52 protein-coding genes and 1 pseudogene (1 of these 53 running past the window's edge) are annotated in these 57,671 nt (G+C 39.3%); 31 read left to right on the top strand and 22 right to left on the bottom strand.

The annotated features are described in order from the left end of the window. Positions 1–221 precede the first annotated feature (221 nt). The 21 genes and pseudogenes from NFR51_RS07055 to NFR51_RS07155 all read left to right on the top strand — a co-directional run bounded on the left by NFR51_RS07055 (position 222) and on the right by NFR51_RS07155 (position 20,731). Positions 222–1,622, top strand: a complete 1,401-nt coding sequence (locus tag NFR51_RS07055) for a BglG family transcription antiterminator (protein ID WP_251713016.1) — start codon at positions 222–224, stop codon at positions 1,620–1,622. A gap of 104 nt (positions 1,623–1,726) precedes the next feature. Continuing rightward, positions 1,727–2,818, top strand: a complete 1,092-nt coding sequence (gene ulaG / locus NFR51_RS07060) for an L-ascorbate 6-phosphate lactonase (protein WP_251713017.1) — start codon at positions 1,727–1,729, stop codon at positions 2,816–2,818. Between the two features lie 16 nt (positions 2,819–2,834). Then, entirely contained in the window at positions 2,835–4,340 is a 1,506-nt protein-coding gene (gene ulaA, locus NFR51_RS07065) for a PTS ascorbate transporter subunit IIC (RefSeq protein WP_251713018.1), read from the top strand. Further along, positions 4,334–4,612, top strand: a complete 279-nt coding sequence (locus NFR51_RS07070) for a PTS sugar transporter subunit IIB (RefSeq protein ID WP_251713019.1) — start codon at positions 4,334–4,336, stop codon at positions 4,610–4,612. The genes ulaA and NFR51_RS07070 overlap by 7 nt, the downstream gene beginning before the upstream one ends. 37 nt (positions 4,613–4,649) lie before the next feature. Then, positions 4,650–5,141 carry a PTS sugar transporter subunit IIA gene (locus NFR51_RS07075; protein ID WP_251713020.1) on the top strand — a complete coding sequence of 164 codons (492 nt, stop codon included), beginning with the start codon at positions 4,650–4,652 and terminating at the stop codon, positions 5,139–5,141. Positions 5,142–5,202: 61 nt separating this feature from the next. Then, positions 5,203–5,868 (top strand): 3-keto-L-gulonate-6-phosphate decarboxylase UlaD, encoded by a 666-nt coding sequence (locus NFR51_RS07080; protein ID WP_251713021.1) that lies wholly within the window; start codon positions 5,203–5,205, stop codon positions 5,866–5,868. A gap of 2 nt (positions 5,869–5,870) precedes the next feature. After that, on the top strand, positions 5,871–6,734 hold the full coding sequence (locus tag NFR51_RS07085) for an L-ribulose-5-phosphate 3-epimerase (protein WP_251713022.1): 864 nt from the start codon (positions 5,871–5,873) through the stop codon (positions 6,732–6,734). A gap of 1 nt (position 6,735) precedes the next feature. After that, positions 6,736–7,458 carry an L-ribulose-5-phosphate 4-epimerase gene (locus NFR51_RS07090; protein ID WP_251713023.1) on the top strand — a complete coding sequence of 241 codons (723 nt, stop codon included), beginning with the start codon at positions 6,736–6,738 and terminating at the stop codon, positions 7,456–7,458. Continuing rightward, positions 7,455–8,167 (top strand): annotated as a pseudogene (locus tag NFR51_RS07095) (transaldolase). The gene NFR51_RS07090 and the pseudogene NFR51_RS07095 overlap by 4 nt, the downstream one beginning before the upstream one ends. A gap of 127 nt (positions 8,168–8,294) precedes the next feature. Further along, positions 8,295–10,322, top strand: coding sequence for a copper-translocating P-type ATPase (locus NFR51_RS07100; RefSeq protein ID WP_439108859.1), 2,028 nt, complete (start codon positions 8,295–8,297; stop codon positions 10,320–10,322). Positions 10,323–10,484: 162 nt separating this feature from the next. Further along, positions 10,485–11,324 (top strand): undecaprenyl-diphosphate phosphatase, encoded by an 840-nt coding sequence (locus NFR51_RS07105; RefSeq protein ID WP_251713024.1) that lies wholly within the window; start codon positions 10,485–10,487, stop codon positions 11,322–11,324. Between the two features lie 202 nt (positions 11,325–11,526). After that, positions 11,527–12,099 carry a TetR/AcrR family transcriptional regulator gene (locus tag NFR51_RS07110; RefSeq protein ID WP_251713025.1) on the top strand — a complete coding sequence of 191 codons (573 nt, stop codon included), beginning with the start codon at positions 11,527–11,529 and terminating at the stop codon, positions 12,097–12,099. A gap of 19 nt (positions 12,100–12,118) precedes the next feature. Further along, on the top strand, positions 12,119–12,478 hold the full coding sequence (locus NFR51_RS07115) for an iron-sulfur cluster biosynthesis family protein (RefSeq protein WP_251713026.1): 360 nt from the start codon (positions 12,119–12,121) through the stop codon (positions 12,476–12,478). A gap of 1 nt (position 12,479) precedes the next feature. Then, a complete protein-coding gene (locus NFR51_RS07120) occupies positions 12,480–13,838 on the top strand; it encodes an FAD-dependent oxidoreductase (protein WP_251713027.1) in 1,359 nt (452 codons plus the stop codon). 207 nt (positions 13,839–14,045) lie between these two features. Beyond that, positions 14,046–15,191, top strand: coding sequence for a cystathionine gamma-synthase (locus NFR51_RS07125; RefSeq protein ID WP_251713072.1), 1,146 nt, complete (start codon positions 14,046–14,048; stop codon positions 15,189–15,191). 107 nt (positions 15,192–15,298) lie between these two features. Further along, positions 15,299–15,847, top strand: a complete 549-nt coding sequence (locus tag NFR51_RS07130) for a DUF6036 family nucleotidyltransferase (protein WP_251713028.1) — start codon at positions 15,299–15,301, stop codon at positions 15,845–15,847. Then, positions 15,848–16,129 (top strand): hypothetical protein, encoded by a 282-nt coding sequence (locus NFR51_RS07135; RefSeq protein ID WP_251713029.1) that lies wholly within the window; start codon positions 15,848–15,850, stop codon positions 16,127–16,129. Between the two features lie 61 nt (positions 16,130–16,190). Beyond that, positions 16,191–17,564, top strand: coding sequence for a M24 family metallopeptidase (locus NFR51_RS07140; RefSeq protein ID WP_251713030.1), 1,374 nt, complete (start codon positions 16,191–16,193; stop codon positions 17,562–17,564). Positions 17,565–17,797: 233 nt separating this feature from the next. Next, positions 17,798–18,361, top strand: coding sequence for an alkyl hydroperoxide reductase subunit C (gene ahpC / locus NFR51_RS07145; RefSeq protein ID WP_251713031.1), 564 nt, complete (start codon positions 17,798–17,800; stop codon positions 18,359–18,361). Positions 18,362–18,420: 59 nt separating this feature from the next. Continuing rightward, positions 18,421–19,950: an alkyl hydroperoxide reductase subunit F gene (gene ahpF / locus NFR51_RS07150; RefSeq protein WP_251713032.1), complete on the top strand. Its 1,530-nt coding sequence runs from the start codon at positions 18,421–18,423 to the stop codon at positions 19,948–19,950. Positions 19,951–20,113: 163 nt separating this feature from the next. Beyond that, positions 20,114–20,731: an FMN-dependent NADH-azoreductase gene (locus NFR51_RS07155; RefSeq protein ID WP_251713033.1), complete on the top strand. Its 618-nt coding sequence runs from the start codon at positions 20,114–20,116 to the stop codon at positions 20,729–20,731. A gap of 262 nt (positions 20,732–20,993) precedes the next feature. Here the strand turns inward: NFR51_RS07155 and NFR51_RS07160 are convergent, their stop codons facing one another. Next, the gene (locus tag NFR51_RS07160; protein ID WP_251713034.1) at positions 20,994–21,830 is read right to left on the bottom strand and encodes a DUF368 domain-containing protein; all 837 of its coding nucleotides are present in this window, start codon (positions 21,828–21,830) and stop codon (positions 20,994–20,996) included. Positions 21,831–22,050: 220 nt separating this feature from the next. Here NFR51_RS07160 and NFR51_RS07165 point away from each other — a divergent pair, with 220 nt between their 5' ends. The 8 genes from NFR51_RS07165 (at position 22,051) to NFR51_RS07200 (ending at position 31,841) form a co-directional block, all read left to right on the top strand. After that, positions 22,051–22,671 carry a GntR family transcriptional regulator gene (locus tag NFR51_RS07165; protein WP_251713035.1) on the top strand — a complete coding sequence of 207 codons (621 nt, stop codon included), beginning with the start codon at positions 22,051–22,053 and terminating at the stop codon, positions 22,669–22,671. A 222-nt stretch (positions 22,672–22,893) separates the two neighbouring features. Next, the gene (locus NFR51_RS07170) at positions 22,894–24,096 is read left to right on the top strand and encodes a quaternary amine ABC transporter ATP-binding protein (protein WP_251713036.1); all 1,203 of its coding nucleotides are present in this window, start codon (positions 22,894–22,896) and stop codon (positions 24,094–24,096) included. Further along, complete coding sequence (locus NFR51_RS07175) at positions 24,089–25,813, top strand: ABC transporter permease/substrate binding protein (protein ID WP_251713037.1); 1,725 nt, start codon at positions 24,089–24,091, stop codon at positions 25,811–25,813. The genes NFR51_RS07170 and NFR51_RS07175 overlap by 8 nt, the downstream gene beginning before the upstream one ends. A 122-nt stretch (positions 25,814–25,935) precedes the next feature. After that, positions 25,936–26,634 carry an acetolactate decarboxylase gene (gene budA, locus NFR51_RS07180; RefSeq protein WP_251713038.1) on the top strand — a complete coding sequence of 233 codons (699 nt, stop codon included), beginning with the start codon at positions 25,936–25,938 and terminating at the stop codon, positions 26,632–26,634. An 82-nt stretch (positions 26,635–26,716) separates the two neighbouring features. Then, positions 26,717–27,565: a DNA-processing protein DprA gene (dprA, locus tag NFR51_RS07185; protein ID WP_251713039.1), complete on the top strand. Its 849-nt coding sequence runs from the start codon at positions 26,717–26,719 to the stop codon at positions 27,563–27,565. Positions 27,566–27,774: 209 nt separating this feature from the next. After that, positions 27,775–29,925 carry a type I DNA topoisomerase gene (gene topA, locus NFR51_RS07190; protein ID WP_251713040.1) on the top strand — a complete coding sequence of 717 codons (2,151 nt, stop codon included), beginning with the start codon at positions 27,775–27,777 and terminating at the stop codon, positions 29,923–29,925. A gap of 54 nt (positions 29,926–29,979) precedes the next feature. After that, on the top strand, positions 29,980–31,326 hold the full coding sequence (trmFO, locus tag NFR51_RS07195) for a methylenetetrahydrofolate--tRNA-(uracil(54)-C(5))-methyltransferase (FADH(2)-oxidizing) TrmFO (RefSeq protein WP_251713041.1): 1,347 nt from the start codon (positions 29,980–29,982) through the stop codon (positions 31,324–31,326). Between the two features lie 104 nt (positions 31,327–31,430). Beyond that, complete coding sequence (locus NFR51_RS07200; protein WP_251713042.1) at positions 31,431–31,841, top strand: DUF805 domain-containing protein; 411 nt, start codon at positions 31,431–31,433, stop codon at positions 31,839–31,841. A 207-nt stretch (positions 31,842–32,048) separates the two neighbouring features. Here the strand turns inward: NFR51_RS07200 and xerS are convergent, their stop codons facing one another. The 16 genes from xerS to NFR51_RS07280 all read right to left on the bottom strand — a co-directional run bounded on the left by xerS (position 32,049) and on the right by NFR51_RS07280 (position 50,140). Beyond that, the gene (gene xerS / locus NFR51_RS07205) at positions 32,049–33,128 is read right to left on the bottom strand and encodes a tyrosine recombinase XerS (RefSeq protein ID WP_251713043.1); all 1,080 of its coding nucleotides are present in this window, start codon (positions 33,126–33,128) and stop codon (positions 32,049–32,051) included. 330 nt (positions 33,129–33,458) lie between these two features. Beyond that, positions 33,459–34,433, bottom strand: a complete 975-nt coding sequence (locus NFR51_RS07210; protein ID WP_251713044.1) for a substrate-binding domain-containing protein — start codon at positions 34,431–34,433, stop codon at positions 33,459–33,461. Positions 34,434–34,477: 44 nt separating this feature from the next. Further along, entirely contained in the window at positions 34,478–35,359 is an 882-nt protein-coding gene (locus NFR51_RS07215) for an ABC transporter permease subunit (protein WP_439108860.1), read from the bottom strand. Between the two features lie 94 nt (positions 35,360–35,453). Next, positions 35,454–36,929 carry a sugar ABC transporter ATP-binding protein gene (locus tag NFR51_RS07220; RefSeq protein ID WP_251713046.1) on the bottom strand — a complete coding sequence of 492 codons (1,476 nt, stop codon included), beginning with the start codon at positions 36,927–36,929 and terminating at the stop codon, positions 35,454–35,456. Continuing rightward, complete coding sequence (rbsD, locus tag NFR51_RS07225; protein WP_251713047.1) at positions 36,926–37,324, bottom strand: D-ribose pyranase; 399 nt, start codon at positions 37,322–37,324, stop codon at positions 36,926–36,928. The genes NFR51_RS07220 and rbsD overlap by 4 nt, the downstream gene beginning before the upstream one ends. After that, positions 37,299–38,204, bottom strand: a complete 906-nt coding sequence (gene rbsK / locus NFR51_RS07230; protein WP_251713048.1) for a ribokinase — start codon at positions 38,202–38,204, stop codon at positions 37,299–37,301. Before rbsK ends, rbsD begins: the two co-directional genes overlap by 26 nt. Beyond that, on the bottom strand, positions 38,197–39,180 hold the full coding sequence (locus NFR51_RS07235; protein WP_251713049.1) for a LacI family DNA-binding transcriptional regulator: 984 nt from the start codon (positions 39,178–39,180) through the stop codon (positions 38,197–38,199). The genes rbsK and NFR51_RS07235 overlap by 8 nt, the downstream gene beginning before the upstream one ends. A 333-nt stretch (positions 39,181–39,513) precedes the next feature. Next, positions 39,514–40,533 (bottom strand): Gfo/Idh/MocA family protein, encoded by a 1,020-nt coding sequence (locus NFR51_RS07240; RefSeq protein WP_251713050.1) that lies wholly within the window; start codon positions 40,531–40,533, stop codon positions 39,514–39,516. 72 nt (positions 40,534–40,605) lie between these two features. Then, the gene (gene iolG / locus NFR51_RS07245; RefSeq protein ID WP_251713051.1) at positions 40,606–41,598 is read right to left on the bottom strand and encodes an inositol 2-dehydrogenase; all 993 of its coding nucleotides are present in this window, start codon (positions 41,596–41,598) and stop codon (positions 40,606–40,608) included. 46 nt (positions 41,599–41,644) lie between these two features. Next, the gene (iolD, locus tag NFR51_RS07250; protein WP_251713052.1) at positions 41,645–43,561 is read right to left on the bottom strand and encodes a 3D-(3,5/4)-trihydroxycyclohexane-1,2-dione acylhydrolase (decyclizing); all 1,917 of its coding nucleotides are present in this window, start codon (positions 43,559–43,561) and stop codon (positions 41,645–41,647) included. After that, entirely contained in the window at positions 43,554–43,895 is a 342-nt protein-coding gene (locus tag NFR51_RS07255; protein WP_251713053.1) for a PTS sugar transporter subunit IIB, read from the bottom strand. Before NFR51_RS07255 ends, iolD begins: the two co-directional genes overlap by 8 nt. A 138-nt stretch (positions 43,896–44,033) precedes the next feature. Continuing rightward, positions 44,034–45,641 carry a solute:sodium symporter family transporter gene (locus NFR51_RS07260; RefSeq protein ID WP_251713054.1) on the bottom strand — a complete coding sequence of 536 codons (1,608 nt, stop codon included), beginning with the start codon at positions 45,639–45,641 and terminating at the stop codon, positions 44,034–44,036. A 141-nt stretch (positions 45,642–45,782) separates the two neighbouring features. Further along, positions 45,783–46,664 carry a myo-inosose-2 dehydratase gene (iolE, locus tag NFR51_RS07265; protein WP_251713055.1) on the bottom strand — a complete coding sequence of 294 codons (882 nt, stop codon included), beginning with the start codon at positions 46,662–46,664 and terminating at the stop codon, positions 45,783–45,785. Positions 46,665–46,894: 230 nt separating this feature from the next. Then, complete coding sequence (gene iolC, locus NFR51_RS07270) at positions 46,895–47,854, bottom strand: 5-dehydro-2-deoxygluconokinase (RefSeq protein ID WP_251713056.1); 960 nt, start codon at positions 47,852–47,854, stop codon at positions 46,895–46,897. Positions 47,855–47,865: 11 nt separating this feature from the next. Further along, the gene (iolB, locus tag NFR51_RS07275) at positions 47,866–48,687 is read right to left on the bottom strand and encodes a 5-deoxy-glucuronate isomerase (RefSeq protein ID WP_251713057.1); all 822 of its coding nucleotides are present in this window, start codon (positions 48,685–48,687) and stop codon (positions 47,866–47,868) included. Continuing rightward, positions 48,680–50,140, bottom strand: coding sequence for a CoA-acylating methylmalonate-semialdehyde dehydrogenase (locus NFR51_RS07280; protein ID WP_251713058.1), 1,461 nt, complete (start codon positions 50,138–50,140; stop codon positions 48,680–48,682). The genes iolB and NFR51_RS07280 overlap by 8 nt, the downstream gene beginning before the upstream one ends. 238 nt (positions 50,141–50,378) lie before the next feature. Here NFR51_RS07280 and NFR51_RS07285 point away from each other — a divergent pair, with 238 nt between their 5' ends. After that, entirely contained in the window at positions 50,379–51,149 is a 771-nt protein-coding gene (locus NFR51_RS07285) for a DeoR/GlpR family DNA-binding transcription regulator (RefSeq protein ID WP_251713059.1), read from the top strand. 115 nt (positions 51,150–51,264) lie between these two features. Further along, positions 51,265–51,576: a hypothetical protein gene (locus NFR51_RS07290; RefSeq protein WP_251713060.1), complete on the top strand. Its 312-nt coding sequence runs from the start codon at positions 51,265–51,267 to the stop codon at positions 51,574–51,576. Between the two features lie 155 nt (positions 51,577–51,731). Here the strand turns inward: NFR51_RS07290 and NFR51_RS07295 are convergent, their stop codons facing one another. From NFR51_RS07295 to NFR51_RS07315, 5 genes are all read right to left on the bottom strand, one after another. Beyond that, positions 51,732–53,231, bottom strand: a complete 1,500-nt coding sequence (locus tag NFR51_RS07295) for a flavocytochrome c (RefSeq protein ID WP_251713061.1) — start codon at positions 53,229–53,231, stop codon at positions 51,732–51,734. 192 nt (positions 53,232–53,423) lie between these two features. Continuing rightward, a complete protein-coding gene (locus NFR51_RS07300; protein ID WP_251713062.1) occupies positions 53,424–54,680 on the bottom strand; it encodes a glutamate-5-semialdehyde dehydrogenase in 1,257 nt (418 codons plus the stop codon). A gap of 15 nt (positions 54,681–54,695) precedes the next feature. Next, positions 54,696–55,514, bottom strand: a complete 819-nt coding sequence (proB, locus tag NFR51_RS07305; RefSeq protein ID WP_251713063.1) for a glutamate 5-kinase — start codon at positions 55,512–55,514, stop codon at positions 54,696–54,698. Positions 55,515–55,667: 153 nt separating this feature from the next. Continuing rightward, a complete protein-coding gene (rsgA, locus tag NFR51_RS07310; protein WP_251713064.1) occupies positions 55,668–56,753 on the bottom strand; it encodes a ribosome small subunit-dependent GTPase A in 1,086 nt (361 codons plus the stop codon). A gap of 297 nt (positions 56,754–57,050) precedes the next feature. Next, positions 57,051–57,671: the end of an ABC transporter substrate-binding protein gene (locus NFR51_RS07315; protein ID WP_251713065.1), read on the bottom strand. It continues 654 nt past the right edge of the window; 621 of the gene's 1,275 nt are visible here — the last part of the coding sequence; its start codon lies off the right edge, out of view; the stop codon is at positions 57,051–57,053.

Below are 57,671 nucleotides of genomic sequence, written 5' to 3' on the forward strand. Positions count from 1 at the left end.
AAAGTCCTTTCTTTTTTGTGTCTTCTTAGACAGATTATAACACACTAATTTGTGTCTACTTTTATAGTATAGCTCCATTTCAAGTTTCCCGCCGGAAGATATATTATCATCTTGATAAAATCAATGATGCGCTGCCGGAAAATATTGACAAAATCATTACCATCCCCCGACAAGGAATACTTTTAAGTTTTACACAAAAAAAAGCTTGCCAGTCTTTAATCATGAGAATAAATACTTATACCTATATGATGACTGCGCGTGAGAGAAGATACCTGATTATTCTCTATATTTGCATAAACAGTGAACGAGTGACGCTCGAAAAGTTAATAGATTTGACAGAAACCTCTCGTAACACTGTTCTGAATGACTTAAACAGCATTCGCGATGATCTGCAAAACAGTCAATATAAAGTCAGTTTACAGACCACAAAGCAAAAAGGTTACTTCTTGAGAGGTGCAACACTAGGGCGAGTGCAATACATGCATAAAATCTACAGCCATATCTTCTCCAATGGAAGCTTAGGCTTTCTGGAAATAGTACAGAAAACAATATCTGAAACGGATAGCAATGCTAAGTATGGTAATTTAAAAAAATTATTTGAAAATCAAGTCCCCGTTTTAGAAAAGAATCTGGGGAAAAAAATTAATAAACATGAACTTAAATTAATGATTAAAACCTTTCCCTTAGTCTTGATGAGCTGCTGGAACATGCAGCTGAATCACTCGGAAGTAGAGGAAGTTTGTAAAGATTTATCAGTGATTCATGCACGCATTGAATATAAGGCTGCGTTGAAACTCGCAGAGATAATTTTAGAGGAACTGTCGCTTCGACTTAATGCTTTTGAAACCGTAACAATCGCCCTCTTGCTTCTTTCGTATAGAAAAGACAGTGATGAACATGCTACAAGTAAAGACTGGCATTATTTGAAGAAAACAATTGATGCCTGTATTGCATATTTTGAGGAAGTTTCTGTCTGTCGATTGGAGCAAAAAGAAGAATTGTCCAAGGCTCTTTTGTCGCATGCTAAAGCAATGTTGTTCCGCAAAAAATACGGTATTCTTTCAATAAATCCATTAACAGAACAGATTAAAGAAAAATATCCTGAAGTTTTTTGCTTCACTAAAAACAGCGTTGAGTTACTGGAAGAAAGTTGGAAGATTGACTTAACCGATGACGACATTGCCTATATAGCTGTTCATTTTGGTGGCGCTTTAAAAAACACATACTCAAGATATCAAAAGAGTTCTGTCTATGTTGTCTGTGATGAGGGACTCGCAGTTCAAAAATTGCTTATTAAACAGCTGTGTCAGTATATCCCAGAAGAAGACATTAAGGCAGTTTTTACTACAGAACAGTTTAAAAGTATTGAAGAAATCATTGATTTAGGGCTGTTGATTTCTACAAGTCGTCTAGAAACTGAACTGCCCTTCATTTTTGTCCATCCTATTTTGACAGAAGACGATAGTGCCAAAATTGGCAACAGCAGTTGTTTTCAACTTGGTAAATTTTCTGAGTTTAAGGAAAATTTAGAAGGTATTCTGAGCAACTATATACGAGAGCATTCGGCAGTAAAAGAGTGCAGCAGAAGCATTCTAGAAATGACAAGTAAGATTTTATCTTGATTAAAAAGTCCAAATATGAACACATACACGTGCAGTATTTGGTCTTTTTTTCTTTCGATTAGCATATTAAGATTAGAGTATAAAGAGCAACACAGGAGGTTGATATGGCTAATATAAATGAAGTGACCAGAGAATCATGGATTTTGAATACTTTTCCAGAATGGGGCACCTGGCTTAATGAGGAAATTACAGAAACAGTAGTACCAGAGGGAAATTTTTCAATGTGGTGGCTGGGAAATTGTGGCCTATGGGTAAAAACGCCAGCTGGTGCAAATATTGTTATGGACCTATGGTCATCCCGGGGCAAGTCAAGTAAAAAGGCAAAGAACATGGTCCGAGGGCATCAAATGGCTAATATGGCAGGAGTTCGACAATTGCAACCCAATCTTCGCGTTCAGCCCATGGTGATTGATCCTTTTGCAATTGAAGAACTGGATTATTATTTAGTTTCACATTTTCATAGTGACCATATTGATTTAAATACAGCAGCAGCTATTGTCAATAATCCAAAGCTAAAGCATGTGAAATTGGTCGGTCCTTATGAATGCGGTGAAATTTGGAAAAAATGGGGTGTATCTGAAAAAAGAATTATAATCATCAAACCCGGAGAATCCTTTAGAGTAAAAGATGTTACAGTACATGCTGTGGAGTCATTTGATCGAACATGCTTGGTCACCTTGCCTGTGGAAGGCGCAGAGGCCCATGAGGGGAAACTTTCAGGTTTAAGGGTAACCGATGCAGAGATGGCCCGAAAGGCGGTAAATTATATCTTTGAAACCCCTGGTGGGACCATATATCATGGCGCAGACTCCCACTTTTCGAACTATTTTGCTAAGCACGGTAAGGACTTTAGTATTGATGTAGCCTTGAATAACTATGGCGAAAATCCAAGAGGGATTCAAGATAAGATGACTTCGGTCGATTTGCTACGAATGGCTGAAAATTTACGGGCCAAGGTCATTATCCCTGTGCACTATGACATCTGGTCTAATTTTATGGCTTCTACAGCTGAAATACTTGAACTTTGGAAAATGCGTAAAGAGCGTTTGCAATATGACTTCCATCCATTCATATGGGAAGTCGGCGGCAAGTATACTTATCCATTGGATAAAGAGAAAATAGAGTACCACCACCCACGGGGGGTTGAAGATTGCTTTGAGGAAGATTCAAACATTCAATTTAAAGCCTTATTATGATATAGGAGTGAATTTTATGGATGCTTTTATGATTATATTAGAATGGTTTTCTAAAAATATTTTACAGAATCCTGCCTTTTTTGTAGGCTTACTGGTTTTCATCGGTTATGCCCTACTTAAAAAGCCAGCTCATGAAGTCTTCTCGGGCTTCGTTAAAGCAACAGTCGGCTATCTGATTTTGAATGTTGCTTCGGGTGGTTTAGTAAATACCTTTCGGCCGATACTTGCCGCTTTGAACTATAAATTCAATATCGGTGCAGCAGTTATTGATCCTTACTTTGGGCTGACAGCAGCAAATGAAAGTATCGCTAAGCAATTTCCTGATTTTATTGGTGCCGCAACAACAGCAATTCTGATTGGCTTTGGTGTCAACATTGTGCTTGTAATGTTTCGAAAAATCACCAAGGTACGTACTCTATTTATTACTGGCCACATCATGGTTCAGCAAGCAGCAACAGTCTCATTGATGGTGCTCTTGCTTGTGCCCGAATTCAGGAGTCCCTCTGGTATTGTAGCGATTGGTATTATCTGTGGACTTTATTGGGCAGTAAGCTCAAACATGACCGTAGAAGCTACTCAGGCTTTAACGGGTGGTGGAGGCTTTGCGATTGGTCACCAACAGCAGTTCGCCATTTGGTTCGTGGATAAGGTTGCAGGTAAAATCGGCAATGGGGAAGAAAATCTTGATAATATAAGACTTCCCAAGTTTCTCTCCATTTTCCATGATACCGTTGTTGCTTCTGCAACCTTGATGTTGGTTTTCTTTGGGGCAATCTTGGCAGTTCTCGGTCCAGATATTATGTCTAATCCAAAAGTCATTACCTCTGGTATTCCCTATAATCCTGCAGCACAATCTTATTTCATGTATGTGATCCAAACAGCTTTTACATTCTCTGTTTATCTTTTTATCTTAATGCAAGGCGTTCGCATGTTTGTAACAGAACTAACCAATGCCTTCCAAGGGATTTCGCAAAAGCTTTTGCCCGGCTCCTTTCCGGCTGTTGATGTGGCAGCTTCGTTTGGTTTCGGCTCACCCAATGCTGTACTTTCTGGGTTTGTGTTTGGATTGATTGGTCAGTTGCTTATGATTGGATTGCTGATTGTGTTTGGCAGCCCAATTCTTATCATCACCGGATTTGTTCCTGTATTCTTTGACAATGCAGCCATTGCTGTTTATGCAGATAAACGCGGAGGTTGGAAAGCAGCCCTTGTTCTTTCCTTTATTTCAGGCCTGCTTCAAGTTTCCGTTGGTGCTCTTGCAGTTGCTTTGCTTAAGCTGCAAGCTTTCGGAGGGTATCATGGGAACATTGACTTTGAATTACCCTGGGTACCGTTTGCTTATATTTTCCAAAAATTAGGCGTTTGGGGTTATGTCATCGTCTGTTTGTTCTTGCTCGCAATTCCACAGCTTCAGTATCGGAAAGCAAAGAGCAAAGAAGCTTACTATGCCGGACAAGTCCAAGCGCTAGGAGAAAATAAATTCAATAAAAAAGAAACAGATGAGGAGAAAAATATATGTTAAAAATCTTGACCGCATGCGGTAATGGAATGGGAACCTCAATGGTTATTAAGATGAAAGTAGAGCGTGCAGTACGTCAGTTGGGGATTACCGATTTCGAATCTTCTTCCTGCTCTGTAGGTGAAGCTAAAGGATTAGCAGCTGGTTACGATATTGTCATTGTATCAGAGCACCTCATCGGAGAATTAAAAGGGCGTACGAAAGCCCATCTCATTGGTCTTGATAACTTAATGGACGACACTGAAATCAAGACAAAATTACAAGCCGTCTTGTAACACTTGTATAAAGTGATAGAACTCAGGAGGAAAAAAGATGAACTTGGTGCAGAGCTTAAGGGAAAATGATTCTATTCGTCTGGGCTTAAGGGCTCAAAACTGGGCAGAGGCGATAAAGCTCTCTGTTAAACCTCTTATTGATAGCGGTGCGGTAAATGAAGTGTATTATCATGCAATTTTGGAATTAACTGAAAAATACGGCCCTTATTACATCCTTATGCCAGGTATGGCAATGCCTCATGCACGACCGGAGGCCGGGGTAAACAGAAATGCTTTTTCTCTTATTAGCTTGACTGAGCCTGTAACTTTCTCAGACGGTAAAGAAGTAAGCGTTTTATTAACTTTAGCGGCTATCAACGCTGAGATTCATACCACTGTAGCAATTCCACAAATCGTAGCACTGTTTGAACTTGAAAATTCAATTGAACGGATTGTAGCTGCTAAAAGCAAAGAGGAAATATTTCAGATGCTAGAGGAATCTAAAAATAATTCTTTTCTTCAGGAATTAAATCTAGACAGTGAGATGTAAAAGAAGGTTTTTAATAAAAATCCAGAAGAATAATAGATTTTAAACCAAGAAGGATGAAAAAATGAATAAAAGACGCCCTAATTTGCAAGTAGCTCTGGATCACTCGGAGTTGCACAGCGCGCTTAAAGCTGCTGTATCTGTTGGACACGAAGTAGATATAATCGAAGCTGGCACAGTTTGCCTGTTACAGGTGGGGAGTCAACTGGTAGAGATACTCCGTAGTCTTTTCCCTGATAAAACGCTTGTCGCTGATACCAAATGTGCTGATGCAGGAGGAACTGTGGCTAAAAATAATGCTCTTTGTGGAGCAAACTGGATGACTTGTATCTGCTCTGCAACTCTTCCAACGATGAAGGCCGCTCGGAAAGCAATTCAAGAAATAAATGATAAAAATGGTGAGATACAGGTAGAACTTTACGGTGACTGGACATATGAACAAGCAAAAGCCTGGCTTGCTGTAGGGATTTCCCAAGTCATCTATCATCAATCACGTGATGCCCTTCTGGAAGGGCGGACTTGGAGTGAAAAAGATTTTGAGCGGATCAAGAAGTTAATAAATATGGGTTTCCGCGTCTCAGTCACTGGTGGTCTGGATACAGGAAGCTTGGAACTCTTTAGAGGGTTAGATATTTTTACATTTATTGTAGGACGTGGCATTACCGAAGCGGCGAAACCTGCAGAAGCGGCACATGAGTTCAAAGCTGAAATTATACGGATTTGGGGGTAATTATGACTCGACCTATTGGAATTTACGAAAAAGCAATGCCGAGGCATTTTTCTTGGAAAGAGCGGTTAGAGTTTGCAAAAGAGCTGGGATTTGATTTTGTTGAAATGTCAGTAGATGAGGACGACTCACGTTTAGAGCGACTGAACTGGACAAAAGAAGAACGCTTGGAAGTTGTTCAAGCAATCTACGAAACAGATATTCGTATTCAAAGCCTTTGTTTTTCTGCTCATCGCCGTTTTCCGTTAGGATCAAGCTGCCCTGAGACTGAGGCAAAGTCATTAAAAATTATGGAACAATGCATTGAATTAGCTCAAGATTTAGGTGTCCGTGTTATTCAAGTTGCAGGGTATGATGTCTATTATGAAGAAAAATCTACTGAAACAAGAACACGTTATATCAAAAATTTGCGAAAGGTGTGTGACTGGGCAGAGCAGGCACAAGTTATCTTGGCAGTTGAAACAATGGATGATCCCTTTATCAACTCTGTTCAAAAATACCTGACCATTGAAAAAGAAGTTGCTTCACCCTATCTTTTTGTCTATCCAGATACAGGAAATATTTCCGCATGGCATAATGATATTTATAGTGAACTTTTTCTTGGTCATCTCTCCATTGCAGGCCTTCATTTAAAAGACACATACGCTGTAACAGAGCGTTCAAAAGGCCAATTTCGTGATGTTCCTTTTGGGAAAGGGAGTGTAGATTGGGAAACCATGTTCAATATTTTAAAAGAAACCAATTATCAAGGTCCATTTTTAATCGAAATGTGGTCTGAAAATTGCGAGACAGTGGAGGAAACAAGAGCAGCAATCCAAGAAGCTCAAACTTTCCTTTATCCATTGATTGAGAAAGCGGGGCTAAAATAAAATGATATTAGAAGAACTTAGAAAGCGTGTCTATGCAGCAAATGTCGCACTGCCAGAATATGGACTAGTAAAGTTCACATGGGGAAATGTTTCTGCTATTGACCGGGAGCTTGGTTATGTTGTTATTAAGCCTAGCGGTGTCGAATATCATAACCTTAGACCGGACAATATGGTTATCACGGATTTAGAGGGTAAAGTTATTGAAGGAGAACTCCATCCATCTTCTGACTTGATGACACATTTGGAGCTTTATAAAGCTTATCCAGAGATTGGGGGAGTCGTTCATACACATTCAACAGAAGCTGTCGGTTGGGCTCAAGCAGGGCGGGATATTCCATTTTATGGAACAACTCACGCAGATTATTTTTATGGCACAATTCCAGCAGCTCGTTCTCTCACAGCAGATGAAATTCACTCCGATTACGAAAGAAAAACGGGGACAGTTATTATTGAAACCCTTAGGGAAAGAAGCAGCAGTTATAAAGTAGTTCCAGGTGTTCTCGTGCGTAATCATGGACCTTTCACATGGGGAAAATCACCAGAAGAGGCGGTCTATCACAGTGTGGTCTTGGAGGAAGTTGCGCGGATGGCGAGATTAACTGAACAACTCAACCCTAAAGCAGAAGAAGCACCAACATACTTGTTGGATAAGCACTATCTTCGCAAGCATGGCTCTGCCGCTTATTATGGACAAAAGCAAGCAAAACGAAAGGAAATTCTATGAAATTTAATATTGAAATCTATTCTGACGGTGCAGTCATTGCTGATATGATTGCAATGAAAGAAGCCGGGCTTATCTCGGGATTTACAACCAATCCCTCGCTCATGAAGCATGCAGGAATTACAGATTATATGTCTTTTGCCCAAGAAGTTCTGAGAAAAATAGAAGGAATGCCTATTAGCTTTGAAGTCTTTGGGGATGACTTTGAAACAATGGAAAAAGAAGCATTAAAACTTGCTGCTCTGGGGGATAATGTTTTTGTTAAAATTCCGATCATGAACACACGTGGAGAGGTAAGCATTCCCTTAATCAAAAAATTGTCAGCTTTAGGTTTAAAGTTGAACATTACAGCCCTGATGACGGAAAAACAAGTTCAGGACACTCTGTAGATGCCCTTACTCCAGGTGTTGAGAGCATTGTTTCAGTATTTGCTGGGCGCATAGCAGATACTGGTGTCCATCCAGAACCATTTGTGAAAAAGTCAGTTGAAATCTGTCGCCAAAAAGAAGGGATAAAACTTTTATGGGCTTCGACACGTGAGGTGCTGAACATTGTGCAAGCACAAGATCTTGGTGTCGATATAATTACTGTTCCCCCTGCTCTTTTGAATAAGCTTTCAATGTATCATAAAGACTTGAATATACTCTCGCTCGAAACAGTTCAAGCTTTCAATAAAGACATTAAAGCTCTAGGATTTACAATTTTAGACTGACATTTGTTCGCACAAATTAAGCATCTTTTAACTTCTTAGAAAATTCAGTTTACTTGACTTTATAAGTTTACGCGCGTAAACTATAAATAAAGAATGTTTAAAAAACTGAGAATTCAAGGAGGTTAGCATGGATAATAGACAGGTCGAACATATGCAACATGATCAGGCAGAAATGAAACATCACGATGAGCATGATATGATGAACCACGGTGGACACATGATGCACATGGGTAATATGAGCAAGAAGCTGAAAGTCAGCATTGCTTTGATGTTTCCACTGCTTGCTATTTCAAGTATTGCTGGATTTCAATTGCTTCATTTCCCAGGGGACTCTCTTATTAGGTTAATACTGGGTTCAATTATTTTCTTTTACGGTGGTACACCTTTCTTTAGTGGTGCGCGTGGAGAATTGCAGGCTAAAAAACCTGCGATGATGATGCTCATCACTATGGGAATTGTTGTTGCCTATCTGTACTCTGTCTATACTACGGGCGTGGTATGGGCTGGTGGAGAAGCTATGGATTTCTGGTTTGAACTGTCAACCCTGATTGTTATCATGCTGGCTGGGCATATCATTGAAATGAAGGCTGTTCATCGTGCGGGTGATGCCCTTAAAGATCTGGCAACACTTATTCCTAAAAAGGCGCACTTGAAAGGGGGAAAAGACGTAGCCATATCTGACCTCAAAGTAGACGATATTCTTTTAGTTAAGGAAAATGAGCGAATTCCAGCGGATGGTATTGTTATATCAGAAACAGCTCACTTATCCGTAGACGAGTCGATGATCACAGGTGAATCTCGTCCTGTCCCAAAAGAAATAGGGGGCACTGTTTACGGCGGTTCTCTGAACCAAAACCTTCCCTTTGAAATGAAAGTTACTTCTCTAGGCAAGGACTCTCTCCTTTCACAAATTGCCCAACTGGTCGAAAGAGCCCAAAAGCAAAAGTCTGCCAGTGAAAATCTAGCCGATAAAGTCGCAGGATGGCTCTTCTGGACAGCCTTAATCGTGGGTATTACTTCTTTCATCATCTGGACAATAACTTCCACACTTAGCTTTGCTTTAATGACCGCTGTATCCGTCTTTGTGATTGCTTGTCCTCATGCTTTAGGATTAGCTGTTCCTCTCGTTGTGGCACGTTTAACCAACATTTCAGCTAAAAATGGGCTCCTCATCCAAAACAGAACTGCTTTGGAGTCAGTCCATAAGATTAAGTATGCCTTGATGGATAAGACGGGGACTTTAACGGACGGAAAATTTACTGTGCGTCAAGTTGTAAAAGTCGATAAAGAAGAAGACATTGATATTCTGCAGGTAATGGCAGCCTTAGAAAAGGGCTCCACTCATCCCATCGCCCTTTCTATTGTTAATGCAGTGGAGGATTTACAACTCGAAGCAAGGGATGTAGAAAATATTCCTGCTGTGGGGGTGAAAGGAAGTGTACAAGGCAAAAATTATAGTGTTGTATCTTATGCCTATCTTCGAGAGAATTCTATCGCTGTTGACCAAGACGAAGTTCAAAAAGCTTTTGCTCAGGGTCTGACTGTATCTTTCTTGATATCTGACAGGAAAATTCATGGTTTTGTATCTTTAGGCGATTCGCTAAAGGAGGATGCAGCATTCTTCATTGCAGAACTGAAAAAACGTGATATCTTACCCATCATGTTAACTGGTGATAATAAAGCTACAGCTGCAAAAATTGTTAAAAATTTAGGCATAACAGAGTTTTATGCTGAATTAAAACCGGAAGACAAAGCAAGGATTGTCAAAACCTATCAAGAAAAAGGTAGTGTTCTCTTTATTGGAGATGGTGTTAATGATTCGCCAGCACTGGCAACAAGTAATCTTGGAATTGCCATTGGTGGCGGAACTTCTGTGGCGATTAACACAGCAGATGTTGTCTTGGTGAACTCAAATCCCAGTGATGTCCTAGCTCTAATTGAAATTTCTAAACGTTCTAACCGTAAAATGAAACAAAACCTTTGGTTTGGTGCTGGTTACAATATCGTCGCTATTCCTGTTGCAGCTGGCATTTTCTATCCTGCATTTGGAATTTCAATTGATCCTTTAGCAGCGGCCGTGTTAATGAGTATCTCAACAGTCGTTGTTTCAATCAATGCAATGGGACTGAAGTATGAAAAAGCTCAAGAAAAATAACAAAGCATTCCCTCAAATTGTAGAGGAGTGCTTTTTCCTGTCACTTCAATTTACGCCTTAATTTTGATAAAATGGTTCAAGTGCTGGTCGAAGAATTAAGTTGAAACTTTGCCTGCTGAAAATAATAGCTTTACCATATTAACGAATAGGATATAAGAAAAAATGGACTTAAATTTTATTGAACTTTTGAAAATCATCTTCCTTGGCATTGTTGAGGGGATTACGGAATGGCTACCCATATCAAGTACAGGACATATGCTTTTAGTTGATGCCTTTATTCATACAGACATGACTCAGTCTTTTAAAGATATGTTTTTCGTTGTTATTCAGTTAGGGGCGATTATTGCTGTTATCGTAGAATTTTGGTCGAAGATGAATCCATTTGTTAACATTGAAGGCAAAGGGGTACGTATCAAAAGATCTGTCTTTAATATGTGGCTTAAAGTCATTGTAGCCTTTCTCCCCACAGCCGTTTTCGGCCTCTTTCTCAACGATTTTTTAGAAGAAAATTTTGGTACACCATTGACGATTGCTATCATGCTCATCATTTACGGTATTGCCTTTATTGTGGTTGAACGTTGGAATAAAACACGTCAGCCTAAAATCACGAGTCTCAAAGGACTGACATATCAAGCAGCACTAATTATCGGGATGTTTCAAGTTCTCTCAATGATTCCTGGAACATCACGCTCTGGTGCGACCATTGTTGGTGCCTTGTTGATTGGTGTGTCACGTGTTGTTGCTGCAGAGTTTACTTTCTTCCTAGCTGTTCCAACAATGCTCGGTGCCTCAGCTTTCAAGCTTTTGAAGTTCGGGCTTCACTTTAGTCTGTCAGAGATAATCGCACTTATCGTAGGTATGGCTGTGGCTTATATCGTATCAGTCTTTGTTATTAAATTCTTAATGAGTTATATCAAGCGTCACGATTTTCAAATTTTTGGTTGGTACCGTATAGTTTTAGGACTTCTTGTTATTATCTTTATCCTTTTTGGAGTGATTTAAAATAAATTAATGAACCATTCAAAGTGACAGTTCGCTGTCTTTATGAATGGTTTTTTTATTGTTTTCATATGATTTCTCTCTTATAAGTCCCTTGTGTTTATCCTGAATTCGAAATTTCAAGTTCAATTTCTTGTCAGCTTACTCTAGGATGTGTTATATTAATATTGTACCAAGCGGTAGGTAAAATGATTGGAGGTGTAAAGTGTCGGAAGCAAAAGATAAAATCATAGAGAGCAGCAAAAAACTTTTCTGCCAGAAAGGTTATGCTTCAACTTCTATTCGAGACATTTTGGAAGATTCCGGTACTGGGAAAGGACAACTTTATCATTATTTCCTATCCAAAAAGGAAATCTGCTTGGAGGTAATTCATGCGCATAGCTCTGAGTGGGAAAAACAATGTTTTGCCCCCCTTTTGAGCCAAATGAAAAATCCAGAAGAAGCCTTGCTCGCTATGCTGGACTGGGAAATTCGGATGCATAAAGACGAAATACAGCATTATGGTTGTGCAGTAGGGAATCTTGTCGTCGAACTTGGTGCGGGTGAAGATGAGGATTTTCGTGAACTATTGCGTCAGCTTATGAAAAACTGGACTCAATTGGTTCAAGCACGAATTATTGAAATTACAGGTTGGAATCAAGAAAAAGCTCAAGTTCAAGCGCAACATATCATTTCAAGTATCCAAGGCAATCATATACTGCTTAAACTTACACAGGACTGGACAGTTTTCGAAAGGGGAATAGATAAATTAAGAAAGGAAATCAAGTCACTTGCTTAAGCGATTGGAGGCAGAAAACATGAAATTAATATTCGATAAAGAAGTAAGCGAAAGATTGGTGAAATTCGAAAATGTAGATTTTGTACTAGATTTTGACCATGAGTTGAGTGAAAAGAACGAGTCAGTAGATGCATGTGCAGGTGGTATTTCACGTTATCGCCTCCTTGCTATAGATAAGGGGAAACTTCCTGAGGTGTTTGATGCACATTTAGACTCTGAGTTTGGTCCTATTTATTTTAAAAAATGGGGCGAAATGTTCTGGGGAAGTCAAGACCTATATGCTAAGGTTGAAGGCAGTTATAACCTTATAGCTTTGAAAACAGATGGTGAATATTTAAGTCACAATTTACTTATCGTGGATTACAGGGGAAAATTATAGTATGGAAAGAAAAGCAGTTAAAAATCTTATTATTGGTTTTGGGAAAGCAGGGAAAACACTTGCAAAATCTTTAGCTAGAAAAGGAGAAGCAGTTGCCATAGTAGAGCAATCTCCACGCATGTACGGTGGAACATGTATTAATATTGGCTGTATCCCTTCAAAATCTCTAATCGTCAATGGTCAAAAAGGTGAGAAGTTTGCGGATGCAGCACTTCAAAAAGTTAATCTTGTCGAAAAATTAAATAGAAAAAACTATCACATGATTGCAGATGAGCCTACAGCAACAGTTATAGATGGTAAGGCTCGATTTTTATCGGATCATGAGGTGGAAATCTCTCGAGAAGGGCAACCTGCTATGCTTGTGGAGGCTGAACGTATTTTTATAAATACAGGAGCACGCGCAATTTTGCCCTCAATTCTCGGCATGTCAGAATGCAAAAACCTTGTAACCTCCACAGGGTTGATGGACTTGCAAAAACGTCCAGATCATCTCGTCATCATTGGCTCAGGCTACATTGGTCTCGAATTTGCTTCAATGTTCCTGTCTTATGGCTCTAAGGTAACCGTTATTGACGCTCATCGCACTTTTTTACCGCGTCAAGATCGAGACATCGCAGCACGTGTAAAAAAAGATTTAGAAGAAGCAGGAGCAGTTTTCAAGCTCGGCTACGAAATTAATGGTGTTTTTGATCGTAATGAGAAGAGCATCTTAAATATCATGTTTGATGATCAAGCAGAAGAAATTGAAGCAGATAAAATTTTATTGGCCACTGGTCGTAAGCCAAACATCTCTGGTTTAGGGTTGGAAAATACTTCTGTAAAAATAGGAGAAGACGGCCATATCTTAGTGAATGAAAAGCTGGAAACTTCTGCTAAAAATATTTGGGCTCTCGGAGATGTCCACGGTGGGCCACAGTTCACCTATACGTCATTAGACGACTTCAGAATTATTGAAAGTCAACTTTATGGAGATAAGAGCAGAACTTTGGATAATCGCGGAGAGATAGCAAGCAGTGTTTTTATCACTCCAACCTTGTCTAATGTTGGCTTGACAGAAACTGAGGCCCAAGCTCAAAGAAAAAGTTATCGTCTGTTCCGTTTAGAAGCTACAGCCATTCCTAAATCAGCTGTACTCAGACAAAGTAAAGGTTTACTCAAAGCACTTGTGGACCCAGACACAGATGAAATTTTAGGGGCAACGCTTTATGCTGAAGATTCACATGAAGTGATTAATATTCTGTCTCTTGCAATAAATGCCAAGTTGCCTTATACTATGATACGCGATCATATCTTTACACATCCAACAATGAGTGAAGCCTTAAATGACCTCTTTTCTAACGCAAACGAGGTTAAAAAATAGAAACGCGAACAAGGACTGATGTCATTCAAAATGCAAAAAAGCTTAATCCATACATAAGAATACGGGCTAAGCTTTTTTGTATTTTGAAAACTTTATAGCAATTCAGTATAAAATTTTTAAAAGTTGGTTATAAATAGTTCTTAATTATAAGAGAAGCAAACTGTATTATAATGAATGAACAATTACAGAAAGGGAACTATATCAGAGATGAAGATAAAAACAAAAATGGTTCATGGAGGAATCAGTGAGGATGCTGCTAGCGGAGCTGTTTCAGTCCCAATCTATCAAGTATCCACCTATAAGCAAGAGGGACTGGGGCAGCCCAAAGCTTATGAATATTCAAGGTCAGGAAATCCAACACGTCATGCTCTAGAATCACTTATTGCAGATTTAGAGGGAGGCGTGCGTGGTTTTGCATTCGCTTCAGGATTAGCAGGGATTCATGCTGTTCTCTCAATTTTTAAGGCAGGCGATCATATCATTATGGGCAATGATGTTTATGGTGGTACTTTCCGTTTGATGGACAAAGTTATGCAGAACTTTGGTTTAGAGTACGATTTGGTTGATTTAACCGATCTTTCTGCACTCAAAAAGACGATAAAGTCTACCACTACAGCCCTCTATTTTGAAACACCTTCAAATCCTTTGATGACGATTTTAGATATACGACAACTTACAGAAGTTGCGCAAGAAAATAATCTTATCACAATAGTAGACAATACTTTTGCTACACCGTATTTTCAACGCCCTTTAAGTTTGGGAGCAGACATCGTTCTTCATTCAGGAACAAAGTATCTGGGAGGGCATTCGGATGTGGTAGCCGGGTTAGTGACAACAAAGGATACAAACTTAGCCGAGCGCATTGGTTTCATGCAGAATTCTATCGGAGGTGTGTTAGGACCGCAAGACAGTTGGTTGGTTCAGCGAGGAATAAAAACTTTAGCCCTTCGTATGGAAGCTCATGCAGCAAATGCCCAGAAAATTGCAGAGTTTCTCGAGAAAAGCCCACAGGTAAGCAAAGTCTACTACCCAGGACTACCTACAGATTCTGGATATGGAATTGCTTCTAAACAAATGTCAGGATTTGGCGGAATGCTCTCCTTTGAGCTCCAAGATGAAAGTAAAGTAAAATATTTTGTCGAATCTCTAAAATATTTTACTTTGGCAGAATCACTGGGTGGCGTTGAAAGCTTGATCGAAGTTCCAGCAGTAATGACACACGCTTCAATACCAAAACATCTTCGAGAAGCAGTGGGAATCAAAGATGGACTAATCCGCTTGTCTGCAGGGGTTGAAGATATTCACGACTTGTTGGAAGACTTGCAAACTGCATTTGAAACAATAAGGAATTAAAATGCCAAAAGGTGTTTTTCTTGTTTTAAGAGATAAAAAACTCTTTTTTTATGCGCTGCTATATGCTATAATCAGAAAGAGAGATTTCAAAAGAAAGTATATGATTTATGAATTATGATAAGTTGTTTACACGTTTGAATGAAAAGCTGTCAGAAAACGACATTCATCTGAGTTTACAATGTGTGGGTGGCTTTGTACTTGAGTATCACGGCTTAAAAGCTACTGAAGATATTGATGCTTTCTATGAATCTACTTCTAAGGTAGAAGAAATTATTGCAGAAATTGGGCAAGAATTTCATGTAGGAACTGTAAATGAACCTTGGCTAAGTCATTCGATTGGGCAAATCATGTCTTTTTCTGAGCAGGATAGAGTGCTTATTTTTAAGGCAAGTCATCTTGACGTTTATCTCTCTTCACTTCAATCTGTTTTGATTGATAAGATTCAAGCGGGAAGAGAAAAGGATGTCCCTGATATTGCTCAAATCATGAAAAAATTAAAAATAAAAAGTCCAGATACTCTGCTTGATTTGTTGGAAGATTATTCGGAAGGAACATCTGATCCTGCAGTTGTTTTAGAAGCCTACAGCATTGCTTATGGCAAAGAGGCTTTGAAAAATTATTTACGAGAAAAACCAGAACTTTTGAGGTTGTTATAGATGAGTTGGAAAGAATACTTTGAAGCTGCTGCTAAAAAATCCAGAGGAGATGCAAGACTGTGGCTCCGCTATTTGAACAAGGCGATTCAGCGCCATCAGATTTTTTTGTCCCCAGAAGAGATTGATTACCTCGTTCATTCCGAGGCACTCTCACATTTTCAGCGTATCTTTCTCGCTTTAGCAGTTGAAGAAGGAACAAAAGCCTGGGAAATGACCGTTTCCTTGTCCGAGCCTTCGCAGTTTTCACATTTAAAATCTGTTTTAAAAGAATTAAAAAATTAATATCACTAAGTACGGAATTGCTTTTTAGGCAATTCTTATTTTTACAAAAAGGGAGCGCAAATTGATTCAGCTTAAACAGATTAAAACGCCAGCTATTGAAAACAAATTAAGTCCAGTTGCCTTGACTGATGAAACAATGTCTTTTAGAAAAACTGCTTTGCTCGGAAAAATGCGAGAAAAAGGCTATGACAGTTTGGTTATTTATGCTGATCTGGAACATGGGAGTAACTTTGAATATTTAACTGGTTTTCTTCCACGTTTTGAGGAAGCTTTACTCATTCTTCATATGACTGGTGAGGCCTACATGGTATTGGGAAATGAGAATTTAAATAAAGCAGGTAAGGCAAGACTTTTAGCTAAAGCCATACACATGCCACATTTTTCCTTACCTAATCAGCCCATGCCTAAAAAAGGGACAGTAGAGGAAATTTTGAGTCAATGTACTTTAGAAAACGCAAAGAAGATTGGCCTCGTAGGCTGGAAAAACTTCACCAGTTTTGCGGAAGATAATACACAACTTTTTGAGCTCCCCTATTATCTGGTTCAAGCTCTAAAAAAGTTATATCCCAATGTATTAATGGAAAATGCTACACAACTTTTCATTGGTGAAGGCGGTATACGTACTAGAAACAACGCTAATGAATTTGCACATTATGAGTTTGGCGCAGCATTAGCAGGGCGCTGTATTTTACAGACAATGGATCAAGTGGAAGTTGGAAAGACAGAGATGGAAATTGCGAGGAGTCTCTCTGATCTTGGTCAGTCTCATAATGTTGTTACAATTATGGCTACTGGTGAGCGGTTTGAAAAAGCGAATATTTATCCAGGGTCCAAAATTATCAAAAAAGGCGACAGACTTTCTATGACAACAGGTTATAAGGGTGGGCTCCAAAGTAGAGGAGGGTATGCTGTAAGCCGACCTTCAGAGTTACCTGATGCTGAAAGAGATTATTTGGAAGTTGTAGCTAAACCTTATTTTAATGCTGTAAAAACATGGTTGGAGACAGTTAAAATTGGAATGCTAGGACAAGACTTGTATGATAAAGTCGAAGAGGTTCTCCCCAAAGGCAAATATGGTTGGACCTTAAACCCAGGACATCTGATAGCTGACGAAGAATGGCTGAGCTCTCCTATTTATCCAGCGTCAACAGAAAAGTTGAAGAGCGGAATGCTTTTCCAAATTGATATCATTCCTTCTGTACTGGGCTATGGTGGTGTAAGCTGTGAAAGTGGGATTTTCTTAGCAGATGAAAAACTAAGAGCTAACATCAGTCAAATGTATCCCGAAGTCTGGCACAGAGTTCAGAAGCGAAGAAAATATATTCAAAACGAACTTGGTATTTCCCTTTCAGAAGAAATTCTTCCTACAAGCAGTGCGACAGCTTATTTGCGTCCCTTTATGTTAGACAAACACTTAGCATTCACTGCAAGATAAATTTTTCCCTTAGCGGGATTTTTTATTTTATAAAATAATCAGAACATTATCAATTATCCTTTTCTCAATAACCAAAGCACTGTTTGCAGTTGTAAAGTAAGAATGTAATAATTCAGAAGCATTAAGCGGTTTCATTTGTTCTAAAATTATGAACAGATTCTTTGACTAACACCCAGCATTTTGTGATAATTATTAGGGAACATAAAATAATAGAAGAATTGGAGAGAAAATCTATGTCACTAATCGGAAAAGAAGTTGAACCTTTTGTTACTGAAGCCTACCAAAATGGGAAATTTTTAACGGTCAATTCAGATGATTTTAAAGGAAAATGGAATATTATCGTATTCTACCCTGCTGATTTCTCATTTGTTTGTCCAACAGAATTAGAAGACTTGCAAGAACAATACGCTACTCTTAAAGAATTAGGTGTTGAAGTTTATTCATGTTCAACAGACACACACTTTGTCCATGCTGCATGGCATGAGCACAGTGAAGCTATCGGAAAAGTAGAATATCCAATGCTTGCTGATCCCTCCCAAAAAATTTCTCGTATTTTTGATGTTTTAGATGAAACATCTGGTTTATCACAACGTGGTTCATTTATCATTGACCCAGACGGAGTCGTTCAAGCTGTAGAAATTACAGCAGATGGTATCGGGCGTGATGCGAGCCAGTTGGTAGACAAAGTGCGTGCAGCACAGTATGTCCGCAATCATCCAGGGGAAGTGTGTCCTGCAAAATGGAAAGAAAATGCCGAAACACTAACACCCGGCTTGGACTTGGTTGGTAAGATTTAATTTAACAAGGCGAAGTAGCTTACTCGCCTTTTTTAAGCTAAAAAGAATGGAAAGACAAAATGTTAGAAGAGAATCTTAAAGCACAACTTAAGCAATATTTAGAACTTTTAGAAAATGATATCGCCTTGCGCGTAAAAGCAGATGAAAATGATACGAACGGTAAAAAAGTTCGTGATTTTGTCAATGAGATTGCGGAGATGTCACCTCGTATAAGCGTCGAGGAAGCAAAATTAGTAAAAGCGCCTGGATTTTCTGTAGTACGTAAGGGCGAGATGCGAGGTGTTGCCTTTGCTGGTATTCCTTTAGGGCATGAATTTAATTCACTCGTTTTGGCTCTTTTGCAAGTGAGTGGCCGTGCACCTAAGATTGAAGAAGACCTCAAAAAACGCATTCAAGCCATTGATAAACCTTATCATTTCGAAACCTACGTCAGTTTGACTTGTCATAACTGCCCAGATGTTGTACAGGCTCTGAATATTATGAGTGTACTTAATGAAAATATTACACATACGATGATTGAGGGCAGCATGTTCCAAGAGGAAGTAAAATCTCGTGGTGTAATGGCAGTCCCAACAGTTTTTGTTAACGGCGAGGAATTTTCAAGTGGTCGCATGAGTCTTGAAGAAATATTAAATAAACTCGTTGGTCAAACTGGAAGTGAAGAATTTGATGACAAAGATCCTTATGATGTTCTTGTTGTTGGCGGTGGTCCTGCAGGTGCAAGTGCTGCTATTTATGCAGCGCGAAAAGGAATACGTACAGGAATTTTAGCTGAAAAATTTGGCGGTCAGCCATTAGAAACTTTAGGTATCGAAAACTTTATCGGCACAACCTATACTGAAGGTCCTAAGCTAGTCGCACAACTTGAAGAACATGTAAAATCTTATCCTGCCGACATTATGAAAACACAAAAGGCAGTGAAATTAGAGAAAAAAGATATGCTTGAAGTGACACTAGAAAACGGTGCAGTTCTTCAATCAAAAACCGTTGTATTATCAACGGGAGCACGCTGGCGTTCACTCGGAATTCCGGGAGAAGAAGAATTTAAAAATAAAGGAATTGCTTATTGTCCGCATTGTGATGGACCAATCTTTGCAGGTCAGAAAGTAGCCGTAGTTGGGGGCGGAAACTCGGGGATTGAGGCAGCTATTGATTTAGCTGGTGTAGTTGAGCATGTTACTGTTTTAGAATTTTTGCCAGAGCTTAAAGCCGATAAAGTTTTACAAGAAAAGCTGTATTCTCTAAACAACGTAACTGTTCTGACCAATGTCGAAACAAAAGCTATTCACGGTAAGGGCAAGGTTGAAAGTTTAGACTATGTCAATCGCGACACACAGGAAGAAGTAACTCTTGAACTGTCAGGTGTCTTTATCCTAATCGGACTAGTACCAAATACTGAATGGCTTGACGGTGTTGTTGATCTTACAGCACGGGGTGAAATCATCGTTGATAAGCACGGCGCTACCAATGTACCTGGCGTGTTTGCTGCGGGGGACTGTACAGACTCTGTTTATAAACAAATTATTATTGCAATGGGAAGTGGTGCTACTGCGGCTTTAGGTGCATTTGATTATTTAATTCGTCACTAAAATCAAAAACCATCTTGAAGTTTTTCGAGATGGTTTTAGTGTTTGCAAATTTGTGCTAAATTTCACATATTAAAATTATAGTTTTTCAAAAATGTTTTTGATATAATGATAAGGTAACGTTGTTTACATATGTAAATCAAATGAAATCTTGGAGGATTTATTAATGACGAAATTACTTGTTGTAAAAGGGCATCCTTTAACAGCTGAAGACAGCTTCTCAATTAAAGGTTTAGATACTTTTGTATCTGCTTATAAAGCTACAAATGCAGGAGATGAAGTAGAAGTACTCGATGTTTTCTCTGCCAACATTCCTGAAATTGATCAAGACATGGCTTCTGCCTTTATTGCGATGCAAAATGGTGTAGACTTCACTGCCTTGTCTGAATCACAACAAGATAAAGTTGCACGTTTTGGTGCTTTTACAGAGCAATTTCTTTCAGCAGATAAAGTAGTCATTGCGAGTCCATTATGGAACCTTATGATTCCTGCTAGCCTAAAAAAATGGATTGATACAGTCAATGTTGCGGGTAAAACGTTCCGTTATACAGAAGAAGGTCCGAAAGGTTTAGCAACAGACAAGAAAGTACTGTACCTGCAAGCCAGTGGTGGTTTTTATAATGGACAAGATACAGGCACTCAATATATGAAAGCGATTTTTGAATTTATCGGGACAGATTTTAGTTCTCTGAGTGTTGAAGGTCATGCTTATCAGCCTGAAAAGGCAGAAGAATTCTTGTCTGAATTTCTTAACAAAGTAGAAGCAGTAGCTAAGGAATTTTAAGATCTGAAAGGTCAAAGTTATTCATACAAAAGACGTGACCTAAAATGAATAGATGCAGAAGAAGTTGTGCACCTCATGGGGGAATTAAGCATGAATTTCTATATATTTTAAGCGCCCCTGCAGCGCTCAGGGATATTGTTTATCTTTGAGAGGATAAACAATATTGCTTTGAGAAAGCAGAAGAATAAAAACGACTGAGAAAATTTTTCTCAGTCGTTTTTATTTCTTAAGACACAATAGAAGCGCAACTCCTTACAAACAGCTATTTGTACTTTTCTTCCAGTTTACTCATCCAAAGTCCTAAAAGTATCCCAACTGCAAAAAGTAAGGCACTCATCATGAAAGTTGAGACTGTCGCGCCAGCATAACTGATAGTTTCAGCACTCTGTGTAGGGACAACAATAAGTAAGGTACTTGACAGGACCAAACCGATAATAAAATGATATACTTTCGAATGATAGTTGAGTAGAAGTCTTTCCATCACCTTTGAAAAACTCACAAGAGCAAACATTCCTCCAATGGCAATGGGAAGAAAAACACCAAAAATATCACGGTTTTTAAAACCATCAAGCATCGGGGAGAAAAGACCTAAAATTAAAAGAAGATTGGAAGGGCTAAGCCCAGGAACCAATACACCTAGGGCAATCAATATACCAGCAAGGAAGAAACCGAAAAAGTTTGCAGGAACTGTACCAGCAATTGCTGGTAACATATATAAAATAATTGCTGATAGGACAAAGGTAATACCCAAAATAATCCAGTCGCTTTGGTCTCTTGACTTCTGACGAGAGCTTTCTCTAAAGAGAGAAGGGAGCGTTCCTAAAATAGCACCAGCAAAGCCCCATAAAACAATAACTTGATAATGTGCAAGCAACCATTCTAAAGGTCTACTAAGAATGACTAAACCTAAGATTCCACCTATACCAACAGGGAGGAAGAAGAGAAAATTCTTCTTAAAATCTTGACGAATATGAGCCAAGAAATGAAGCATGCGTTCATAAATACCTAAAATAGCAGCGAGAACACCGCCTGAAACACCCGGAAGAATAAAACCAAGAGCAATAATCATTCCTTTAAACAATCTAAAAATCCAGTTCATAACATCACTTTCTATTTTTAAAAACTTTCTGGTTCATTATATCATAAATTACTTATACAAAACATATTAAAAATACAAGTTATGGTATATGCACAATACCATAAATAGGATAAATTAACTTTACTATCTTTTTTTGTATTTTTACATTAAAATAGAAATCATGGGGCATTATCTACACAAATGCTACAAGTATTAACATCACATACGAGGAGGAAATACGGTGAATAAGGTAAGGCAACCGAAATATCAGCAAATTGCCATCTTGATTGCTGAAAATATTGTTCGTAATGAATTGAAAGTAGGACAAAAAATTTATGCGCGTTCTACATTGGCAACGACTTTTGGTGTCTCTCCAGAGACGGCACGGAAAGCTATCAGTATTCTTAGTGATTTGGGGATTGTCGATTCTATTCATGGAAGTGGTGTTGTGATTGCATCACGGCAAAAAGCACAAGACTATCTGGCTCAGCACCAAGAAATAAAAACGATTCAAGACTTGCAGGCCGATATTTTAAAGAGTGTTGCACGTCAACAGAAAGAGCTTGCAAACTTTTCATCTACCTTGGATAAGCTGGTTGGACAAACTGCACACTTTCAGAAGTCTAATCCAATGACACCTATAGAACTAGAACTCAATGAGCCTTCAGAAAATTTGGGAAAAACAATCGGAGAGATGAATCTTTGGCAGAATACTGGAGTAACGGTGATTGCTATTCTACAAAATGATGAACTGGTTATCTCTCCTGGTCCGTATGCGACACTCAACCAACATGATACATTGTATTTTGTGGGAGGAGCAGATGCCTTACAAGTTCTTCAAAACTTCTTTTACAAAAATTAATAAAAACTTGCTTTACTCATAAAAAGCGCGTACAAATATAGACAGTCCTGAGATGTTGTCTATATTTGTACGCGCTTTTTCTTTCTTCAATATAAAATATTTTCTGTTTTTATAAGTTTACTCATTTGACAAAGTGACAATACATTGTTAAGATAGAGTGGTCACTTTAAAGAGGGTTAAATAACGAAATGTATTTAATTATTAAGAGTAAAGGAGAATATTTTGCCAGTAAAAATTAAAATTGAGCACTTAACCAAAGTATTTGGGAAACGTGTAAAAACTGCTTTGGCAATGGTCGAGCAGGGAGTGTCGAAAAACGAAATTTTAAGAAAAACAGGTGCGAGTGTCGGTGTTTACGATGCCAACTTTGAAGTAAATGAAGGCGAAATCTTTGTTATTATGGGGCTTTCTGGTTCAGGAAAGTCGACTTTATTACGTCTGCTTAATCGTTTAATCGAGCCAACAAGCGGTAAGATTTTCATTGATGGTGAAGATGTTGCTACATTGAATAAAGAAGATTTGTTAAAAGTACGTCGTAAAACGATGAGCATGGTTTTCCAAAATTTTGGCCTCTTCCCTCATAGAACGATTCTTGAAAATACAGAATATGGTTTGGAAGTACAAAATGTACCAAAAGAGGAACGTCGTAAGCGTGCCGAAAAAGCTCTAGACAACGCTAATCTACTTGATTTTAAAAATCAATACCCCAACCAACTCTCTGGGGGGATGCAACAGCGTGTCGGCTTAGCGCGCGCTTTAGCCAATGACCCAGAAATCCTTCTGATGGATGAAGCTTTCTCAGCTTTAGACCCCTTGATTCGTCGTGAGATGCAAGATGAACTTTTGGAACTTCAAGCAAAATTCCAAAAAACAATTATTTTCATTTCGCATGACCTGAATGAAGCATTACGTATCGGTGACCGCATTGCCATTATGAAAGATGGTAAAATCATGCAGATTGGTACAGGTGAAGAAATCCTTACTAACCCTGCTAATGATTACGTTAAAACCTTCGTAGAAGATGTCGATCGTGCAAAAGTTATCACAGCAGAGAATATTATGATTCCTGCCCTAACAACTAATATTGACATTGATGGCCCAAGTGTTGCGCTTAAAAAGATGAAAACAGAAGAAGTAAGTTCTTTAATGGCTGTCGATAAAAAACGTCAATTTTACGGTGTTATTACCAGTGAAGCAGCAGTTCAAGCAAAACAAGCGAATAAATCTCTTCGCGATGTTCTCATGACAGATGTTGGACAAGTTGGTAAAGAAACATTAGTAAGTGATATCTTACCTATCATATACGACTCTCCAACACCTGTTGCCGTGGTAGACGATGAAGGATTCCTCAAAGGTATTCTTATCCGCGGACGAGTACTTGAAGCTTTAGCAGATATAGACGATGAGGAGGTAAATAATGATTGAGTTAGCAATAGGTAAGATACCCTTAGCAGATTGGGTTTCGACTGCAACAGATTGGATTACAAGTAATTTAAGCGCTGGGTTTGATATTATTCAAAAATCTGGCACAGCAATTATGGACAGCGTAACTGCAGGACTTACAGCCGTACCATTTTGGTTAATGATTATTGTTGTAACTTTCTTGGCTGTTTTGGTTTCAGGACGTAAAATTGCCTTCCCTGTCTTTACATTCTTAGGTTTAGTTCTTATTGCCAATCAAGGTTTGTGGACAGATCTGATGAATACAGTAACATTGGTCTTGCTCTCGAGTTTAGTTTCTATTATCATCGGTATTCCTTTAGGTATATGGATGGCGAAGTCTGAACTTGTTGCTAAGATTGTGCAGCCAATACTGGACTTTATGCAAACCATGCCCGGTTTCGTTTACTTGATTCCGGCCGTTGCTTTCTTTGGTATCGGTGTGGTTCCTGGTGTATTTGCCTCAGTTATCTTTGCTTTGCCACCAACAGTTCGTATGACAAACTTGGGTATACGTCAAGTTTCCACTGAATTGGTCGAAGCAGCAGATTCTTTTGGGTCAACACCAAGACAAAAGCTCTTTAAGTTAGAGTTTCCTTTAGCAAAAGGAACAATTTTAGCAGGTGTTAACCAAACTATTATGTTGGCACTTTCAATGGTCGTTATTGCTTCAATGATTGGTGCACCTGGCCTTGGACGCGGTGTCTTAGCGGCGGTTCAATCTGCAGATATCGGTAAAGGTTTTGTGAACGGTATTGCTTTAGTTATTTTAGCTATTATCATTGACCGTTTCACTCAAAAACTTAATGTTACCCCAACTGAAAAACAAGGCAATCCGCAACTTAAAAAATGGAAGGAAAGAGGAGCGTTGCTAGCTCTTGTCGTTCTTATCATTGGTGGGATTTCCGGTGTTACGCTTAATAAAACAGCAGCAGATAAAAAGGTTGAACTTGTATATATGAACTGGGATTCAGAAGTTGCAGCTATTAACGTATTAAGTCAAGCTATGGAGCAACATGGATTTGATGTTAAGAAGACAGCTTTGGATAACACAGTGGCTTGGCAGACTGTCGCTAATGGTCAAGCGGATGGTATGGTTTCTGCATGGCTGCCCAACACACACGAAACACAATGGAAAAAATTCAGCAAATCTGTTGAATTGCTTGGTCCTAACCTTAAGGGAGCCAAAGTTGGTCTTGTCATTCCAAGCTACATGAAGGCCAACTCCATTGAAGATCTGAAAGATCAAGCAGATAAATCAATCATCGGTATTGAACCTGGTGCTGGCGTTATGGCAGCTACAGAAAAGACACTGAAAGATTATGATAACTTGAAAGATTGGAACTTAGTCCCATCATCTGCAGGTGCAATGACTGTGGCTCTTGGTGAAGCTATCAAGCAACACAAGGATATCGTTATCACTGGTTGGTCACCACACTGGATGTTTAATAAATATGATTTGAAATATTTAGAAGATCCTAAAAACTCAATGGGTAAAGCTGAAGACATCAATACAATTGTACGTAAAGGCCTTAAAGAAGACAATCCTGAAGCCTATAAAGTATTAGACAAGTTTAACTGGTCTCAAAAAGATATGGAATCGGTAATGCTTGATGTTCAAAATGGTAAAACACCAGAACAGGCAGCAGCAACATGGATTAAATCACACAAAGAACAAGTTGATAAATGGTTTGAAGACTAAGTTATTGCTTGGTCTTTTTTAGGAGAAGTAGACAAATGAGCAATCCCTATTTTAATCGCATAAGTGATAATGTGGTAGAATTAAAGTATTGAAGAATCCGAAATTTTGAAAGGAAAGAAAAAATGAAATTATTTCAACACAATACTCTCGCAGCTTTGATGTCAGGTCTTTACGAGGGAACACTAACAATTGGAGAACTACTGAAAAAAGGAAATTTTGGTATTGGAACTTTGGCGGGTATAAATGGGGAGTTGATTGTCTTGGATGGCAAAGCTTACATTGCAACAGGTGACAAAAAAGTACGTCACGTGGAGGATAATGAAACTGTCCCTTACGCTGCCGTTGCTCATCATGAAGCAACACTTTCTTTCCAACAAGAGGAAAATATTGCCAGCGAAGAATTATTCCAAAAAATAGAAAACGAGTTTAATAGCGAAAATACCTTTTATACAATTAAAATGACGGGTGGTTTTGATATGATGCATGTGCGCATGGCTCCAGGCGCAGCAGAAGGTGAACCTTTTGCTAAAGTAGCAGAAAATCAACCTGAATATAAAGAGGAGAAAGTCAAGGGAACTATCGTGGGATTTTGGACACCAGAAATGTTTCATGGTGTAAGTGTCGCTGGATACCATCTGCATTTTCTTGCTGATTCGTGCGATTTTGGTGGTCATATTTTAGGCTTCTCTGGGTTTTCAGGAAAAGTAGAAATTGGTCAAGTGGATGCATTAGAACAAAACTTCCCGACACAATCTCAGAATTTCCTCCAAGCAAAATTTAATCTTGATCAACTCAAAAAAGATATCGAGCAAGCGGAATAAAAAACTGCAGAAATGCAGTTTTTTTGTGAAAAGTTTCTATTTTTTACGTATGAGTTAAACAAAAGGTAAAAATGGAGGCTTCATGGTGAGAAACTTTGAAATATTAAGATTGAAAAAAGCGGGTGTATCTAACCGCGGAATTTTGAAACTTATTGCATATCAAGAGAACAACAAGGAAAAGATAACTTTACGGCAGATGGCTCATATAACAGAAGTAAAATCAGCTCCTAATTTTATAGAAAGTTATAAAGGTCAAGATGTTGAGGGCTTAAGGAGGCTTTATAAGAGATTTCCGTCTTTTTCAATCTTGGATGAGGTTTATCCAGAAAGACTTAAGGAAATATACAATCCCCCAGTGCTGCTTTTTTATCAAGGGAATCTGGACCTACTCACTCTCCCTAAAATAGGTTTTGTCGGTAGTCGCGAAACTTCAAAAGAAGGGATAAAGGTTACACATAAACTTATAGAGGAGTTAAAACAAAAGTTTGTCATTGTGAGCGGTCTTGCACGTGGAATTGATACATCAAGTCACGTTGCAGCTGTAAGGCAAAAAACTCCTACCATTGCTGTTGTTGGCAACGGCTTAGATATCAGTTACCCAAAAGAAAACCGTAAATTACAGGAATACTTAGCAGCAAATGAACTTGTTCTTTCAGAATATCTTGTAGGTGATCCGCCACTTAAATTTCATTTTCCAGATAGAAATAGGATTATTGCCGGGCTTTCTCGAGGAATCGTCGTTGTTGAAGCAAAACAAAGAAGTGGAAGTTTAATTACAAGCAGTTGGGCCTTGGAGGAAAATCGAGATGTTTTTGCTGTACCAGGTAATATTCTGAGCAGAAATTCTTCAGGTTGTAATAGTTTAATTCAGCAAGGCGCAAAGTTAGTGACACATGGTCAAGATATTTTAGATGAATATTTCTTTGAGTGATAAAGAGGAATTTATCCATAAGTTTTTTCTAAAAACAAAAACCATAAAATATCTACTCTATACATATATTATAAGGATTGGGAGGCATTTTTATCTTTTAATAATCATTTAATTCTCCTATAAGAAGAACACTTTTAGTTTTATTACTTGACATCTGTCTTAAAAGCCTATATTATTAGACTATTGAATTTTGAAAAATAGGTAAAAATATGGCGAAAGCAAGCGAAAAACAAGCAACTGCAAAAAAGAAATTAAACAGTAAAAAAACAACAAGTAAGAAGAAGGAAAAAATTGTTAAAGGTAAAAATCTCGTAATTGTTGAGTCACCTGCCAAAGCAAAAACAATCGAAAAATATTTGGGACGTAATTATAAAGTTGTTGCGTCCGTTGGACATATTCGCGACTTAAAAAAATCAACAATGTCTGTTGATATAGAAAATGATTATGAACCTCAATATATCAACATTCGGGGTAAGGCCCCTCTGATAAATGGTCTTAAAAAAGAAGCTAAAGCCGCTAAAGCTGTCTATCTCGCAAGTGACCCGGACCGAGAAGGAGAGGCTATTGCTTGGCATTTAGCCCACATTTTAGGTCTATCATTAGAAGACAAAAATCGTGTTGTCTTCAACGAAATTACTAAAGATGCTGTCAAAAGCGCTTTTAAAGAACCACGAAGCATCGACATTGACTTGGTTGATGCTCAGCAGGCACGGCGAGTTTTAGACCGTTTGGTTGGGTATTCAATTAGTCCAATTCTTTGGAAAAAGGTAAAAAAAGGCTTATCTGCCGGACGTGTACAGTCCATTGCGCTTAAGCTTATCGTTGATCGTGAAAACGAAATCAATGCTTTTGTTCCTAAAGAATACTGGTCAATTGATGGTGAATTTAAAAAAGGTGCGAAAAAGTTTAAGGCAGCTTTCTGGGGTGTTGATGGCAAGAAGCGCGCACTGGATAATAATGACGATGTCATGGAAGTCATGGCACGCTTGTCTGGCCCAGAATTCAGCGTTGACAAGGTAGAGAAGAAAGAGCGTCGTAGAAACGCACCGCTGCCTTACACAACCAGTTCAATGCAACAAGATGCAGCCAATAAAATTAACTTCCGTACGCGTAAAACGATGATGGTTGCACAGCAACTCTATGAAGGAATAACCCTTGGCGCTCAAGGTCACCAAGGACTAATCACTTATATGCGTACTGACTCTACTCGTATTTCACCTGTTGCGCAAGGTGTAGCAGCGGAATTTATCACGACGCGCTTTGGTGCGAAGTACAGTAAACACAGTTCTAAAGTATCAAATAAAGCCGGTGCCCAAGATGCCCATGAGGCTATCCGTCCAACCAATGTTTTAAATACTCCGGAGTCTATTGCAAAATACTTAAACAAGGATCAGTTGAAACTCTATACTTTGATATGGAACCGTTTCGTTGCAAGTCAGATGACCGCTGCTGTTTTTGATACAATGAAGGTCAACCTTTCGCAAAACGGCGTAACTTTTGTAGCAAATGGCTCGCAAGTTAAGTTTGAGGGGTATTTAGCAATTTATAATGATTCTGAAAAGAATAACATGCTTCCAGACATGGTCGCAGGAGATATTGTTAAAAAAGTTAACCTCAAACCGGAACAACATTTTACTCAACCTCCTGCACGCTATAGTGAAGCCACTTTGATTAAAGTTTTGGAAGAAAATGGCGTTGGTCGGCCGTCAACTTATGCGCCTACACTTGATACCATTCAAAAGCGTTATTATGCGCGATTAGTCGCAAAACGATTTGAACCAACAGAACTTGGTCAAATCGTAAACAAGCTGGTTATTGAATTTTTCCCTAATATTGTAAATACCGAATTTACAGCAGAAATGGAAAAGGATTTAGACAAGGTAGAAGAAGGTAAGCGACGCTGGGTTGATGTTGTTGATCAGTTCTACAAACCTTTTGCTGTAGAGCTTGACAAGGCTGAAGTCGAAATGGAGAAAATCGTCATCAAGGACGAACCTGCTGGTTTTGATTGTGACGTTTGTGGTCATCCCATGGTTATTAAGTTAGGGCGCTATGGCAAGTTCTACGCATGCAGTAATTTCCCAGATTGTCACAATACTAAAGCCATCGTGAAAGAAATTGGTGTGACTTGTCCAAGTTGTCACAAAGGACAGATTATTGAGCGAAAAACCAAAAAGAATCGTCTTTTTTATGGCTGTGACAGATATCCAGAGTGTGAGTTTACCAGCTGGGATAAACCTGTTGGTCGCTCTTGTCCAAAATGCGAACACTTCCTGGTTGAAAAGAAAGTACGTGGTGGCGGTAAGCAGGTTGTTTGTAGCAATGAAACCTGTGACTATCAAGAAGAAAAGCAAAAATAACATACTTTACATAATTTTAAATATGTAAAGCGTGCAACTGTTAGAAAGTTAACGATGAAAAAAACACATATAAACATTATCGGTGCGGGACTGGCTGGTTCAGAAGCAGCCTATCAAATTGCTAAACGAGGAATTCCGGTAAAGCTATATGAGATGCGAGGAGTGAAAGCAACGCCTCAGCATAAAACGGATAAATTTGCAGAATTGGTCTGCTCAAATTCTTTCCGTGGCGCTGCTATTACTAATGCAGTTGGACTTCTAAAAGAAGAAATGCGTCGCTTAGATTCACTCATGATGCAAGCTGCAGAGAAAACACAAGTTCCTGCAGGAGGAGCACTGGCTGTTGATCGTGAAGCATTTTCCGAATTTATCACAAGAACGATATCACAACATCCCTTGATTGAGGTCATCCGTGAGGAAATCACAGTTCTACCTGACTTAGAGGAAGAAATTACGATTGTTGCTACCGGTCCCTTAACGAGTGATGCTTTAGCTGAAAAAATTCATACTTTTAACGATGGAGACGGCTTTTACTTTTACGATGCTGCCGCACCAATCATTGATGCGAACAGCATTGATTATAATAAGGTTTATAAGAAATCTCGTTATGATAAAGGTGAAGCTGATTATATCAATTGTCCGATGACGAAGGAGGAATTTAACAATTTCCAACAGGCATTGATTGAAGCAGAGGAAGCCCCTCTTAATTCTTTTGAGGATTTAAAAGTTTTTGAAGGCTGCATGCCAATCGAAGAAATGGCTAAACGTGGGTATAAAACAATGCTATTTGGACCCATGAAACCTGTAGGTTTGGAATATCCGGATTCTTACACAGGACCACGCGATGGAGATTTTAAAGCACCTTATGCCGTCGTTCAACTCCGCCAAGACAATGCTTCAGCTTCTCTTTATAATATCGTTGGTTTCCAAACTCATCTTAAATGGGGAGAGCAAAAACGTGTTTTCCAAATGATTCCAGGACTTGAAAATGCAGAATTTGTTCGTTATGGGGTAATGCACCGCAATTCCTATATGGATTCACCAAATCTTCTTACGCAAACTTTCCGATCAAAGAAACAAGCTAATCTTTTCTTTGCTGGTCAAATGACTGGTGTAGAAGGATATGTTGAATCTGCTGCAAGCGGTCTGGTCGCTGGGATTAATGCAGCTCGTCTCTTTAAGGGAGAGGAAGAAGTTGTTTTTCCGCAAACCACAGCTATTGGTGCGTTGCCGTATTATATTACCCATACAGACAGCAAACACTTTCAACCTATGAACGTAACTTTTGGTATTGTTAAAGAGCTTGAAGGTCCGCGTATTCGTGATAAAAAAGAACGTTATACTAAAGTTGCTGAACGTGCTCTGTCAGACTTAGATAACATAATCACAGAGATAAGTTGATAGAAAAATTCTAGCCTAATTTGCAAGCTAGAGTTTTCGTTTTTTATATAGTTTGCATAACTATTATTATGTAAAATATGAAATAAACAGAATAGAGGTTGATTATGGTTAATGCTTTCAAGCTATTTTGGAAAGATTACGGAAATTTTAAAGGTAAATCAAGTCGAAGCCAATTTTGGTGGATATTTCTGATTCAATTACTCTTTTTTACAGCCACATATGCAGGACTCTTTGCGCTTGTAGACACAGATTTGTCTAACTTAGTGTGGTCAGCGGTATATTTATTGGCATTTTTTGCTTACATAGCTGCAATTTTGGTGGTCATTATTCCGAATATTTCTCTATCAGTCAGACGCTTGAGGGATATTGGTTTCCCAGTAGGTCTTGTTTTTATCAATTTGCTTATTGGACCAGGAACACTTATTTTTCTTGGCATTATGATGCTCCCTTCGAAAAATGCTGAAATTGATGTCTTAGAGGATGAAGATCCAAGTAACGATTGGCAATCCTTTTAGATTGATTTTATTTGAATTCCATGAGGGCTTGCTAATTTGATAAAGAGCTGTAAACGGCAAACAATATTGACTTTTTGCTATATATAGGAGTGCTAAACAGTGCTTTCTATCAAAATATTCCTCTCTATGGTGTGATTGATATAATAATAATGTTCGACTACACAAGAAAAAAGATTGCGAGCGAGAATGTCTACAATCTTTTTTCTTTTACAATTCTGCCAATCCATCTTTTGCCTCATCCGAAAGCACTGAAATATACTGTGAAGTGACCGTCGAATTAGAAGTATGGCCAAGCTGATTGGCAACCAGATTAGGCGATTTCGTTTCTGCGTAAAGTCTTGTTGCGAGTGTATGGCGTAGTTTATGAGGAGTTACGCGAATTTTAAAGGCGGCAGAGTATTTGGACACTAAAGCCTCAACAGAAGAAGCACCGATACGTTTTGCTTCCTGTCTGTAATTGGTTAAAAAAAGTTCTATATTGTGCTTTTCAGCTTTGTAGCGCTGTTCACGAATGGCGAGGTAATTTTCTAGGTAAGGTTTGGCGAATGGCGCAATATTCACTGAGTCTACAAAGCCTCCCTTACGCATAACTTCAATCGTCATCGTATTTAGGTTAAGGTCTTTTAGGTTGGTATTCACAAGTTCGGACAAACGTATACCTGTAGATAAGAAGAGAGCAATCATCGCAAGGTCACGTTCAACATTCTGATTGTAGGAGGTGAGTGCCCGTGCTTTGAGTGTTTTGGGATAATCTTCTTGGATAAAATCAAGGAAGGCTTGCGTCTCATCTCCCAAAAATAACTTAGGTTTCATGGCCTCTGCACGAGCAGATAATGACCTTGTTTTTACCTTAACTTTGATGCGTTTCATGACATTGCGATCAAAATAAGGTTCGCCATTTTCATCTTCAGACTCCACTGTGAGATAGTTAAAGAGGCTTGAAAGAGCTGAAATAGCACGATTAATAGACACCTGTGAAATTCCGTATTTTTTGTGTTTTTCCTGTCCATTTCCTTTTTCTTTGGTTCTGAGGAACATAATATAAGATTCTACATCAGCTTTAGGTAATTTCGCCAAGGAATCGAGAGAGATTTGAGTTATGGACTTTGTGCCAGATATGGCATCCGAATCAATCAACCAGCTAAAAAACCGTTGATATTCCTCTAAGTAAGCCAATAATGTATTGGGTGAGTAAGGCACGGAAGCTTTGGAATGATAAAATTCTTGAACGTATTTAGGCATTGCCTCAAGTAAAGATTCAATTTTATTTTGCACGTTTTTAGTCATAAATCTATTATACCACTGAGAAAGTAGCAAGTCAACATCTTTGAGAATAATTTCGATTTATTTCAAAAATATATGAAGAGAAAGCCTTTATAGAGTTTAAAACAAGAAATTTCAAAGATAGATTACTTTTGTTTTTATCACTCTTATAAATTCTACTTTATATTATTTCTTAACACAGAGTCAACTTTTTATTTAAATAAATACAATAAGATATTCCAAAGTCAAAACCACCCGTTTTATGGGTGGTTTACATTGTGAGATTCATCCATGTTTAGGAAATCTGCCGTTTGTTTATAAGCTTGTCAAATGCGCTTAAATATTTTTACTTCATTACCAGTTGTGTTCACCAACATTCTCCTTGGTTACAAGGAAGATTGGTGAAACGGTGGTTTTCTCTACGTCTTTCCCCTCAAAGTGATCAATTGCTGCTTGAAGTGCGATTTCCCCCATTTTAGCGGGTTGTTGTGCCACTGTCGCTGTCAGAGTTCCTTCTTTGATTGCTTCTTGAGCATCTGGCTGACCATCAATACCAACGATGATTACACCAGACAAACCGGCTGCTTTAACTGCCTGTGCAGCACCAAGAGCCATCTCGTCATTTTGTGCAAAGATGGCTTGAACATCTTTGTTTGCTTGGAGCATATTTTGAGTAGTGTTCAAAGCTGTAGCACGATCAAAGTTCGCAGATTGGCTTGAAAGAACATCAAGTGTATCTTTGGCAGCATTGTCAAAGCCTTTACCGCGGTCGATTGTTGAAGAGGCTCCTGGTGTACCTGAAAGCTGTAATGTTTTCGCATTTTTTCCTGCTTCTTTAGCGATAAATTCTGCCGCCATTTTACCTGCCTCAACATTGTCCGAAGCAACGGTTGTCAATACTTCACCTCCTGAAGCGCCACGGTCCATAAGGATGACAGGAATGTTGGCATTGTTAGCAGCTTCAATCGCTGGTACAATCGCATCAGAATCCACTGGGTTAATCAAAATCGCATCAACCTTTTGGCTAATAAAGTTTTGTACATCATTGGTTTGCTTTGCAGCGTCATTTTGTGCATCTGAAACGTTAAGCTCTGTACCAGCCTTTTCTGCAGCATCTTTAATCCCTTTATCCATCGCCACAAAATATGGATTATTCGTTGTAGAGATGGATACACCGATGTTCAATTCATCTGCTGCTTTTTTAGTGGTACCACCATTGCTATTGTTACCACCGCCCTCATTGCCCAGGCCTGTTTGACCGCATGCTGCAAGTGTTAAAATGGCACCTGCCAAGATTGTACCTGTCAGCACTTTTTTAAACATTTTCATTTGAAATTCTCCTATATGATGAAATAAATTTTTGATAACGTTAATTACTTGCTAGTTTTCAAACGGTCTAGCATAACCGCAATAAGGATAACCACACCTTTGACTACTTGTTGCCAAAATGCTGACACGCCAATGATATTCAGTCCATTATTTAAGACACCAATAATCAATGCACCAATCAAAGTTCCAATCAAGCTACCTTTACCACCCATAAGTGAGGTTCCACCAAGAACTACTGCAGCAATGGCATCCATCTCATAAGATGCTCCCGCCGTTGGCTGTGCAGAGCTTAAACGTGAGGTGATAATCAATCCAGAGATAGAAGCCATTACACCTGAAATAGTATAAATCAAAATCTTAACCTTGTTAAGTTTGATGCCCGAGATGTAGGCTGCTTTCTCATTACCACCTAATGCATAAACAGATTTACCAAAGGCAGTTTTATGCAAAACAATATAAAGAATAATGAAAACAGCAAACATTAAGATAACAGGGAAAGGTATACCTAAGATATAACCTTGACCTAAAAATTTGAAAAGATAGCTGTTAGACATCCCTTGAGTAATAGGATTACCATTTGTGTAAACTAAAGTTGCTCCGCGAAAGATAGTCATGGTTGCAAGGGTCACAATGAATGGTACTAACTTTCCAAAGGAAATCAGCAAACCGTTAATCATGCCCAAGACACCGCCTAGTAATAAAGCTACGACAATAGCCAAGGGGACAGGCATGCCATTGGCGATTAGACCAGCTGTGATAGCACTGGACAAGGCGAGTATTGAACCTACTGAAAGATCAATCCCTGAAGTTAAGATAACAAAGGTCATACCGAATGCAATGAAGCCATTTGCGGTTACCTGCAAAAGCAAGTTGAGCAAGTTATTGGTCGTTAAAAAGTTGGGGTTAATGATGGTGATGACGATCATCAATACAATCAAAGCGAGCAAAGTCGTCAATGAACTGAATTTATTCGTGAGTGATTTCACTTTTTTCCTCCTCAATTATTAATTGAAATTTGTTTTAATTAACAGTGGCCAGTTGCATAATCTTCTCTTGGTTCGCTTCTGATTTATCCAAGATACCTGCAATTTTTCCTTCGTGCATGACAGCGATACGATCTGAAACACCTAGAACTTCTGGTAAATCACTCGACACCATGATAATTGGTACGCCACGTTCAGCCAACTCGTTAATAAGCTGATAGATTTCGCGCTTGGCACCTACGTCAACGCCACGAGTGGGTTCATCAAGTATGAGCACTTTTGGTGCGATACCAATCCATTTTGCCAAAACAACTTTTTGCTGATTTCCACCAGATAAGCTCCCAACAGTCTGGTTAACATCTGTCGCTTTAACTTTTAAGCGCTCCGACAGGCGCTCAACAAACTCTAGTGAAGTTTTATCATCAAAAATCCCTCTTTTGACAAAATCATAGTTACTTGGTAGTGTAATGTTTTCTTTAATAGAGAAGTCAAGCACGAGTCCTTCTTCTTTACGGTTTTCTGTTAAGAAGCCAATCCCTTGATGAATTGCATCAGCTGGAGAATTAATACTTTTCACTTGGCCATTGATTTTAATGACTCCCGACTGTAACTTATCTATGCCAAAGATAGCACGCATGACTTCGGTTCTCCCTGCACCCATAAGCCCTGCGAAAGCTAAAATTTCGCCTGCTCTAACTTGAAACGAAATATCTTGAAACATTTGGCCAGAAAGATTTTCAACCTCAAAAACGTCCTCACCAATTTGTGCAATTTTCTCGGGATAATAATCAGAAATTTCACGTCCAACCATCTTGCGAACCAGTTCATCGACATTTGTTTCACTTGTTTTCTTGGTATCAATCACCAAGCCATCACGCATAACGGTTACAACATCGGTAATTTTAAAAATTTCTTCCATGCGGTGAGAGATATAAACAATCCCAACTCCACTAGATTTGAGTCCCTCAATAACTTTAAATAAGCGCTCTGTTTCACGCTCTGTAAGTGCAGCTGTTGGCTCATCCATGATTAAGATTTTCAAGTCTGAAAGAAATGATTTGGCGATTTCGACCATTTGTTGCTGACCAACCGAAAGTTTACCAATAACGGCATCCAAATCAATCGCAACACCTAATTGCTCAAAGGCATATGCTGCTTTTTTTCGCATTGCCTTATTATCCAAAAGTCCAAATTTGTTTTTGATTTCACGACCTAAAAATAAATTTTCTAAAACGGTCAAATCTGGCCAAGTATTCATTTCTTGATGAATAAAACTAATCCCGAACACTTCAGCTGCTTGTGGATTGCTAAAACGCTTCTGCTCCCCATCAATCACAATCTCTCCACCGCTTGCTGGAAAAAGCCCAGTCAAGATATTCATCAAAGTAGATTTTCCTGCTCCATTTTCTCCCATCAATGCATGTACTTCACCAGACTTGATAAGCAAATTAATGCCCTCAAGCACCTTATTGGTACCAAAGGATTTGGAGATATTATTCATTTCAATTTTCAAAGCCTTACCCCCGACTGTAGAATAATATTCGAATAAGGTGTATTTTCACCTGTTCTTACTACCGCTTTTACTTCTTTATTCATATCTTTCAGTGTTTCATGACTTACAAATTCTATAGCCACAGTATGATTCAGCTTTTCTATGATTTGCTGCAGTTGTTCCGGGTTTTGCGTTTTTATCTCCTCAGCCAGAATAACTTTTTCAACAAAAACATTTTCTAAATATATATCCAAAACTGCTTGAAAATCCGGTGTACCATGACTTAGAGCTAAGTCTATTTTTTTAATATTTTTCGGTACAGGAAGTCCTAAATCACCAATACAAACACGATCGGTGTGTCCTAAATCATCCACAACCTTAGCCAAATCGCTATTCAAAATGCCATGTTTTTTCATATCGTTCATGCTCCTTAATTGCTTCAAGTGTAGGCATTCCGCCCTGTGCTCCAAATTTTTGAACAGACAGGTGAGAAGCAATTGTTGCAAATTGAATTGCTTCTTTCACAGATAGACCTGATGTTACTGCAAAACCAAAGGCACCATTAAAGGTATCCCCTGCCCCAGTTGTATCGACTACTTCAGCCTTTATGGCTGAAACTCTCTCAATATTTTGACCGTTGTGGAAAAGCACACCCTCAGCTCCTAAAGTAACAATGAGCTTGTTGGGATACTTAGCCAATGCTTCCTCCAAGCTCAAACTAGGGAGCAACATTCTGCTCTCATGCTCGTTAGGTGTAATAAAATCCACGAAGGGCAACATCTGAAAGTCTGTCTCACGAGACGGGCCAGGGTTATAGAGGACCTTGATACCGTTTTTCTGACAATACTTTGCTATCTCCATATTACTTTCATGCGGAATTTCGTTTTGCAAGACAACCAATTGACTTGCTTTTATGGTCTCCCACTCAGACGTCCAAGTATCTGTGAGAACCGTCTTATTGGCACCAGGGATGACAATAATACGATTATCTTTTTCAAATAATGTAATCTGAGCGACTCCTGTCGTTTCTGGTACCGTTCCCACTTTGTCCACAAGAACACCTTGGGCGATAAAATTATCCAAAATACTTTTTCCAAAAGCGTCTTGACCTACTGCACCAATCATTGAAACTTGTTGGGGAGCCAAACGACCAATAGCCACTGCTTGATTGGCACCTTTACCACCAGGTACCATTGAAAAAGCTTCTCCAAAAACGGTCTCACCTGTTTCGGGTACCCGCTCAGTGATTGTCACTAAGTCCATTGCAATACTACCAACAACAACTATTTTACTCATTATTTTCTCTTTTCCTAATTGTTTCTCGTTCAACATAGCGTACAGGCAGTTGTAACTGCCGTGATTTTATTTCCTGCCCTAATGACAGTTTATAAATTAATTTTGCTGCTTCATAGCCCATCTCATAAGCATCTTGGTGAATGGTCGATAAAGCCGGATACATGTACTGACTCATCAGAATATCATCGTAGCCAATAATTTGTACATCTTCCGGAATACGCTTACCTAAATAGTGAAGTTCACGGATATAGGCCATCGCATGAATATCAGAGGGAGCAATGATACTGTCAAAATCATTGTGCTTCAAAACCTGCCTGGCTTCTTTAAGAATTTCATCGAAATCATAACTCTGACTGTAAAAGGTTTCATAGTTTGTTTTTGTTTTTTTGAGGTAAGCAATGCTTGCTTTAAAACGATTATTAATGCTTTCTGCTGTTACAGGACCACTTATAACTGCGACATTTTTTGCACCAGCCTCAACAATCACACGCGCAGCAATCTTTCCTCCCGATAAATTATCTGAAAAAACGCCAAAATCACTTTTTTGACCTACTCGGTCAACAATCACTGTCGGAAGCTTAATTTCTGGAAATGCTTCTCGAAAATCATTAGTTGTAATCACACCTGCAGCATTGGTTTGCATAAGTACCTTGAGATAATCTTCCTCAAATTGGTTATCCTCACCAATGTTACCAAGCAGAACTCTATAGCCATGTTCTTTGAGGAATTTCTCAACGCCTTTTGCCAGCATTGGGAAAAATGGATTTGAAATATCTGGTAAAAGCAAGCCCACAATTTGGCTATGTTTTGTCTTCAACGATCTGGCTGAAAGATTGGGTACAAAATTAAGCTTGGTTATGGCTGCCTCAATCTTTTCTTGCGCTTCTTGACTGACATAACCATTTTGCGAAATATAACGCGAAACTGTAGATTTAGATACTCCTGCTTCTTCAGCAACTTGTTTTATTGTAACCATGATTTCCACTCCAACTAATTATGGTACCGTTCCCATTTTGTTATTATTGTACACGTTTACATTCCCTTTGTCAAGAGGAAACTGCAATTTTTTTATGTGATATATATCATAAAGATTATCGTTTTTAGTTATAAAGAGGATCTTTAGGCATTGATATTAGTCTACAGCTCTCAAAAAACTATTGAAGGTGTTGCTGAATAGCGGCACATCGCCTGTTTTCTCTAGAGCTCCTCCTGTATTTCAGAATAATATGCTAATGTTAGAGATGAAGGAAAGCACTTGGTGAGCTTAGGCTGTTTAGATTAACACCTCTGTCATAATCTTTTCTCCTTGCTAAAGTTTGACAATTTGGTGATATTTTGCGGACAGCTGACAGGCTCTAGCTATTTTGGAGGCTGCAAGGCCGTCTTCAACTTCTGCTGCTAGAGTATGAGGTTTTCCAGCTCTAACCGCATGAATAAAGGCTTGCAATTCCGCCCTAAAAGCTTCAGTAAAACGTTCCGAGAAAGATTGCATGCAAGGTCTAACGATTCCTTTATCGGTAAATAGTGTTGTATAGTAGGGAGCAGCTTCCTGCCCGACACGAATCCAGCCCTTGCTTCCCATGATTTCAAACTCGACATGATTTCCATGAGCTGCGGTACGTCCTGCTACCAAAGTGGCAACCATATCGTGAGCAAAGCGAAGGTTAGCTACCCCTGTTTCAAATTCGCCAATCTCTTGCAATTCGGGTACTGCAAGGGAATTTCCCACTGCATAGACCTCAACTGGTTCTTTGCCCACAATCCAGCGAACCAAGTCAATATCATGAATGCCTATATCCAAAAATATGCCACCGGAGTCGTTAGCGGCAGCGTATTTTACAAAGCTTTTTAAGTTTTTGAAAGGATCAATGCCGTAACCACGTATATAGAGAATGTCGCCCAGTTCACCTGCCTTTACCATCCGTTTTGCTTCCTGATAAGACGGGTCAAAGCGTCGCATAAAACCGAGCTGGAAAATTTGTTCAGGTCGTGACCTGATAGTGGCAGCCATCTGTTCAATTTCCCTTATATCAATTCCCATAGGTTTCTCACAAAAAACATTCAAGCCATGCGCCATAGCGTAAATGGTCATCTCTGGATGAAAAGCAGTCGGAGACGCGATAATAATCGCATCTAGATTCTCCTGATTAATCATCATCTGCCAGTCTTTATAAGCTTTCGCACCAAAACGGGAGTGTGCTGAATCCAACTGTTCATCATCCAAAGCAAAAGCTGCTTTTAATCTGACCTCAGGCATACTTGCTATATGCTCTGCATGGCACATACCTAAACGCCCCAGACCAATGATTGCGATATTAATTGTTGACATTATCCACCTCTTTTGCGAATTTTTTGTAGAAAAGAATACATAGCTCATCATGTATTTCAATAGTCTCTTGATTTATGGAGTGTTTAGGGCTACAGTCGAACCAATCTGGTAAGACTTTTGGGCTGCCTGAGCGATTTTAATAGCCATAATACCGTCTTCCATGGTACAAACTACAGGAGTTTTATCAAGGATCGATTTTGCAAAATAGGCCAGCTCTGTCTCGTAAGACTTCAAGTAACGTTCCAAGAAAAAATGCTGAGGTTTCTCAGATACCACACCTGTCTTGGAAGAAAATACAGTATTCCTTTCCAGATGATTGCTATTTTGCAACATTCCTTTAGAACCAAAAACTTCAAGGCGCTGATCATAGCCATAGACAGCTTGACGACTATTGTCAATTACTCCGATAGCGCCATTTTCAAAGGTTAAAGTTATGACAGCTGTATCCACGTCACCGTATGTTGTGAGAGTAGAATCCACCAGGGCAGTTGCCTGCACAAAGACTGATTTAACTTCTCCAAACATATAGCGCGCCATATCAAAGTCGTGAATCGTCATATCCATAAAGAGACCACCTGATTTTTCTATATACTCAAGTGGAGGCATACCTGGATCACGGGAGGTAATTTTAAGAATTTGTGGCTCACCGATTTCACTGATACGCGACTTTATAGCCAAGAAATCGTCATCGAAGCGCCGATTAAATCCTGTTTGTAGTATGATACCTGCCCTTTTCACTGCTTCATAAGCTTCTAGAATTTCCTTCATGCTAGAGCCTAGAGGTTTTTCGCAAAAAACATGTTTACCCGCTTCAGCTGCTGCCCTGATCTGTGCAGGATGAAAGGAGGTAGGTGTCCCAATCAAAACTGCATCCACATCTGGATTAGCGAGTACCTCCGTGTAGTCGAAAACAAAAGGAATTTCTGGGTATTCTCTTTCAAAGTCATCTGGTTTAAGGATATCGCAAACCATGACAACATTGTAATAAGGGGAGGCGATCAGATTTTTCATGTGGACACGCCCGATGCGACCATAAGAGATGATAGCGATATTTACTTTTTTCATCTGGATAAATTCTCTTTCTTTTTATATAGAAACACTTGCCTATAAACTAGTAAAGGCGAGCTTTTTTGCGTTCCTTGGCGCGCAGGTCGGAGATTTTTTGAACATGAGGGTTATGAGAGTATTCTGAATACCCCACATTCCACCAAGAGCCTTCATTGTCGCTCGACATGGTTTTTGGCAAAACCTTGATGTCAAGTAAGGTGGAAACTCTCTGTTCCTTGCTGTCCTCAAGCGCTGCCTTAAGTTCCTCTAAGCTACGAATACGATAGGTTTTTGCTCCGTATCCTGCTGCAACTGCAGCATAATCGATATTCATAATTTGCTTGTCATGTGTGAGTCGCTCTGTTCCTTGGGAAATCAGTCCATGCTCCATTTGCAGGTTATTGATCGAGCCAAAACCACCGTTATCAAAAAGCAGAATATTGATTTTTTTGTCATACTGTAGAGCTGTTACCAATTCGCTATGGAGCATGAGAAAGGAACCATCCCCCACCAGAGCGTAGCTTTCAGCTTCAGGATTTGCCAACTTAACCCCTAAACTCCCCGCAATTTCATAACCCATCGTTGAGTAGCCATATTCTAAGTGATTCGTATTCTCGCCCTTGGACCACCAAAGTCTCTGAAACTCTGCTGGTAAAGAACCTGCTGCAGTTACGATAGTGGCCTTATCATCGACAAAGTCATTAATGGTCAAGAAGACTTCTGTCTGGGTCAACTTTGTTTCAAGAACTTGACTGTACTTTTCTAGGTAGTCCTGTGAGAAATGTCCTGCTATTTCTGGTTCAAAGAAAGTGTTGCTAAAATGTAATTTTCCCAAGCGCTCTCGTTCAAGCTGCCACTCATATTTCCACTTGAAAATATCATCGCCCCATGCTGTTTCATAGCCCGCGAGCAAGGCTTGCAGTTGTGTTAAAGCTGTTCTAGCATCGGCAACAATCTGAAGCGCATCAAATTTGTAAGCTTGATAACGATTGACATTAATGTTAATAAATTTAGCTTTAGCAAAGTCATAAATGGTTTTTGAGGCTATCAAAAAATCAGAATAATGAGTACCTACACCAATAATTAAGTCTGCCTGCATCACGGCTTTATTAGCCGCTGATGTCCCCAAGACTCCCGTCCCTCCCAAATTATACCTGTAATCTGACAGCAGTGTAGACTGACCGGCATGAGTCATAACCAAGGGAATACGGTGGTCATCAGCCAGAGATTTAAGAACTTCTTGCGCCCCAGAGTACTTAGCGCCGCCCCCTACAATAATAACAGGCTTTTGTGCTGCTTGAATCAAGCGTACTGCTTCTTCTAACTCACGCTCAACAGCAGAACGACGATCCAGATAATGGACCCGCTTATCAAAGAAAGTGACGGGATAGTCATAAACCATCCCTTCCACATCTTGAGGCAAACTGATTGTTACAGGTCCTGCGTTATCCCAAGAAGTCAGAACCTCAAAACCACGAATCAACGCACTCATCAACTGCTCTGGTCTTTCGATTTTATCCCAGTATTTTGAAACTGGTTTGAAAGCATCATTGGTCGTAATGCCGATAGATAAAGGATTTTCAAATTGCTGCAAGACAGGATCAGGCTGTCTTGTTGACCAAACGTCTGCCGGCAACAATAGAACGGGTAAATTGTTAGCATAGGCTGTAGCTGCTGCAGTAATCATATTGGCAGAACCTGGGCCTGACGAGGCAGAAACAGCATAAATTTTACGACGAAGCTTCTGTTTTGCAAAAGCAATTGCTGCAAGAGCCATGCCTTGCTCATTTTTACCGCTATAAGACTTAAGATGCCCTGGGTTTTGTTCCATGGCTTCACCTAGCCCCAAAACAATCCCGTGACCATAAATATGAAAGAGTCCTTCAACAAAGGGTTCTTCCTTACCGTCAATGGAGATATACTGTTGATTGAGAAACTTGATCAAAGCTTGTGCGGTCGTTAATCGGAGGGTTTCACTCATTTTGAAAAAGGCTCCTGTCTTCATTTTTAACTGCCTCATGCAAGATATGAGGGACATTCATGTATTGGAAATCCTGATCAGAAATCATTTTGATTTGGGTATGCTTAGCATATTGATGAATCAGTTTCCCAATTGTTTCCTTATAACGACGGACTTGTGGTGTAAACAACAAGATATCGTATTCCTTTTTCGACAGTTTTTCCTCTACTGATGGCAGTGCTGCATAGTCGATATCAATATTTACTTTTTCCCTTTCAATTTCTTGTGCGAGCTTGTAAAGGAGAGAACTGGCAGTAATTCCCGTTTCACAGATAACTAATAATGATTTATTCATAATCTCTTTCCTTACGCATTTTGTTATGCTATTTTTCGAAGATGCCCGCTTGTCTAAAAGTCTGATGGTTTTCATCAGTTTTTTGGAAAAACGCACATCTTACTCATGGAATGGCAAGTTTTGTTCTAAGGTCAGTTTTTATCCAATGCCCCAAGGTGAGAAAAAAGCATAAGTGATAAGGACAACACCAATAACCAAAGCACCGACCCACTTGCCGTGTTTCCATGCTTCCATATCCACCTTGGCAGAACTGAAGCTGTCCAAGATAAATTCACCTTCACCTTTAACTTTAGGAAGGACCCACATCAAGAAAGCTTCTACAAAGAAAAGGAGTGAGAGAATGTAGAGGAAATTGATTTGTGAGAAGAAAAACGTCGCAATTCCGTACATGATGATGTGTACAGCAAAGACAATTTTGGCTGTATACGCAGTGGCACGCTTAGACCAGAAAGCAAAGAGGATGAGAATCAACAATGGAATATTATAAATACCGTTGAATTTCTGAATGAAAGTATAGAGACCATCTGGAGCATAGGTAATAAATGGCGCCACCGAGATACAGAGAACTCCAGCCACAACTGTTGTGATTTTACCACTACGCGCGACTTGGACATCTGTTGCTTTTTTATTGAAAACTCCTTTATAAAAATCTAAGGAGGCCAGAGTGACAAGCGAATTCAAGGCACCGGCAAATGAGGAGAGGACTGAACCTAGAAGGATAGCTCCATAAACACCAAAGAGAGCTTTGGGCAAGAGTTCCACCAGCATATGTGGATAAGAAGAATCCGGATGCGAGAGAAATTGATTGCCAAACATATGACGCGCGATAACCCCAGGAAAAACCAAGAAAAGTGCACCGAATATTTTGTATACCCCCAAAATCATTGTCCCTTTTTGTGCCTCTTTAAGTGATTTTGCTGCGAAGGCTTTTTGAACAATCATTTGGTTTGTACACCAGAAGTACAAGTTGTTAAATAACATACCTGTAAATAGTGTAGGCCAAGGGACATGTTGCGAGTCAATCGCACCAATTGAATTTAGAAGACCATTAAAAGGAGTATCGTAAACAATAAATTCAATCCCTCTTAGGAAAGAACCCTCTCCCACAAACATGAGCCCCAAAATGGGGACGGCCAATCCCCCTATCAAGAAACCGACAGAGTAAAGTGTATCAGAATGGGCAGTCAGAGCTAAACCGCCCATCAAGAGATAGGCAATGGCGACAAGGCCAACGATGATGCAGATGGCGACAACCGCAACGATGGTTGGCACACCAAACATTAGGTCCACGTGGAAAATTTCATTAAATACAAGAGCTCCAGAGTACAAAAGTACCGGCAAAAATGAAGCCACATAGGTGAAAATAAACATCCCAGAAATAGTCCGCTTGATTGTAGTGTCATATCGCATTTCTAAAAAGTCAGGAATGGTATCAATACCGTACTTGAAATAACGCGGTAGAAAAATCAAACCCAGAGCTACAATGGCAATGGCTGAAGTAACCTCCCAAGCCATAACTTGCATTCCCGTCACGTAGGACTGACCATTCAGCCCTACCAACTGATCAGTAGAAAGATTGGTTAGGATAATCGCACCGGCCACATTGACAGCGCCCAAGGAGCGCCCACCCATAAAATATCCTTCTGAGGTTTCGATATTGACTTCTTTTCTGGACTTTCGATAAGAATAAATCCAGATGGCTGCCACAATCACAATGAAGCTGCCAACTGTCCAAGCTACATTCATTTAAAACTCCTTACTTAATGACTTTTGAAAGCATAACTTAAAATGCCTCGTTTATATTGCTGTTCTTTTTAAAATCATTTGTCTTAACTTTTCTTAAGACGGACAACTTTGCTGCCCCTGTCCTTGCGAACACGGAAAATTCTAAAGACCAGTAACTTGGTTCATGTATTCACGGGCCATTTGAGCATAAAGAAAGGGATTGGCTTGGGTGGGGTCTTGCTCAGCTTCAACCATAATCCATCCTTGATAATCGCTGGTGTGGATAGCATGCCAAATAGGTTCAAAGTCAATCATGCCATCTCCAGGCACTGTAAAGACGCCATCTTTAACACCTTGAAGAAAAGAGGAGTGCTTTAACTTTACGCTATTCATACGGTCTTCGCGTATATCTTTAAAGTGAATGTGCTTGATTCGGTTGGCGTATTTATTGTAAATATAAAGTGGATCTTCACCTGAGAAGACCAAGTGACCTGTGTCAAACAAAAGCGATACTTTATCCGGATGGGTATAGTCCATGAGACGTTCGATTTCTGCAGTCGTTTGGACACAAGTCCCCATGTGATGATGGAAGACAATTTCCATACCTCTCTCGTGAGCCATACTTCCTAATTTTTCTAAACCTGCCGTCACGAGATGCCATTCCTCTTCCGAAAACGTAGGTTTCTCGTCATATATGGGTTTGTCTAAGCATTGGATAGAATGTCCCTGTTCCGAAACAACGATAACTTTCGAGCCCATGGCATGTAAGAAATCAAGTTTAAGTTTGAAAGCCTTTGCCGTTTCTTCAAAAGGTTTGGTGGTCAAAAAAGCTGAAAACCAGCCAGAAGCAATAGACATGCCTCGAGGTTCCAAGTGAGAATGTAGCTCAACTGGATTTTTAGGATATTTATTTCCTATTTCTGTTCCTGTAAAGCCTGCCAAGGCCATTTCCGAAAGAGCTTGTTGGAAGGTGTTTTCTGCGCCTAATTCAGGTAGGTCATCATTTGTCCAACCAATGGGACAAATTCCGAGAGTGATGGTCATTGAGAATCCTCCTCTTTAAAAGGTACGTCTAACTGCTTGAAAGTGATGAAAAGTAAGAGATGAAGTTTTTTTCAAAACTGCTGAAAACCAGTAAGAAATCATAAAAGCAAAAGATAAATTCACTCGACCAGTAGACACTTTTTCACTTCCTTTACAGGTATTCAATGTGATTGACTTGCTCCTCGAAATAGAGAGAAGCTGATAAGGTTTACGGTAAAAAATAGGCTAAATTAGTCTTGCGCTGCAATTAATGCTTTGATTTCCTCAAGAGTGGGCATAGCCTCAGACGAAGAGTGCTTACTAACCACAATGGCTGCGGCGGCTGCACCATATTTAAGAGCAGTTTTTATGCTTTCCCCTTTTCGGAGAGCCGTGATAAAGGCTGCTGCATAAGAATCACCAGCCCCAAAAGTTTTCATTACTTTTGCCTTGTACGCTTTGCCATTGGTAATATTACCGTTTTTTTCATAGGCAAATGAGCCGTCAACGCCATGCTTTATCACAATCAACTCTGGACGGTATTTGAAAAGCTCACTCACAGTAGCTTGATTTTCTCCTTCTCGCTTGTTTTCTAACACGTCAAACTCATCACGAGTACCAATCAAAATGTCTGATTGTTGGGCGACAAGTTGATAATAAATAGCCGTTTCTTCACTAGAATGCCACGTGTATTCTCTGTAATCCAACTCCAAGATAACGGGAATCCCATTTTTTCGAGCCAGCAAAAGCGCTTTTAAAATCGCCTCACGGGAAGGACTTTGTGCAAGCCCCGTCCCTGAAATTAAAAGATAATGAGTTTGCTTGATATAGTCCTCAAAAATTTCTTCAGGACTCAGGTACAAATCCGCTACGCCTTGCCGATACATGAGAATACTGGATTCTGAAGGACTTAGGATTTCGGTGAAAGCAAGACCAGACTTGTGTCCTTCCTTGTCAAACACAACCCCGCTCGTATCCACATCTTTCTCTCTCAAATAGTTCATGATAAAGCGACCGTGTTGATCGTCAGAAAGCTTGCCGATAAAGCCTGTTTTAAGTCCCATTTTTCTGGCACCGATGACGATATTTGCAGGAGAACCACCCACGTATTTTTTGAAAGTTTTTGTTTTCTCCATCGGTTGATGAAGTTCAACAGCATTCAAATCAATTGCTGCACGTCCAACAGCGATAATATCAAATTTCTTTTTCATGTCTTTTCCTTTTAGTCACGGTGAACAATCCACTCATGTTCAGGGGCATTGTGAAACTTCCAGAGCTTATGAGGCCCAGCCATGATATTCAGATAGTACGACTCATAACCATCAGGTACAGCTACAGGATGATAGCCACGAGGGACTTGTACCATTTCTTCATTGTAAACTGTCATAGTTTCATCAATCAGATGGTCATCAGTATAGACACGCTGAAAGACAAAGCCCTTATCTTCTTTTACTTCATGATAATAAGCTTCTTCAAGATACGTTTCGTGTGGCAGATTGTCTCTATCGTGGCGATGAGGCGGGTAGGAAGACCAATTGGCCTGAGGCGTGTAGACTTCAACCAAAAGCAGTTTTTCAGATAGAGGACTTTGATCATCTAGAATATTCTGTACATGTCTCTGGTTATTGTATTTGCCACGCTCCTCAGCAGAATTTGCTTTTGCAGGCACAAAGCAAGTTTTTCGTCTTGTGTCTTTAGTGGGTGACATCGCAATCATAACTTTACCCGGTTTTGTTGTTGTAATGCTGACTGTTTTTCCGTTAGAAACATAAACACTGTCTGTAGGAATTTTTTCAAAAACAGAATACCGTGTCCCTACATTTTCAAACTTTTCGGTTCCATCTGAAACAGTATATTGTCCAGTTATGGCAATAACTACAGCTTCCTTATCTATGAGAGAAAGGCTATAAGTCCCACCCACAGCCATACGGAAAACTTGCACTTCAATATAGTCAAAGTGACTATTTTCTCTAGAAATATAATGCAGGAGTTCAACTTTATCGTTGATTTGAAAGCCGATTTTTTTGTTTTTTAAATTAACCATGCGAGATGTCCTCTTTTGGGAAACGAGCGGTGACAACCTTGCGATGGGTATAGAATTCTATCGCATCCTTGCCGTTGGCGTGCAAGTCACCGTAGAAACTGTTTTTCCAACCAGAAAAAGCAAAAAATGAGACGGGAGCAGGAACGCCAAGATTAATACCAATCATCCCAGCATCAATATTTTCACGGAAGTAACGAATAGCACTTGCATTGTTGGTATAAAGACATGCACCATTAGCCAGATGATGAGAGTTGGCCAGCTCAATTCCCTCTCTGAGTCCTTGAATCTTGGTTACAGATAGAACTGGTGCAAAAATTTCATCTTTCCAGATGGTCATATCTTGAGTCACATTTTCAAAAATGGTTGGAGCTATAAAATATCCCCTAGCAAAGTGTCGTTCACGCCCATCTAGTCTAAGTACTGCTCCTTCTTCTACCCCTTTGTTAATGTAGTCGACCGTCCGCGCTCGACTTTCTTTACGAATAAGTGGACCGAGGAAAGTGTCTTTGTCCATGCCATTTCCGATTTTAATATTCTTTGCAGCTCTGACCAGCTTGTCTGTAAATTCATCATAGATTTCTTCTTCGACACCAACCACAGCAGCTGCCATACAGCGCTCGCCCGCTGAGCCAAAAGCTGCTGTAATCACATTTTTTATAGCATTTTCTATATTGGCATCTTTCAAAATCAAGGTATGATTTTTTGCTCCTGTCAGAGCTTGGACACGCTTAAGATTCGCTGTTCCTGTTTTATAGACATATTCACCAACCTTTTGCGATCCCACAAAGGAAATAGCTTTGACTGCTTTGTGTTCCAAGAGACCATTGACAACATCACGTGCACCATTCACGATATTGAAGACACCATCAGGCAAGCCTGCTTCTTGAAGAAGAGTTGCCAAATGTACAGCCAACAGTGGTGTTTTTTCAGAAGGTTTAAGAACAAAGGTGTTTCCCAGCACAATAGCGAGCGGAAACATCCAGCAAGGAACCATCATGGGGAAGTTGAAGGGCGCTATGCCGCCTACTACACCAATCGGATACTTATAATTAGTAGCTTCAACGTCTGTGGCAACAGCACTTAAGGCTTCCCCCATCATCAGCGATGGTGCTGCAGCTGCAAATTCAACACTTTCGATTCCACGCTGCACCTCACCTAAAGCTTCTGACAGTGCTTTGCCGTTTTCCTTGGTAATCAGTTCAGCTAAGATTTTTTTATCACGGATAAGCAGTTCATGGAATATAAACATAATTCTTGCCCTTTTTAAGACATCTACTTGTGCCCATGATTTAAAGGCTTCTTCAGCTATTTCTACCGCTGCCGCTAATTCTGACTGGGTTGAATGTGGGACTTCAGCTAAGATTTCCTCTGTAGCTGGGTTATAAACAGGCTCATAGAATGTGGTAGTTGACTCAAGCCATTGTCCGCCAACAAAATTTTTTACTGTTGCCATTTTCCCTCCGCCTAAGGTTTAATTATTTTAAAATTGTAAACCCTTTCTTTTTCTGACATCATTTTACCCTATGAAAATACTTTGTCAAGACTTTTTGGTTATATATTGAATATTTTTTGATTAACTTTTGGTTTTTTCTATTAAAATATCTTATTAATTTCACCTTTTTATGTTATAATAAGAGAAAGAAACAGATAAATAGGGGGGAGTATAGAGCTTAGATAGGCTTGCTAAAAATATGAAAGTAGAACGCTTAAATCAAATTGAACGATTGATATTAGAAAAAGGCAATGTTTCTTTTAAACAGCTTCAAAATCACTTCGACGTTTCCTTGAACACTTTGCGGCGTGATATCAATGAACTGGTCGCGCAGGGTAAAGTTGAAAAAGTATATGGAGGTGTCAAAGCAGTCAGAAAAATTCATGAACTTGTCCATTTTGAACAACGCGAGTTCACTGAACAGCTGGCTAAAGTTAAAATCGGTAAAACAGCAGCAGCCTTAGTCGAATCAGGCGATATCATCTACATTGATTCAGGTACTACAACAGTACAAATGCTGCCTTATTTACCACAAGACCTTGAAGTTACAATCTTGACGAACAATCTGGATGTTATCATTGCCGCAGCGAACAGACCTAAAGTCAATCTCTTAGTTGTAGGATCAAAGTTTAAACATTCAACCCGATCTTTTGTAGATGCGGCATCAGGTTTAAATTTACCAAGAATCAATATTAACAAGGCTTTCATGGCAACCACTGGGATATCTTTAACGGCTGGGCTAACCAACTCTGATGCCCAAGAGCAGGTTATAAAGTCAGATATTTGCAAAGCATCGCAGCAGATTATTTTATTGGCCGATCATACTAAATTTGGACATACAGCCTTAATGACTTATGCTGATCTTAAGGAAATTAGCGCTGTTGTCACTGATCGCTTAGAAGTTCAAGAGCAAGAATTTCAAGATTTCTTTGAGTCTCATAATATTCAAGTTCTCTTTTCTGAGCTATAAAACACCTCAAAAGTTAGCATTTGTCTAGCGGTGAGGTGTTTTCTTATATGAAATTCCGGTATGAAGATGTGCCCAAGAGCTGCTGGGTAAGGCAAGTAAAACTTCCTTTCAAGAGTTGCCTTCCTTTATCACCAAGCTTGGAAGTAGCCAATGGCAGGTAAGAGAATTACTTTTGCTCCTGCCACTGCTTCTCTATGGTTTTCTCTTTGGCACAGTATATCTCTGGAGTGTGAAAAAAAATCAAGGGTCTACTGAAAAACTGGGAACTTTTTCAACTAAAAAAATCTTACTAGGGGCTGGTGCAAGCTTTTTAATTTCTGTATTTGTACCCTCTCTACTTTTTTCAGGTCAGCATGCAATGCCCTTGGTTCTTGAACAAAGTAAGAACCGTTTATTCATGAAAAAAGCAGAACCTAATTTGCAATAATTTAATTTGATCAAAAAACTGAGGTCGTGTTCCTCAATTTTTTCGGTTTGATATTAAGAAAAGTGCCAAAATAAAAGGCAGTTGCCCTTGAAATAGAGGGCAGCATACCTTATTTGTTTGTTCAAAATTTTTTCTAATTATGTATTTTTCTGTGATTAGCCTTTAACATAGCTTGCAGCCTGTTGACCTGCTTGGCGTCCAAAGACAATAATGTCTGCCACTGCGTTTCCACCAATACGATTTCCACCATGCAAGCCTCCTGTAAGCTCTCCTGCAGCATATAAACCATCAATTGGTTGGCCATCTTTTTTGAGCACCTGTGCCTTTGTATTAATTTTTACACCGGCCATGGTATGGTGAATACCAGGGGCAACTTTTATAGCATATACTTTTCCAGATATACCTGTTGTCATACCTGTTGTACGTCCAAATTCGCTATCTTTCTTTTCAGATACTGCCTTGTTCCATTTGTCAACTGTAGCAGTCAGTTCCTTTGGATCCATATCAAGTTTTTTAGCAAGGGCATCAACGCTATCTGCTTCAACAACCATTTTCTTGGAGATGTATTGATTTACAGCTTTTACTTTATCTTTTGTGCCTTCACCAAAAACAGCGTAAGCATACTTGCCTTCCTGTTTCAGTTCTGCTGCGGATACTTTATCACGTGTATCCATTTCGTTAACGAATCTTTTACCACCTTGATTAACAAGAATGGCTCCTTCTCCACGAACTGACTCTGACACAAGATAGCCTGTCTTTTGGAAAACAGTGGGGTGAATTTGAATCTTATCCATATCTACCAGAGCACCACCAAGAGCAGAAATCATTTCAATACCGTCACCTGTAGAACCAGCAGCATTTGTTGTAACATAGTCTTTTAAGTCTGGACGGTATTTAGCAATCATTTTTTCATTCGCACCAAATCCTCCTGTAGTGACCACTACTGCTTTAGAAGCTACTTTCTGAGTTTTCCCGTCAATCTTAACTTCAACACCCGATACTTTTCCATCTTTTTCAGTTATTTTGGTGACGTCACTGTTCACAAATACCGGGATATTACGTTTAGAAATATTTTCTTCTAATCCTTTAACTAGATAAGCACCAACAGCTGAACCATCATGCGGACGGTGTGTTCTAGAAACACTCATACCTCCAGTTGTCGTCAAGTTGTCCAGAACAATACCGTTTTGCGCGAGCCAATCCACTGCTCCAGCAGAATGATCAACGAAGTAGCGGAGAAGCTCTTTATCATTTGTTCCGCCACCACCTTTTAAGGTTTCCTCATAAAACTTATCGTTAGAGTCTTCAATCCCCTGAGCTTTTTCTACAGACGTTTCAGAAGCATTTAATCCAGCAGAAGACTTTGAGGTGTTCCCGCCAGCAACAGGCATCTTTTCAAGGATGACAGGCTTCATTCCCGCATCTTTAGCTTCAATAGCTGCAGTCATCCCAGCACCTCCGGCACCGATAATAATGACATCATAGCTTTTTTCCAAACTTGATGGATCAGCATAGGTCATGGTTTTACTTGCACCTGCTTTAGCATCTGTCTTTTCTGATGAACTTGAAGACGTACTCTTATTTTGAGTAGTGTTTCCGCAAGCTGCCAAAGACAACCCCAGCATAGCGACTAAACCTAGTTTCCAAATTTTCATAATTCCTCCTTGTATTGTTTTTTCGCATGCATTATAAAATTGTATCATCAATTTTTTAGTGAGTCAAGTTTGTGAACATATGTCACGAGGTTATAGAAAAAAGATACGGCATGTTCGAGAAACACGTGTATCTTTTTTAATAATTATCTGAAAAGACACAGCCGTGTTTTTCCTCTTGCTATGTTAACGATATTAACGCGTTTGCCCAGTGCCTTCAATCAAATATTTTGTAGAAGTTAAAGCTTCCAACCCCATTGGACCTCTGGCATGGAGCTTCTGTGTGGAGATACCAATCTCTGCACCTAAACCAAATACAAAACCATCGGTAAAGCGTGTCGAAGCATTTACATAAACTGCTGCTGCATCAATTTCATCTTGAAACTTTTGAGCATTAAAATAATCACAAGTAACGATACTCTCCGAATGGCGGCTTGAATAACGGTTAATATGTTCAATAGCTTCATCCAGACTATTCACTGTTTTGACAGACATAATGTAATCCAAGTATTCTGTTCCAAAATCTTCTGTCGTTGCTGCTATAGCTGGGCAATTCTCTTGCGATTGCAAGATTTTTAAAGCAGCTTCATCAGCTCGGAACTCAACAGCATGTATCTTTTTTATGTCCTCACACAGTTTGGGTAAAAACTCTGCTGCAACTTTCGCATGTACAACTAAACTTTCAGCTGCATTACAAACACTTGGGCGCTGTGTTTTGGCATTGATCACGATTTGGCTTGCCATTTCTAAGTCCGCCGATTCATCTACAAAAACAGTACAGTTTCCCACGCCAGTCTCGATAACGGGAACTTTTGACTTTTCTTTCACTTTGTTAATGAGTCGAGCCGAACCACGCGGGATAAGTACATCTAAAAATTGATCGGCTTGCATCATTTTCTCAGCTTCCTCATGACTCGTATCCGATAAAAGTTCGACCGCACTCTCAGTAATTCCTCGTTCTCGCAGGTTTTCCTTAATGATTTCTACTAAAACCATATTTGAAAAAAGTGCATCGGAACCGCCTCGTAATAAAACACTGTTTCCTGTTTTGAAACAAAGGGAAAAAGCATCAATTGTCACATTAGGCCGACTCTCAAAAATCATCCCAACTGTACCAAGAGCTACTCTCTTTTGAAGAATTTTAAGACCATCAAGATTTGTAAAGCCTTGCAAAACTTGGCCAATAGGATCCGGCAAGTCAGCGATTTGTCGTAAACCGACAGCCATATCAGCTATCCGTTGCGCTGTCAAACGTAAGCGGTCTACCATAATTTCCGAAATCCCATGTTCCTTAGCTTTGGCTACATCTCTGTCATTTTCCTGAATTATCCGCTCTGTGTTTTGTATCAGACTCTCTGCTAACTGGCATAAAAAGCTATTTTTATCTGTAGCAGATAACTTTGCAACTTCTTTGCTCGCAGCCTTAACTTTTGCCCCAAGCTCTTCAATCATAACTTCTCTCCCTCTCTATCCTTCTTTCTCAATATTTTTATGGAAATAAGTCCCTATTTCATATCCATTAACAATTTTTTGAATTTCTCGAATACGCTTACCGTTGGTCAAAACCATTTCTTGATTGTTTTCAAATAAAATCTGTGCAGCTGCTAATTTTGAGGCCATTCCACCAGTTCCAAAACGACTGCCAGCTCCACCAGCTATCCTCTGCAACTCATCCGTGATTTCATGGACTTCCTTAAAAATTTTTGCATCATCATAAATATTTGGATTTTTATCAAAAAGACCATCAATATCTGAGAGCATAATCAACAAATCAGCTTCCACAAGCTTGGAAACAATAGCACTAAGCTTGTCATTATCCCCAAACTTTGTTTGATGATCCATTTCATCTACTGCAATTGCATCATTTTCATTGATAATAGGAATAATGCCAAGTGAGAGGAGCGCATTCAGAGCATTCTTTGCATTCTCTGAGCTCAGAGGAAAGTCGGTCACATCTCGTGTCAAAAGTAACTGAGAAACTTTCTGCGAGTAACGGCGAAACATTTGGGTATAAAGACTCATGAGTTCAACTTGACCTATGCTTGCAAGTGCCTGTTGCTGAGCAATTTCTTTTGGACGTTCGTCTCTATCAAGAATATTTAAACCTACACCAATCGCACCAGAAGTTACCAAAATCACCTCGTATCCGTTGTTATTAAGATCCGATAGTACGAATGCAAGCTCATCAATGTTTGACAAATTGATTTTTCCGTTAGGTAACATGAGCGAACTTGTGCCAATCTTAACTACTATCCGTTGAGCTTTCAAAATATTTTTTCTTGCCATAATTATTAATTATACCAATATCTAGTGACAAATACACTTATAGACATCTTCGTCTTTTAATTTTTATTACACGCTGTTCCATTTTACTTTAGATTAAAAAGCCGGGAAAATACATCCCCGACTTTTTCATCCACTTACTTATTTTGAGCAGATTTAGTACACGCGCTTATCCTTCTTTTTCAAGAACTTGCGCGCATTTTTCATACCACCCATCTCTTTAAACATGGTATCAAGTTTTCTTCTTTCAATCTCCTTGGCGTTCATCCCATCATAACCTGCTTCTTTTATTAATTTTTGATAATTTGAGAAACGTTCTTGTGAAAGTTGCCCTTGTTCAATCGCTTCCTGAACAGCACAGCCCGGCTCATTTCCATGTGAACAATCTGAAAATTTACAGCAGGATGCTAATTCCACAATATCAGAAAAAGTTTCACTAAAATTAGCTTGCTCAAGGCCAACTTCCCTAAGCCCTGGAGTATCAATAATCATACCACCAGATGGGAGCTTGAATAATTGACGTTGCGTAGTGGTATGTCTACCTTTTCCGTCATGACGTAAGCCATTTGTTTTTAGCTTCTGTTTAGCAAGTAAACCATTAATTAATGTTGATTTACCTACACCAGAAGAGCCAACCAAGACAACTGTTTCTTCCTGTTTGATATATTCTCGCAGAGAAAGATAACTGTCCTCATCATATGCCGAGGTCATTAAGATGTCAACGCCCAGACTAATTTGCTGTAAGTCTTCTAGCTTTTTTTCTAAATCCTGTGCAATATCAGTCTTCGTTAAAACAAATGTAGGAACGGCTCCTGAATCCCATACTAAAGCAAGATAACGCTCCGCTCTTCGCAAATTAAAGTCCTCATTGAGCGACATACAGATAAAAACCTTGTCGACATTGGCTGCAATAATTTGTCGCTCATGAGTCGTGCCGGCTGCCTTTCTTATAAGTGCTGACTGACGCGTTAAACATTGCTGAATCTGAGCTGTTCCGGCATCTTCTGTTGGTCTGTCAAGTAGCACAAAGTCACCAACCGCAGGAAAATCGGCAGCCTCTAAAGCTTCGTACCGAAACTTTCCTGAAACTTCAGCAATCGTTTCCCCAAAGTGAGTCACCACCCTGTACTTATCTCTAGCTTGCTCAATGATGCGACCAGGATATAAGTTAGGATGCGCCTTAGCCTGTTCTTCAAAGCTTTCTTTAAAACCCAAGTGATTTAAGATATATGTTTTATTCATTTTTTTCCTCCAAAAAGTATTTAACACTTATTGGGAGGCAACATGGTTCAGACTAGGTCTAATGCCTCCCCATGCTTTACAATTTCCTTATTTACTCGCATACTCTGCTCCCTTCGTTTATCTCTAGTATATCACATTTGAGCCTTACTTTTGACCTTATCCGCTTTTCTGTGCAATAAAACTATGAGAAGGGGACGAGAACTCTAGTATTATTTTATCCCATAAATCTGTGAAAAAATATCTCAAATGTCGTGAAAGTTTAAAATGTCAAAATTACACTTGCATTCGTTTTCTGAACTATTTTGTCCAAGCATTTTTTAGTTGCATTTCCCCTTGCTTTATTAGCCCCTCCTCCTTGCCTCCGGGATTGGACAAAATTGTTTGCATTGCTACGTCTAATTGTGTACAAGCAGCATCTGAATTTTCCTGAACAGGATTAACAAATAGGTGCTCCGTTGCTTCCTTGATAACGGCTGGTAATTTTGAGGATTTACTTTTTACATAGACTGGGTCTTTCATTCCTGCATAAGTTACCGGAATATATCCTGTCTGATTAGCCAAGTAAACTGTTGAGCTTGTTTTAGCCAAAAACTTTTCATAAAGATAAGCTGCAGTACGCTGCTTTGCATCTGCTTGACTAAACATATAGATATCTGCCCCTTGTTGAATGGCGTGTTGAGTTGGACTTGCTGCTACATTATAGGTGAATTTAAGATCTTGAGCAATGAATGATTCTACTGCAGAAGAGGCAACATAAAAAGCGATTTTTTGATTAACAAAAACCTTACTCATATACTTGTCTGATCCTGCTATACGGAAATAGCCCGCTTTCACTCCGCGAAAATAATAATCAATTACAGCTTTAGAAGTTGGGCTCATAAAGTCTGTCTTGTCATCAAAGTTTATGCCCGCATCTTT

It is taken from the genome of Lactococcus ileimucosae (genome assembly GCF_943193185.1).
Lineage (GTDB): Bacteria > Bacillota > Bacilli > Lactobacillales > Streptococcaceae > Lactococcus > Lactococcus ileimucosae.

Excerpts from the sequence above, each read along its gene's own strand:
- NFR51_RS07055 (WP_251713016.1), top strand. The coding sequence starts at position 222 with ATGAGAATAAATACTTATACCTATATGATGACTGCGCGTGAGAGAAGA.
- ulaG (WP_251713017.1), top strand. The coding sequence starts at position 1,727 with ATGGCTAATATAAATGAAGTGACCAGAGAATCATGGATTTTGAATACT.
- ulaA (WP_251713018.1), top strand. The coding sequence starts at position 2,835 with ATGGATGCTTTTATGATTATATTAGAATGGTTTTCTAAAAATATTTTA.
- NFR51_RS07070 (WP_251713019.1), top strand. The coding sequence starts at position 4,334 with ATGTTAAAAATCTTGACCGCATGCGGTAATGGAATGGGAACCTCAATG.
- NFR51_RS07075 (WP_251713020.1), top strand. The coding sequence starts at position 4,650 with ATGAACTTGGTGCAGAGCTTAAGGGAAAATGATTCTATTCGTCTGGGC.
- NFR51_RS07080 (WP_251713021.1), top strand. The coding sequence starts at position 5,203 with ATGAATAAAAGACGCCCTAATTTGCAAGTAGCTCTGGATCACTCGGAG.
- NFR51_RS07085 (WP_251713022.1), top strand. The coding sequence starts at position 5,871 with ATGACTCGACCTATTGGAATTTACGAAAAAGCAATGCCGAGGCATTTT.
- NFR51_RS07090 (WP_251713023.1), top strand. The coding sequence starts at position 6,736 with ATGATATTAGAAGAACTTAGAAAGCGTGTCTATGCAGCAAATGTCGCA.
- NFR51_RS07100 (WP_439108859.1), top strand. The coding sequence starts at position 8,295 with ATGGATAATAGACAGGTCGAACATATGCAACATGATCAGGCAGAAATG.
- NFR51_RS07105 (WP_251713024.1), top strand. The coding sequence starts at position 10,485 with ATGGACTTAAATTTTATTGAACTTTTGAAAATCATCTTCCTTGGCATT.
- NFR51_RS07115 (WP_251713026.1), top strand. The coding sequence starts at position 12,119 with ATGAAATTAATATTCGATAAAGAAGTAAGCGAAAGATTGGTGAAATTC.
- NFR51_RS07120 (WP_251713027.1), top strand. The coding sequence starts at position 12,480 with ATGGAAAGAAAAGCAGTTAAAAATCTTATTATTGGTTTTGGGAAAGCA.
- NFR51_RS07125 (WP_251713072.1), top strand. The coding sequence starts at position 14,046 with ATGAAGATAAAAACAAAAATGGTTCATGGAGGAATCAGTGAGGATGCT.
- NFR51_RS07130 (WP_251713028.1), top strand. The coding sequence starts at position 15,299 with ATGAATTATGATAAGTTGTTTACACGTTTGAATGAAAAGCTGTCAGAA.
- NFR51_RS07135 (WP_251713029.1), top strand. The coding sequence starts at position 15,848 with ATGAGTTGGAAAGAATACTTTGAAGCTGCTGCTAAAAAATCCAGAGGA.
- ahpC (WP_251713031.1), top strand. The coding sequence starts at position 17,798 with ATGTCACTAATCGGAAAAGAAGTTGAACCTTTTGTTACTGAAGCCTAC.
- ahpF (WP_251713032.1), top strand. The coding sequence starts at position 18,421 with ATGTTAGAAGAGAATCTTAAAGCACAACTTAAGCAATATTTAGAACTT.
- NFR51_RS07155 (WP_251713033.1), top strand. The coding sequence starts at position 20,114 with ATGACGAAATTACTTGTTGTAAAAGGGCATCCTTTAACAGCTGAAGAC.
- NFR51_RS07160 (WP_251713034.1), bottom strand. The coding sequence starts at position 21,830 with ATGAACTGGATTTTTAGATTGTTTAAAGGAATGATTATTGCTCTTGGT.
- NFR51_RS07175 (WP_251713037.1), top strand. The coding sequence starts at position 24,089 with ATGATTGAGTTAGCAATAGGTAAGATACCCTTAGCAGATTGGGTTTCG.
- budA (WP_251713038.1), top strand. The coding sequence starts at position 25,936 with ATGAAATTATTTCAACACAATACTCTCGCAGCTTTGATGTCAGGTCTT.
- dprA (WP_251713039.1), top strand. The coding sequence starts at position 26,717 with ATGGTGAGAAACTTTGAAATATTAAGATTGAAAAAAGCGGGTGTATCT.
- topA (WP_251713040.1), top strand. The coding sequence starts at position 27,775 with ATGGCGAAAGCAAGCGAAAAACAAGCAACTGCAAAAAAGAAATTAAAC.
- trmFO (WP_251713041.1), top strand. The coding sequence starts at position 29,980 with ATGAAAAAAACACATATAAACATTATCGGTGCGGGACTGGCTGGTTCA.
- NFR51_RS07200 (WP_251713042.1), top strand. The coding sequence starts at position 31,431 with ATGGTTAATGCTTTCAAGCTATTTTGGAAAGATTACGGAAATTTTAAA.
- xerS (WP_251713043.1), bottom strand. The coding sequence starts at position 33,128 with ATGACTAAAAACGTGCAAAATAAAATTGAATCTTTACTTGAGGCAATG.
- NFR51_RS07210 (WP_251713044.1), bottom strand. The coding sequence starts at position 34,433 with ATGAAAATGTTTAAAAAAGTGCTGACAGGTACAATCTTGGCAGGTGCC.
- NFR51_RS07215 (WP_439108860.1), bottom strand. The coding sequence starts at position 35,359 with ATGATCGTCATCACCATCATTAACCCCAACTTTTTAACGACCAATAAC.
- rbsD (WP_251713047.1), bottom strand. The coding sequence starts at position 37,324 with ATGAAAAAACATGGCATTTTGAATAGCGATTTGGCTAAGGTTGTGGAT.
- rbsK (WP_251713048.1), bottom strand. The coding sequence starts at position 38,204 with ATGAGTAAAATAGTTGTTGTTGGTAGTATTGCAATGGACTTAGTGACA.
- NFR51_RS07235 (WP_251713049.1), bottom strand. The coding sequence starts at position 39,180 with ATGGTTACAATAAAACAAGTTGCTGAAGAAGCAGGAGTATCTAAATCT.
- NFR51_RS07240 (WP_251713050.1), bottom strand. The coding sequence starts at position 40,533 with ATGTCAACAATTAATATCGCAATCATTGGTCTGGGGCGTTTAGGTATG.
- iolG (WP_251713051.1), bottom strand. The coding sequence starts at position 41,598 with ATGAAAAAAGTAAATATCGCTATCATCTCTTATGGTCGCATCGGGCGT.
- iolD (WP_251713052.1), bottom strand. The coding sequence starts at position 43,561 with ATGAGTGAAACCCTCCGATTAACGACCGCACAAGCTTTGATCAAGTTT.
- NFR51_RS07255 (WP_251713053.1), bottom strand. The coding sequence starts at position 43,895 with ATGAATAAATCATTATTAGTTATCTGTGAAACGGGAATTACTGCCAGT.
- NFR51_RS07260 (WP_251713054.1), bottom strand. The coding sequence starts at position 45,641 with ATGAATGTAGCTTGGACAGTTGGCAGCTTCATTGTGATTGTGGCAGCC.
- iolE (WP_251713055.1), bottom strand. The coding sequence starts at position 46,664 with ATGACCATCACTCTCGGAATTTGTCCCATTGGTTGGACAAATGATGAC.
- iolC (WP_251713056.1), bottom strand. The coding sequence starts at position 47,854 with ATGAAAAAGAAATTTGATATTATCGCTGTTGGACGTGCAGCAATTGAT.
- iolB (WP_251713057.1), bottom strand. The coding sequence starts at position 48,687 with ATGGTTAATTTAAAAAACAAAAAAATCGGCTTTCAAATCAACGATAAA.
- NFR51_RS07280 (WP_251713058.1), bottom strand. The coding sequence starts at position 50,140 with ATGGCAACAGTAAAAAATTTTGTTGGCGGACAATGGCTTGAGTCAACT.
- NFR51_RS07285 (WP_251713059.1), top strand. The coding sequence starts at position 50,379 with ATGAAAGTAGAACGCTTAAATCAAATTGAACGATTGATATTAGAAAAA.
- NFR51_RS07295 (WP_251713061.1), bottom strand. The coding sequence starts at position 53,231 with ATGAAAATTTGGAAACTAGGTTTAGTCGCTATGCTGGGGTTGTCTTTG.
- NFR51_RS07300 (WP_251713062.1), bottom strand. The coding sequence starts at position 54,680 with ATGATTGAAGAGCTTGGGGCAAAAGTTAAGGCTGCGAGCAAAGAAGTT.
- proB (WP_251713063.1), bottom strand. The coding sequence starts at position 55,514 with ATGGCAAGAAAAAATATTTTGAAAGCTCAACGGATAGTAGTTAAGATT.
- rsgA (WP_251713064.1), bottom strand. The coding sequence starts at position 56,753 with ATGAATAAAACATATATCTTAAATCACTTGGGTTTTAAAGAAAGCTTT.